Source organism: Kluyvera sp. 1366 (genome assembly GCF_054823405.1).
Genome location: NZ_JBTRDW010000012.1, coordinates 56674 through 113338 on the forward strand (window position 1 = coordinate 56674; position 56665 = coordinate 113338).

At 55.5% G+C, this 56665-nt stretch carries 56 protein-coding genes (2 of these 56 running past the window's edge); 25 read left to right on the forward strand and 31 right to left on the reverse strand.

Annotated features, from left to right (window positions below; all coding sequences use genetic code 11):
- A protein-coding gene (locus ACVLVH_RS21925) for a glycosyltransferase (protein WP_192415302.1) crosses the window boundary here: on the reverse strand, positions 1–114 show its 5' end (the start). 876 nt of this gene lie to the left of the window's left edge; only the first 114 of its 990 coding nucleotides appear in the window; the start codon lies at positions 112–114; the stop codon falls past the left edge of the window.
- 165 nt (positions 115–279) lie between these two features.
- Here ACVLVH_RS21925 and ACVLVH_RS21930 point away from each other — a divergent pair, with 165 nt between their 5' ends.
- Entirely contained in the window at positions 280–1311 is a 1032-nt protein-coding gene (locus ACVLVH_RS21930; protein ID WP_192415304.1) for a glycosyltransferase family 9 protein, read from the forward strand.
- Here ACVLVH_RS21930 and ACVLVH_RS21935 read toward each other — a convergent pair.
- Entirely contained in the window at positions 1292–2257 is a 966-nt protein-coding gene (locus ACVLVH_RS21935) for a polysaccharide deacetylase family protein (RefSeq protein WP_192415306.1), read from the reverse strand. The two genes, ACVLVH_RS21930 and ACVLVH_RS21935, sit on opposite strands and share 20 nt — an antisense overlap.
- 205 nt (positions 2258–2462) lie before the next feature.
- Here ACVLVH_RS21935 and ACVLVH_RS21940 point away from each other — a divergent pair, with 205 nt between their 5' ends.
- Complete coding sequence (locus tag ACVLVH_RS21940; protein WP_498950036.1) at positions 2463–3545, forward strand: glycosyltransferase; 1083 nt, start codon at positions 2463–2465, stop codon at positions 3543–3545.
- Between the two features lie 35 nt (positions 3546–3580).
- On the opposite strand, the gene tdh is transcribed toward ACVLVH_RS21940, so the two are convergent.
- Together tdh and ACVLVH_RS21950 are read right to left on the reverse strand one after the other, a co-directional pair.
- On the reverse strand, positions 3581–4609 hold the full coding sequence (tdh, locus tag ACVLVH_RS21945; RefSeq protein ID WP_101760674.1) for an L-threonine 3-dehydrogenase: 1029 nt from the start codon (positions 4607–4609) through the stop codon (positions 3581–3583).
- A complete protein-coding gene (locus tag ACVLVH_RS21950) occupies positions 4606–5814 on the reverse strand; it encodes a glycine C-acetyltransferase (protein WP_110868205.1) in 1209 nt (402 codons plus the stop codon). The genes tdh and ACVLVH_RS21950 overlap by 4 nt, the downstream gene beginning before the upstream one ends.
- Before the next feature lie 231 nt (positions 5815–6045).
- On the opposite strand from ACVLVH_RS21950, the gene rfaD reads away from it, so the two are divergent.
- Genes rfaD through ACVLVH_RS21970 form a run of 4 tightly spaced genes read left to right on the forward strand, consistent with a single transcriptional unit; the run spans position 6046 to position 9904 of the window.
- Positions 6046–6978 (forward strand): ADP-glyceromanno-heptose 6-epimerase, encoded by a 933-nt coding sequence (rfaD, locus tag ACVLVH_RS21955; protein WP_192415308.1) that lies wholly within the window; start codon positions 6046–6048, stop codon positions 6976–6978.
- A 17-nt stretch (positions 6979–6995) separates the two neighbouring features.
- The gene (gene rfaF / locus ACVLVH_RS21960; protein WP_192415310.1) at positions 6996–8039 is read left to right on the forward strand and encodes an ADP-heptose--LPS heptosyltransferase RfaF; all 1044 of its coding nucleotides are present in this window, start codon (positions 6996–6998) and stop codon (positions 8037–8039) included.
- A gap of 2 nt (positions 8040–8041) precedes the next feature.
- A complete protein-coding gene (gene rfaC / locus ACVLVH_RS21965) occupies positions 8042–9004 on the forward strand; it encodes a lipopolysaccharide heptosyltransferase RfaC (RefSeq protein ID WP_192415312.1) in 963 nt (320 codons plus the stop codon).
- Positions 9005–9904: a WaaZ-like lipopolysaccharide core biosynthesis protein gene (locus tag ACVLVH_RS21970; RefSeq protein WP_192415314.1), complete on the forward strand. Its 900-nt coding sequence runs from the start codon at positions 9005–9007 to the stop codon at positions 9902–9904.
- 94 nt (positions 9905–9998) lie between these two features.
- Here the strand turns inward: ACVLVH_RS21970 and ACVLVH_RS21975 are convergent, their stop codons facing one another.
- The 3 genes from ACVLVH_RS21975 to envC form a co-directional block, all read right to left on the reverse strand.
- Entirely contained in the window at positions 9999–11075 is a 1077-nt protein-coding gene (locus ACVLVH_RS21975) for a glycosyltransferase family 9 protein (RefSeq protein WP_110868201.1), read from the reverse strand.
- Between the two features lie 130 nt (positions 11076–11205).
- Positions 11206–12102, reverse strand: coding sequence for a divergent polysaccharide deacetylase family protein (locus ACVLVH_RS21980; protein WP_192415316.1), 897 nt, complete (start codon positions 12100–12102; stop codon positions 11206–11208).
- Positions 12103–12105: 3 nt separating this feature from the next.
- Positions 12106–13407 carry a murein hydrolase activator EnvC gene (gene envC / locus ACVLVH_RS21985; protein WP_192237029.1) on the reverse strand — a complete coding sequence of 434 codons (1302 nt, stop codon included), beginning with the start codon at positions 13405–13407 and terminating at the stop codon, positions 12106–12108.
- A gap of 249 nt (positions 13408–13656) precedes the next feature.
- On the opposite strand from envC, the gene ACVLVH_RS21990 reads away from it, so the two are divergent.
- The 5 genes from ACVLVH_RS21990 to cysE all read left to right on the forward strand — a co-directional run bounded on the left by ACVLVH_RS21990 (position 13657) and on the right by cysE (position 16770).
- Entirely contained in the window at positions 13657–14088 is a 432-nt protein-coding gene (locus ACVLVH_RS21990; RefSeq protein ID WP_008109709.1) for a rhodanese-like domain-containing protein, read from the forward strand.
- An 18-nt stretch (positions 14089–14106) separates the two neighbouring features.
- Positions 14107–14361, forward strand: a complete 255-nt coding sequence (gene grxC / locus ACVLVH_RS21995) for a glutaredoxin 3 (protein ID WP_007885328.1) — start codon at positions 14107–14109, stop codon at positions 14359–14361.
- A 40-nt stretch (positions 14362–14401) separates the two neighbouring features.
- Positions 14402–14866, forward strand: a complete 465-nt coding sequence (gene secB, locus ACVLVH_RS22000) for a protein-export chaperone SecB (protein WP_101760668.1) — start codon at positions 14402–14404, stop codon at positions 14864–14866.
- Positions 14866–15885, forward strand: a complete 1020-nt coding sequence (gene gpsA, locus ACVLVH_RS22005) for an NAD(P)H-dependent glycerol-3-phosphate dehydrogenase (protein ID WP_101760667.1) — start codon at positions 14866–14868, stop codon at positions 15883–15885. The genes secB and gpsA overlap by 1 nt, the downstream gene beginning before the upstream one ends.
- Positions 15886–15954: 69 nt before the next feature.
- A complete protein-coding gene (cysE, locus tag ACVLVH_RS22010; RefSeq protein ID WP_007885334.1) occupies positions 15955–16770 on the forward strand; it encodes a serine O-acetyltransferase in 816 nt (271 codons plus the stop codon).
- On the opposite strand, the gene trmL is transcribed toward cysE, so the two are convergent.
- From trmL to cpxR, 3 genes are read right to left on the reverse strand one after another with little or no spacing between them, the layout of a single operon-like run.
- Positions 16767–17240, reverse strand: coding sequence for a tRNA (uridine(34)/cytosine(34)/5-carboxymethylaminomethyluridine(34)-2'-O)-methyltransferase TrmL (gene trmL / locus ACVLVH_RS22015; protein WP_101760666.1), 474 nt, complete (start codon positions 17238–17240; stop codon positions 16767–16769). The two genes, cysE and trmL, sit on opposite strands and share 4 nt — an antisense overlap.
- 35 nt (positions 17241–17275) lie before the next feature.
- Positions 17276–18652, reverse strand: a complete 1377-nt coding sequence (gene cpxA, locus ACVLVH_RS22020) for an envelope stress sensor histidine kinase CpxA (RefSeq protein WP_101760665.1) — start codon at positions 18650–18652, stop codon at positions 17276–17278.
- The gene (cpxR, locus tag ACVLVH_RS22025) at positions 18649–19347 is read right to left on the reverse strand and encodes an envelope stress response regulator transcription factor CpxR (protein WP_007885339.1); all 699 of its coding nucleotides are present in this window, start codon (positions 19345–19347) and stop codon (positions 18649–18651) included. Before cpxR ends, cpxA begins: the two co-directional genes overlap by 4 nt.
- A 150-nt stretch (positions 19348–19497) precedes the next feature.
- On the opposite strand from cpxR, the gene cpxP reads away from it, so the two are divergent.
- The 4 genes from cpxP (at position 19498) to ACVLVH_RS22045 (ending at position 23423) form a co-directional block, all read left to right on the forward strand.
- On the forward strand, positions 19498–20010 hold the full coding sequence (gene cpxP / locus ACVLVH_RS22030) for a cell-envelope stress modulator CpxP (RefSeq protein ID WP_101760664.1): 513 nt from the start codon (positions 19498–19500) through the stop codon (positions 20008–20010).
- Positions 20011–20212: 202 nt separating this feature from the next.
- Positions 20213–21115, forward strand: coding sequence for a CDF family cation-efflux transporter FieF (fieF, locus tag ACVLVH_RS22035; RefSeq protein WP_110868197.1), 903 nt, complete (start codon positions 20213–20215; stop codon positions 21113–21115).
- Between the two features lie 209 nt (positions 21116–21324).
- Positions 21325–22287, forward strand: coding sequence for a 6-phosphofructokinase (gene pfkA / locus ACVLVH_RS22040; RefSeq protein ID WP_101760662.1), 963 nt, complete (start codon positions 21325–21327; stop codon positions 22285–22287).
- Positions 22288–22433: 146 nt separating this feature from the next.
- A complete protein-coding gene (locus ACVLVH_RS22045; protein ID WP_192415318.1) occupies positions 22434–23423 on the forward strand; it encodes a sulfate ABC transporter substrate-binding protein in 990 nt (329 codons plus the stop codon).
- A gap of 45 nt (positions 23424–23468) precedes the next feature.
- On the opposite strand, the gene ACVLVH_RS22050 is transcribed toward ACVLVH_RS22045, so the two are convergent.
- The 8 genes from ACVLVH_RS22050 to ACVLVH_RS22085 form a co-directional block, all read right to left on the reverse strand.
- Positions 23469–24638, reverse strand: coding sequence for a cupin domain-containing protein (locus ACVLVH_RS22050; RefSeq protein ID WP_192415320.1), 1170 nt, complete (start codon positions 24636–24638; stop codon positions 23469–23471).
- Between the two features lie 10 nt (positions 24639–24648).
- Entirely contained in the window at positions 24649–25431 is a 783-nt protein-coding gene (locus ACVLVH_RS22055; protein WP_192415322.1) for an HpcH/HpaI aldolase family protein, read from the reverse strand.
- Positions 25413–26129: an alpha/beta fold hydrolase gene (locus tag ACVLVH_RS22060; protein ID WP_192415324.1), complete on the reverse strand. Its 717-nt coding sequence runs from the start codon at positions 26127–26129 to the stop codon at positions 25413–25415. Before ACVLVH_RS22060 ends, ACVLVH_RS22055 begins: the two co-directional genes overlap by 19 nt.
- A 2-nt stretch (positions 26130–26131) precedes the next feature.
- Positions 26132–27313, reverse strand: a complete 1182-nt coding sequence (locus ACVLVH_RS22065) for an MFS transporter (RefSeq protein ID WP_158238591.1) — start codon at positions 27311–27313, stop codon at positions 26132–26134.
- Between the two features lie 10 nt (positions 27314–27323).
- Positions 27324–28085: an SDR family NAD(P)-dependent oxidoreductase gene (locus ACVLVH_RS22070; RefSeq protein WP_280172213.1), complete on the reverse strand. Its 762-nt coding sequence runs from the start codon at positions 28083–28085 to the stop codon at positions 27324–27326.
- A gap of 10 nt (positions 28086–28095) precedes the next feature.
- Complete coding sequence (gene hisD / locus ACVLVH_RS22075; RefSeq protein WP_101760655.1) at positions 28096–29415, reverse strand: histidinol dehydrogenase; 1320 nt, start codon at positions 29413–29415, stop codon at positions 28096–28098.
- A gap of 170 nt (positions 29416–29585) precedes the next feature.
- Complete coding sequence (locus tag ACVLVH_RS22080) at positions 29586–30887, reverse strand: amidase (protein WP_312462286.1); 1302 nt, start codon at positions 30885–30887, stop codon at positions 29586–29588.
- Positions 30884–32119 (reverse strand): MFS transporter, encoded by a 1236-nt coding sequence (locus ACVLVH_RS22085; RefSeq protein WP_312462285.1) that lies wholly within the window; start codon positions 32117–32119, stop codon positions 30884–30886. The genes ACVLVH_RS22080 and ACVLVH_RS22085 overlap by 4 nt, the downstream gene beginning before the upstream one ends.
- 298 nt (positions 32120–32417) lie before the next feature.
- On the opposite strand from ACVLVH_RS22085, the gene ACVLVH_RS22090 reads away from it, so the two are divergent.
- The 5 genes from ACVLVH_RS22090 to ACVLVH_RS22110 all read left to right on the forward strand — a co-directional run bounded on the left by ACVLVH_RS22090 (position 32418) and on the right by ACVLVH_RS22110 (position 37877).
- Positions 32418–33485 carry a LacI family DNA-binding transcriptional regulator gene (locus ACVLVH_RS22090; RefSeq protein ID WP_101760652.1) on the forward strand — a complete coding sequence of 356 codons (1068 nt, stop codon included), beginning with the start codon at positions 32418–32420 and terminating at the stop codon, positions 33483–33485.
- On the forward strand, positions 33485–34453 hold the full coding sequence (locus ACVLVH_RS22095; RefSeq protein ID WP_110868187.1) for a nuclear transport factor 2 family protein: 969 nt from the start codon (positions 33485–33487) through the stop codon (positions 34451–34453). The genes ACVLVH_RS22090 and ACVLVH_RS22095 overlap by 1 nt, the downstream gene beginning before the upstream one ends.
- Before the next feature lie 152 nt (positions 34454–34605).
- Complete coding sequence (locus tag ACVLVH_RS22100) at positions 34606–35760, forward strand: nuclear transport factor 2 family protein (RefSeq protein ID WP_309832628.1); 1155 nt, start codon at positions 34606–34608, stop codon at positions 35758–35760.
- Entirely contained in the window at positions 35757–37055 is a 1299-nt protein-coding gene (gene hisD, locus ACVLVH_RS22105; RefSeq protein ID WP_498950034.1) for a histidinol dehydrogenase, read from the forward strand. The genes ACVLVH_RS22100 and hisD (ACVLVH_RS22105) overlap by 4 nt, the downstream gene beginning before the upstream one ends.
- Positions 37056–37118: 63 nt before the next feature.
- Positions 37119–37877 carry a CDP-diacylglycerol diphosphatase gene (locus ACVLVH_RS22110; RefSeq protein ID WP_101760648.1) on the forward strand — a complete coding sequence of 253 codons (759 nt, stop codon included), beginning with the start codon at positions 37119–37121 and terminating at the stop codon, positions 37875–37877.
- Positions 37878–37960: 83 nt separating this feature from the next.
- Here ACVLVH_RS22110 and tpiA read toward each other — a convergent pair whose 3' ends face one another.
- From tpiA to fpr, 3 genes are all read right to left on the reverse strand, one after another.
- Positions 37961–38728: a triose-phosphate isomerase gene (gene tpiA / locus ACVLVH_RS22115; RefSeq protein ID WP_008109693.1), complete on the reverse strand. Its 768-nt coding sequence runs from the start codon at positions 38726–38728 to the stop codon at positions 37961–37963.
- Between the two features lie 120 nt (positions 38729–38848).
- Entirely contained in the window at positions 38849–39439 is a 591-nt protein-coding gene (locus ACVLVH_RS22120) for a YiiQ family protein (RefSeq protein ID WP_192237041.1), read from the reverse strand.
- A 106-nt stretch (positions 39440–39545) separates the two neighbouring features.
- On the reverse strand, positions 39546–40292 hold the full coding sequence (gene fpr / locus ACVLVH_RS22125) for a ferredoxin--NADP(+) reductase (RefSeq protein ID WP_110868182.1): 747 nt from the start codon (positions 40290–40292) through the stop codon (positions 39546–39548).
- Positions 40293–40581: 289 nt separating this feature from the next.
- On the opposite strand from fpr, the gene emrD reads away from it, so the two are divergent.
- The gene (emrD, locus tag ACVLVH_RS22130; protein WP_225614599.1) at positions 40582–41778 is read left to right on the forward strand and encodes a multidrug efflux MFS transporter EmrD; all 1197 of its coding nucleotides are present in this window, start codon (positions 40582–40584) and stop codon (positions 41776–41778) included.
- Here the strand turns inward: emrD and glpX are convergent.
- The 3 genes from glpX to ACVLVH_RS22145 all read right to left on the reverse strand — a co-directional run bounded on the left by glpX (position 41768) and on the right by ACVLVH_RS22145 (position 45262).
- Positions 41768–42778, reverse strand: a complete 1011-nt coding sequence (glpX, locus tag ACVLVH_RS22135; RefSeq protein ID WP_008109685.1) for a class II fructose-bisphosphatase — start codon at positions 42776–42778, stop codon at positions 41768–41770. The genes emrD and glpX overlap by 11 nt on opposite strands.
- 96 nt (positions 42779–42874) lie before the next feature.
- Positions 42875–44383 carry a glycerol kinase GlpK gene (gene glpK, locus ACVLVH_RS22140; RefSeq protein WP_110868179.1) on the reverse strand — a complete coding sequence of 503 codons (1509 nt, stop codon included), beginning with the start codon at positions 44381–44383 and terminating at the stop codon, positions 42875–42877.
- 30 nt (positions 44384–44413) lie between these two features.
- Positions 44414–45262 (reverse strand): MIP/aquaporin family protein, encoded by an 849-nt coding sequence (locus ACVLVH_RS22145; RefSeq protein ID WP_061720295.1) that lies wholly within the window; start codon positions 45260–45262, stop codon positions 44414–44416.
- Between the two features lie 420 nt (positions 45263–45682).
- On the opposite strand from ACVLVH_RS22145, the gene zapB reads away from it, so the two are divergent.
- Positions 45683–45922 (forward strand): cell division protein ZapB, encoded by a 240-nt coding sequence (zapB, locus tag ACVLVH_RS22150; protein ID WP_007885384.1) that lies wholly within the window; start codon positions 45683–45685, stop codon positions 45920–45922.
- A gap of 50 nt (positions 45923–45972) precedes the next feature.
- Here zapB and rraA read toward each other — a convergent pair whose 3' ends face one another.
- From rraA to priA, 6 genes are all read right to left on the reverse strand, one after another.
- On the reverse strand, positions 45973–46458 hold the full coding sequence (rraA, locus tag ACVLVH_RS22155; RefSeq protein WP_061720294.1) for a ribonuclease E activity regulator RraA: 486 nt from the start codon (positions 46456–46458) through the stop codon (positions 45973–45975).
- A gap of 154 nt (positions 46459–46612) precedes the next feature.
- Entirely contained in the window at positions 46613–47950 is a 1338-nt protein-coding gene (hslU, locus tag ACVLVH_RS22160; protein ID WP_007885388.1) for an ATP-dependent protease ATPase subunit HslU, read from the reverse strand.
- A gap of 5 nt (positions 47951–47955) precedes the next feature.
- A complete protein-coding gene (hslV, locus tag ACVLVH_RS22165; RefSeq protein WP_101760642.1) occupies positions 47956–48492 on the reverse strand; it encodes an ATP-dependent protease subunit HslV in 537 nt (178 codons plus the stop codon).
- 89 nt (positions 48493–48581) lie between these two features.
- Positions 48582–49487: a cell division protein FtsN gene (ftsN, locus tag ACVLVH_RS22170; protein ID WP_192415333.1), complete on the reverse strand. Its 906-nt coding sequence runs from the start codon at positions 49485–49487 to the stop codon at positions 48582–48584.
- A gap of 151 nt (positions 49488–49638) precedes the next feature.
- On the reverse strand, positions 49639–50676 hold the full coding sequence (cytR, locus tag ACVLVH_RS22175; RefSeq protein WP_061720292.1) for a DNA-binding transcriptional regulator CytR: 1038 nt from the start codon (positions 50674–50676) through the stop codon (positions 49639–49641).
- A 166-nt stretch (positions 50677–50842) separates the two neighbouring features.
- Positions 50843–53041, reverse strand: coding sequence for a primosomal protein N' (gene priA, locus ACVLVH_RS22180; protein WP_192415334.1), 2199 nt, complete (start codon positions 53039–53041; stop codon positions 50843–50845).
- 210 nt (positions 53042–53251) lie between these two features.
- On the opposite strand from priA, the gene rpmE reads away from it, so the two are divergent.
- Positions 53252–53467, forward strand: a complete 216-nt coding sequence (gene rpmE / locus ACVLVH_RS22185) for a 50S ribosomal protein L31 (RefSeq protein WP_007885402.1) — start codon at positions 53252–53254, stop codon at positions 53465–53467.
- A 77-nt stretch (positions 53468–53544) separates the two neighbouring features.
- Here the strand turns inward: rpmE and metJ are convergent, their stop codons facing one another.
- On the reverse strand, positions 53545–53862 hold the full coding sequence (metJ, locus tag ACVLVH_RS22190) for a met regulon transcriptional regulator MetJ (protein ID WP_007885403.1): 318 nt from the start codon (positions 53860–53862) through the stop codon (positions 53545–53547).
- Positions 53863–54136: 274 nt separating this feature from the next.
- Here metJ and metB point away from each other — a divergent pair, with 274 nt between their 5' ends.
- Both metB and ACVLVH_RS22200 read left to right on the forward strand, forming a co-directional pair.
- Positions 54137–55297, forward strand: coding sequence for a cystathionine gamma-synthase (metB, locus tag ACVLVH_RS22195; RefSeq protein WP_101760640.1), 1161 nt, complete (start codon positions 54137–54139; stop codon positions 55295–55297).
- Between the two features lie 2 nt (positions 55298–55299).
- Positions 55300–56665 carry the 5' portion of a bifunctional aspartate kinase/homoserine dehydrogenase II gene (locus tag ACVLVH_RS22200; RefSeq protein WP_176972238.1) on the forward strand. It continues 1067 nt past the right edge of the window, so only the first 1366 of its 2433 coding nucleotides appear in the window; the start codon lies at positions 55300–55302; the stop codon falls past the right edge of the window.

Consider the following 56665-nt stretch of genomic DNA (forward strand, 5'->3'; position numbering starts at 1 on the left):
AATTTCCAGTGAGGTGAGAGTTTGAGCCAGTAGCGAATTCATAAACGTCTCAAACATCACACCAGCGTTGAACAGGGGCGTGATGACCGAGAGCAAAGGGATAGTTTGCGACATTGTTCATCTAATAATTTACAAATTTATTACATCAATTATTAGTAGGGAATTCAGAACTTTTTGCACATTAATGGTCAAAAGCCTTTTGTTCCCTGGTTTTCCGCATTTTTTTTGAGTTTGTCTTAGTGGATAAGCGAGACAACGCTCCTCAATCTGGGCATCAGCATGAAAAATATTCTCGTGATTAGGCGCGATAACATTGGCGACATGGTGTGTACCACCCCGCTACTGGAAGGGTTAAAACGGGCCTTTCCCGAGGCAAAACTGACCTTGTTGGTAAACAAAGTTGCTGAGGATGTGGTGAGCCATAATCCGCATGTTGATCGCCTGTATGTTTACAAGAAAGCCAAGCACCGCGCTAAAAACGAAACCACGCTAGGTGTCTATTGGCAGCGAATAAAGGTCATGCTGGCGCTGCGTAAAACGCGCTTTGATGCGACCATTCTGGCGAATCCTGTGCCGTGTAAATACAGTCTGCGATTGGCGAAAATGGCCGGTGCAGGGAATGTGATTGGCGCGGCTCAGAATGACGCACAGCTTGATCATCCGTTCCAGAAAAGTGATTTCCACGGCGAGCATCAGGTTGAACACACTTACTCTTATCTCTCTGCGCTAACCAGCACGCCGCCTGCTATACCCGCTGTGAATCTCTATCTCTCCACCAGCGAACGTGAAGCAGCTGGCAAACGCATCAGCGCTCTGTTCCCCTCATTGGGCAAGGTTTACGGCGTGCACATCAGTAGCCGCAGCCCAAAGCGCCGCTGGCCGGTTGAATCCTATGCGGCCTTTATCAATAAGCTGCTGGAAGATGAGCAGGCGCGCGTGCTGGTATTCTGGTCGCCGCAGGGAACGCTTGATTTCAATGATAAAGGCGATGCAGTACGCACCGATGAGCTGATGCAGTTGGTCAATTCGCCGCGTGTGGCGCGCTATCCCACCGCATCTGTGCGCGAACTGGTGGCGGGTTTTGATCGCTGTGAGCAGATTCTGTGTAGCGATGGCGGGCAGATGCATCTTGCCGCCGGGCTGCACAAAAAGCAGGTGGTGTTTTTTGGTGATACCAATGCCAGCCGGTGGCATCCGTGGTCAGGGGAATACCGGATCATGCAGACCGCTTCGGGCGAATGTCAGGATGTCTCGCCAGAAGCAGTATGGGAAGCATGGCAGCAACTCAGCGTTAAGCCTGTTGCAATTTGAAGTTGTCGTGATACTCCGACAGTGTTTGTCCGACGAAGCGGGGGGCTAACCAGCTAAACAACGCTTCTAAATCTTCGTACAGTCGCTCGATATCCTGTTGGTTTTTGAACGTTGGACTGCCGTCAGGCATAAATTCTGAGCTGTGCAGCATAAACTCGGCGTAATCCTGGCCTTCGGCCAGCGACATTTCAACCACGCGTTTCATGTCAGCCAGATTCCCGCCTGATGGACGTAACCAATAAACGGCAGGACTCTTTTGTTTGCCGCGTAAGCGGTACAGACCCTGTTTGACCGTATTCATCAGCGGTGAATACTTGTATTGAATACTCATGGGGATTTCGAGCAGCGAGGAGTGACCGCTGCGTGAGATGTCGTCAGGATCGATAAAATAAGGTTTATGCGGGAAGTGAGTGTAGTTCGTGCCGCCTTTCCCCTGCGGCGCACCACGGGTGTAGGCCCAGTTAACGCGCGGTGTGACGGAGCAGTCAACCTTATAGCCCAGTTCAGTTAAGATCGCCGCATAGCGCTCATCAAAAGCCCAGCGTCCGGCACGATGGCTGAGCATTTTTGTCTGGAACTTCTCCTCCAGCAGATCAGTCATATAGGCAACTTTATCCCGCAGTACTGCATCGGGATATTCAATCAGAAAAGGTTGCCAGCGCCAGTCATCATCGGTGAGTGGCGCTTCCGGTGGGCTGTTCCAGGCGTGAAGATGCATGCCAATTTCGCCCTGCTTGCGTGCAATCACATCTTTGCCGAATTCGACAAAAGCAGGATCCGTTGCCATTTCATAGTTGGTTAGCCAGGTAGGTTTAAAACCATAGCGCTCACATAAAGCCTGAAAGCGTGGCAAATAGCCGGTATTTTCAGTGGTGATGGAGCGATGATTGCGCCAAAGGTTGTCGCCTTCGGTGTCTATGGTAATAAGGAAAGCATGCCGGGTCATGTTTGCCGCCTGAGGCCAATAAAATCGCAATGTTACGCTGTGCTTTTCAGTGACGCAAAACTAATTGCTGCAGATGCTTAGAGCGAAAATAGCGCCGTGAAAAATCGGATTTGCTAGCAGACTGCGTTAAGATTCACGCGGCAATATTTAGTCAAACAGAGTTTTAAAATCAGACAGGTGGAGCATTTTGTCAAAGCGCATACTGATGGTGATTGATGGTTTACCGGGCGGTGGAGCCGAAAAAGTCGTGCTGACGTTGGTGACCGGTATGCTTGAGTTGGGACATCGGGTGTCGCTGTTTTCGCTGCGCAAAGTATGCGATTACCCTTTGCCTGACGGCGTTGATTATCAGGTCATCCAGGATACGAATCGTCAGCCCTGGCGCAAGCTGACCGAATTAACGCGTCGCGCCAGATTGCTGAATGATGCTGTTCTGCGGGCAGAACAGCGCGCCGGTAAGTTCGATTTAGTGGTATCTCATTTACACAAAACCGATCGTATTGTGCGCCGTTGTCGGACGCTCTTGCCTCGTAAAACCTGGTTTTGTCTACACGGTGTATTCTCCGCCTCCTATCTGGGCCATCGTGCGGGACTATCGCGCTGGTTAAAAGCACGCAAAATTCACCGTGTTTATCAGGCACGCAACGTGATTGGCGTCTCTGCTGCTGTGGTGGAAGACCTAAAGACTGCTTTTGCGGTTACGCCGGCGCGCGAGGCCGTGATTGGTAATCCGTTCGATATCGAAGATATTATGCAACGTGCAGCCGAGCCGGCTGATGTGCCGCCGCAAGGATTTCTGGTCCATGTGGGGCGATTTCACGAAACCAAACGTCATGATCGCTTGTTGCAAGCCTATGCACTGAGCAACATACCGCTGCCGCTGGTGTTATTAGGCCAGGGATCACCGCAGCGTACAGCTGCGCTGCAGACGCTGGCCCAGCAGTTGGGTATTGCGGATCGCGTCATCTTTCAGGGATTTACGCTCAATCCTTATGCGTGGATTAGCCGGGCAACAATGCTGATAGTCAGCTCGGACAGCGAAGGTTTTGGTAATGTCCTGATTGAAGCGATGCTGTGCGGCACGCCGGTGGTGAGTACGCGCTGTCCGGGTGGGCCAGCTTCGTTACTACAAGGCGATTTGGCGCGCGGACTGGCGGATTTAACACCTGAATCTGTGGCAGAAAAGATGCTGGAGATTTATCAGTCCCCACCTCAGCTCCATGCTGGTGAGTTCGCTGCTTTTGATACCAAGGTCATTTGCCAGCGCTATCTGGCGCTGGCCGAATAATCATAAATGGGAGCATTGCTCCCTTTTATGAGTGTTTAATCCCAGCTCAACACCACTTTGCCGGATCTTCCCGAGCGCATCTCATCAAAGCCCTGCTGGAACTCATCGATGTGATAGCGATGGGTGATGATAGGCGTGAGATCGAGGCCGGACTGAATCAGCGCGGCCATCTTGTACCAGGTTTCGAACATCTCGCGGCCGTAGATGCCTTTGATGAACAAGCCTTTAAAGATCACCTGATTCCAGTCGATGGACATCTCGCCCGGCGGAATGCCCAGCAGCGCGATGCGGCCGCCGTGGTTCATTACCTCCAGCAAGGTGCGGAACGCCGGTGGCGCACCAGACATCTCCAGACCGACATCAAAACCCTCGGTCATGCCGAGTTCGGCCATCACATCACGCAGATTTTCCTGCGCCACGTTGACAGCGCGCGTTACGCCCATTTTGCGCGCCAGATCGAGGCGATAGTCGTTGATGTCGGTGATCACCACATGGCGCGCGCCGACGTGCTTGCACACCGCCGCCGCCATGATGCCAATTGGCCCGGCACCGGAGATCAGCACATCTTCGCCCACCAGATCGAACGACAGCGCAGTGTGCACCGCATTGCCAAAGGGATCGAAAATCGCCGCCAGTTCATCAGAAATGTTGTCGGGAATTTTGAAGGCATTAAACGCCGGAATCACCAGATATTCGGCAAAGCAGCCCTGACGATTGACGCCAACGCCTACCGTATTGCGGCACAGATGTGTGCGTCCAGCGCGGCAGTTGCGGCAATGGCCGCAGGTGATGTGGCCTTCACCGGAAACACGATCGCCAACGGCAAAGCCCTTAACTTCCTGGCCCATTCCCACCACTTCACCCACATATTCGTGGCCGGTGATCATCGGCACCGGAATGGTTTTGCGCGACCAGTCATCCCAGTTGTAGATGTGCACGTCGGTACCGCAGATAGCGGTTTTACGAATCTTAATCAGTAGGTCGTTATGGCCGGGTTCAGGTATTGGCGCGTCCTTGACCATCCAAATGCCTTCTTCGGCTTTTAATTTGGCGAGTGCTTTCATTTCCCTGCTCCTGAAATAACGCCCAGCTGTTGACCAATACGGGTGAAGGCCGCCACGGCGTGTTCCAGCTGCGCCTGCGTATGTCCGGCAGAGATCTGCGTGCGGATACGTGCCTGACCTTGCGGTACCACCGGATAGAAGAAGCCTGTGACGTAGATTCCTTCCTGCTGCAACAGGCTGGCAAATTGCTGCGCCACTTTGGCATCGCCCAGCATTACGGGGATGATGGCGTGATCGGCGCCAGCCAGCGTGAAGCCTGCGGCAGTCATCTTCTCGCGGAAGAAGCGGGCATTTTCCCACAGACGCTGGCGCAAACCGTCACCTTCACTCAGCAGCTCCAGCACGCGCAGCGAGGCAGCCACAATCGCAGGCGCCAGCGAGTTGGAGAACAGATACGGACGCGAGCGCTGACGCAGCCACTCAACCACTTCTCTTTTCGCCGCCACGTAGCCGCCCGATGCGCCACCCAGCGCTTTACCCAGCGTGCCGGTCAGAATGTCGACGCGATCCATCACGCCGCAATATTCGTGCGTGCCGCGTCCGGCAGAACCCACAAAGCCCACCGCATGGGAATCATCGACCATCACCAGCGCATCGAACTCATCGGCCAGATCGCAAATACCCTGCAGATTGGCAATCACGCCATCCATCGAGAACACGCCATCGGTGGCAATCAGGATGTGGCGCGCGCCTTTGTCGCGTGCTTCCTGTAAACGCGCACGCAGCTCACTCATGTCATTATTGGCGTAACGATAGCGCTGCGCTTTACACAAACGCACGCCATCAATGATCGATGCGTGATTAAGGGCATCTGAAATAATCGCGTCTTCGGCGCTGAGCAGTGTTTCAAACAGGCCGCCGTTGGCATCAAAGCAGGACGAGAACAGAATCGCGTCTTCCATGCCGAGGAACGCGGCCAGCTTGTGTTCCAGCTGCTGGTGGATGTCCTGCGTGCCGCAGATAAAGCGCACCGAGGCCATACCAAAACCGTGCGTATCCATGCCGTCTTTCGCCGCCTGGATCAATGCCGGATGATTAGCTAAACCCAAATAGTTATTGGCGCAGAAGTTGATGACGGGCGGGCTGTTAGCTACGTTGATTTCTGCCTGCTGCGCCGACGTGATGGTGCGTTCTTGTTTGAACAATCCGTCCTGACGTGTTGTCTCAAGTTGTTGACGAATTTGCGAATAAAACTGACTGGACATGATTATGCTCCTCAGATAGCAAATATTTGGCACATATTACTGATCGAAAAGCGAATCAACGACATTTCAGCCATCAATATCTCGGTTTTGCAGCATAGTTCACGCTGCGAACAGGATTTGTGCAGCGCATACGGCGTCATCTGGCTGCCTGCGTCTGGCTGAAATGTTATGATGATAGGCATTCGTGGGTGAAACCTCCTGTTTCCCCCCAACTCTTTAAAGGCAAAGCATATGATTATCGTAACCGGTGGCGCTGGCATGATTGGCAGCAACATTGTTAAAGCGCTGAACAACCGCGGTCTGACCGACATTTTGGTGGTGGATAATCTGAAGGATGGCACCAAGTTCGTGAATCTGGCGGATCTCGACATCGCCGATTACATGGATAAAGAGGAATTCCTCAGCTACATCATTTCTGGCGAAGATCTCGGCCCCATCGAAGCCGTGTTCCATGAAGGTGCGTGTTCCGCAACCACCGAGTGGGATGGCAAGTACATGATGGATAACAACTATCAGTACTCGAAAGATCTGCTGCACTTCTGCCTCGAGCGCGAAATCCCGTTCCTCTACGCCTCATCTGCTGCCACTTACGGCGGCCGCAATGAGAACTTCATCGAAGAGCGTCAGTACGAGCAGCCGCTGAATGTGTACGGCTACTCAAAAATGCTGTTCGATCACTACGTGCGCCAGATTCTGCCTGAAGCAGACTCACCGGTGTGCGGCTTCCGTTACTTCAACGTGTACGGTCCGCGTGAAGGCCACAAAGGCGGCATGGCGAGCGTCGCGTTCCACCTCAATACGCAAATTAGCAACGGTGAAAATCCAAAACTGTTCGAAGGCAGCGACGATTTCCGCCGCGACTTCATCCATGTTGATGACGTGGTTGCGGTAAATCTGTGGTGCTGGGAAAACGGCGTTTCCGGTATCTACAACTGCGGAACTGGCCGTGCTGAATCTTTCCAGGAAGTGGCGGATGCGGTGCTGAACTTCCATCAGAAAGGCCAGATTGAATACATTCCGTTCCCGGACAAGCTGAAAGGCCGTTATCAGGCGTTTACCCAAGCCGATCTCACTAATTTGCGTGCAGCCGGTTATGACAAGCCGTTCAAAACCGTTGCGCAAGGCGTGGGCGAATATATGGCCTGGCTGAACCGTAACGTATAAGGAAACCGGCAGCAGCGATGAAAATTCTGGTTATTGGCCCATCATGGGTCGGCGATATGATGATGTCGCAAAGTCTCTATCGCACGCTCAAGGCTGAGCATCCTGAAGCGGTGATCGACGTGATGGCGCCGGCCTGGTGCCGCCCATTGCTGTCGCGTATGCCGGAAGTGAATCAGGCGCTGGCGATGCCGCTCGGCCACGGCGCATTGGCGCTGGGCGAGCGTCGTCGTTTGGGGAAAACCCTGCAGGCCAGCGGCTATGACCGCGCCTATGTGCTGCCGAACTCCTTCAAATCTGCGCTGGTGCCGTTTTTCGCCGGGATCAAACGTCGCACCGGCTGGCGCGGCGAGATGCGCTATGGCGTGTTGAATGATGTCCGCGTGCTGGACAAAGCGGCCTTTCCGTTGATGGTTGAGCGCTATGTGGCGCTCGGCTATGACAAACCGGTTGCTTCCGCGCAGCAGCTGCCGCAGCCGTTGCTGTGGCCGCAATTACGTGTCGATGACGATGAAAAGCGGATGACGGCGGCGCAGTTTGCGCTGTCAGCCGATCGTCCAGTGATTGGATTTTGTCCGGGCGCAGAGTTTGGCCCGGCGAAGCGCTGGCCGCATTATCATTATGCCGCGCTGGCAGAGCAGCTGATTGGCGAAGGTTATCAGGTGGTGCTGTTCGGTTCGGCGAAAGATCGTGAAACCGGTGACACCATTGTGCAGACGCTGTCAGAAGCGGCGCGTGCGCACTGTAAAAATCTGGCGGGTGAAACGCAACTTGAGCAAGCCGTGATTCTGCTGGCGAACTGTGCGGCGGTGGTCAGTAACGATTCCGGCCTGATGCATATCGCTGCGGCGCTTAATCGTCCGCTGGTGGCGCTGTATGGCCCAAGCAGCCCGGACTTCACTCCGCCGTTGTCTCAGCAGGCGCGCATTATTCGTTTGATCACCGGCTATCACAAAGTCCGCAAAGGTGATGCCGAACAAGGTTATCACCAGAGCCTGATTGATATTCAGCCAGCGCGCGTCCATCAGGAACTGAGCGCGCTGTTGCATCCGGTGCAGGAGTAAAGATGCACGTTTTGATTGTTAAAACCTCCTCGATGGGAGACGTGCTGCATACCTTGCCCGCGCTCACGGATGCGATGCAGGCGATTCCTGGCATCAAGTTTGATTGGGTGGTTGAAGAAAACTTCGCTCAAATCCCCGCCTGGCATCCGGCGGTGGATAAAGTAATGCCGGTGGCGATTCGCCGCTGGCGCAAGCACTGGTTCGGTAGTCAGCAGCGTGAAGAGCGTGTGCAATTTAAGCGTGAGCTGCAATCGCGTCAGTATGATGTAGTGCTGGATGCACAAGGTTTGATCAAAAGCGCCGCGCTGGTAACGCGCCTGGCAAAAGGCGAGAAGCACGGGCAGGACAGCCGCAGCGCACGCGAACCTTTCGCCAGCTGGTGGTATGACAAACGCCATGAAATCAACAAGCAACAGCATGCCGTCGAACGTACGCGCGAGCTGTTTGCCAAAAGCCTCGGCTATGGAAAGCCTGCAACGCAGGGCGACTACGCGATTGCCGGCCATTTCCGCTCTACGCTGCCCAATGACACGCAGCCTTATCTGGTGTTTCTGCATGCTACCACGCGTGATAACAAACACTGGCCGGAGTCACACTGGCGTGCGCTGATTGAGTTAGTTCAGCCAACAGGATTGCGCGTGAAATTGCCGTGGGGCGCAGAGCATGAACATCAACGCGCACAGCGTCTGGCCGAAGGCTTCGACCATGTTGAGGTATTGCCTAAGTTAACGCTGGAGCAGGTAGCGCAAGAATTAGCTGGCGCGCGCGCGGTGGTGTCGGTAGATACCGGTTTAAGTCATCTGACGGCAGCGCTGGATCGTCCGAATATCACGCTATTTGGTCCCACCGATCCGGGACTGATTGGCGGGTATGGCAAGAATCAGCATGAATTAAAAGCAAGCGATGGTACCATGCAGGCAATTACGGCCGAGATGGTTATGGAAAAATTGAAGGAACTGCTCTGAATGACCTCAATTTTTAAACAAATCTATCGTTATACTCATGCAAGGGCATTGAGACATAACGAAAACTTGTGGCCCCATATTAAGATTCGCCGAGCCAAAACCGATAATATTCAGCGGCTAAGCTACTGGGGAAAGCAAGTTAAGATTGAGGATCTCATCGCATTGCGTGCCACGATAACGGGAGATGTGACAATCCTGGCTACTGGCCCTTCGGTTAAATCATTAGACATTGAGAAACTTGCCAGCACCACATTCGTGGGCGTTAATGGCGCCTATAATCTGCGCGATAGAATTACCTTTGCATATTATGTCATCGTCGATCGGGGATTTATCGATAAAAGATTCGATCTTGTCACAGATATTATTAATGATGAAAAGCTGGTTCTGTTTACAACCGTGCACTGCTTCAATGATATCTTGCAGCGCGCTGATTTACGGGACGTTAAGTGCCGCCTGGCAATTATTGAAGATCTCAGCTTTAAAGTATTCAGAGGTATCGTTCGCCCTGAAGAGTATGCCCTCAATTATCAGGGGAAAATGGGGATCTCACTCTCTGAAACGCCATTCATCTCTGGTTTTTCCTGGGATATTTGTCAGGGGGTTTTCGATGCCGGCACGGTTGCTTATTGGGCCTTGCAGATATCCGTCTGGCTGGGTGCCAGTCGTATTTTATTAGCTGGCGTTGATATGAATAATTTTTCAGCGCCGCGCTTTTATGAAAGCGACAATGATAAGCTTCCAAGCCTACTTGAATCTAACTTTAGCGCGGTTATTAAACCCGCCTTTATCCATGCAAGCCGGGAATTAGAACGAGCGGGGATTAAAGCGTATAACCTTTCATTAGAAAGTGCTCTTGATGAGAATATTTTTGAGAAGACTACACCAGAAGCTATTTTTTAAAATAGATCACAACCTGAAATCTATTTATTCTTTTTTATTTTTCTAATTTCTAAAAAACTATACCAGGCTTCACATTAAAACCTGGTATATATTATCAATTTAACGTTTTCAACACTGCGTTATAGACCTGTTCCACATTGATTTTCCGCATAGGAAATTGTGGGTCATCATTTTCCTCAGGCTCAATACGGATTATCTGGTGAATATCCAGATCCTGATAAGGTCCAGTATGGCGAGGATTGGCACCCACATACAGACTTACCGTCGGCGTTTGCGCGGTAACAGCAATATGTAATGGTCCCGTATCGCCCGTTATCAATACATCAATTCGCTTAATAAGCTGAAGCAGTTCGGGCAGACGCGTTTTGCCAATATATGAAGTGACCCGATGATGATACTTTTCTGGCAGTAGTGCAAAGAAGGCGCTTTCGATCGGGCGATCCTGGCCGGCTCCAGTCAGAACCAAAGTGGATTCTGGACTGTGGCTAAAAATACGCTCTGCCAATTGTGCAAAGTGTTCCACGGGCCAGCGACGGTTATCACCTGATGCGCCCATTTGGAAACCGACAATGGTTGAGCTTTCCTGCTGGTGACCATCATCAACTTTTATAGGAAATTCCATGCGGATATCAGTGGTGTCACAGCCTAATGAACCAATAAGATTCAGTTTACGTTGAATAATGTGTGATTCTGCTCGCGGTGAGTAGAGATCAAGCCAATGATTAAATACAGGATTATCGCTACCGAAATTATCTCTAACCAGATATTTTGAGCCGCTTAACCGCGCGCAAAGAATATCGTAGCCTAAGCTGGAGTGCAGTAGCAGCGTTAGGTCAGGTTTGAAGCGGCGTAGTTTCCTGATCAGATTAGGCGCGCGGACAATTTTATTGTCCCAAATAGCCACTTGATCAAACCATTCGCTGTCTTCAACCAGATCACGGTTTTTATCGCTGGAAACCAGCATGATTTTGGCGGATGGATAACGGCGCTTAATCGCTTTTATTGCTGGTGTGTTAAACAGCAGGTCACCTAATGCCGTCGTCGAAAAAATAACGATGCGCTCGAACTCATGGGTCGCGCTCAGCGGGGACTTATTTCTGTCGATTTGGCTCAGTTTAGCGTGCAGACTCAGCACGGAGTTAATTAGATTTATTTTCCAACGTTTTTTCATTAATACGGCTTACCCTAGAGAATCTGACTATTCGACAGCCATAGCAAAAAATAATTTCGCCATTATAACGAAAAAAACATCAGCCCCGTATAGAGGCTAACGTTAAGGCCGGTTTGCACTTTGACTTAATTTAGAACAAAGACTCTAAATGCTTGAACAATGGGCTTTGCGCAATGCTTTCACTAATCAACTCAACGGCATAGTGCTGCGGCACGGGCGGCAATGGTTTGCCCGGCTTACACACGCCTGGCGCACGGAAGCGTGGCGGCTGGGTTTTGGATGGCGGCGGAGTCGCACCCTGATGCAGCGGCTCATTCAGCAACTGGCTTGGCCGCACTAGCGTGATATCGGCTGGCAATGTCGGCAGCATCTGCTGCAAGACGCGCACCGTCGTCGGATGCGGATGACCAATCGCAATGGCATAACCATCGCGCTGCGCAAGTTTCACCGCGCGGGTAAACTGCGCGCGGATTGAAGCCTCATCCTGACTATCATCAAGGAACACGCGGCGTTTCAGGACTTTAACGTTGGTACCTTGCGCGGCTGGGATCGACTGACTATTGCCAATCGTCATGCTATCGAGAAAGTAATAGTTGTAGTGATTGAGCACCTGCATCACTTTCTGCATGCCGGGCAGGCTGGAGGTCATTTTGCTGCCCATATGGTTATTCAGGCCAACCGCAAAAGGCACTTTGCCGCTGGCTTCTCGAATAATCCGCTCGATTTCCGTGCTGCTCATCTCGGGCGTCAGCGTGTCTTTCTCCAGCGGCTGTTTGCTAAGCGGTGCCATCGGCAGGTGGATCAGCACTTCGCGACCACCCTGATGCGCTTTGGTGGCCATCTCACGCGCATGGGGCGCATTCGGCAGGACCGCAACGGAAATCGCGGTGGGCATCTGCAGCACTTTATTCTCTTCTTTTGGCCGATAACCAAAGTCATCGATCACGATAGAGAGTTTTCCCGCATGGGCGGAAAGTGACAGAAACAGGCCGCATAGGGCGGCCGAGAGCTTAGAGGGTTGAAACAAAACTTATCTTCCTAACCACGGTAGTGGATTGACGGCCTGTCCCTGGCGTCGGATTTCAAAGTAGAGCGAAGGCGTGCCGCGGCCGCCGCTGGTGCCCACAAGGGCGATAGGCTGTCCTGCCTTCACCTGAGCACCCACGCTCACCAGTGCGCTTTGGTTGTAGCCATAAAGGCTCATATCACCTTTACCGTGTTCCAGAACGACAACCAGACCATAGCCTTGCAGCCAGTCGGCCATCAATACGCGTCCATCAGCGATGGCTTTCACTTCGGTACCTTCTGGCGCATCGACGACCAGACCTTTCCAGCGCAATTCGCCCTGCATCGATTCACCGAAGCGATGTTCAATACGTCCCCGTACCGGCCAAACCGCTTGCCCGCCGGGCTTGCCTAATCCGCCGGTACGCGCCATCAGCTCGCGCTCACTCTGCGTTGGCTGATAACTTGATCCTTTGGCTTTCGCCTGCGCCTGACGCTGACGCACTTTTTCCGCCTCGCGCGCTTCGCGTTCCGCACGTTCGCGTGCTTCACGCTCTGCCTTAGCGATTTTGCTTTGCAGGCGGCTTTCGTTCTCACGCATTTCAACCAGGTCCGCCTGATCTTTCTCCAGCGAGCTTTCCAGTATGGTGAGCGTTTTCTTACGCGCCGCGCTGGCGACTTCCAGCTTGCTTTGCTGCGTCTGCTGCTGGGCCAACAACGATTTTTGCTGCTCCTGTTTGCCCTGCAATGATTGACGCTGTTCCGCTAATTGCTGCTGGGTTTGTTTGAGATCGTCGATGTTTTTCTGGCGTGCGGCGTTGAGATAGCCGAAATAGGCAAGAATGCGCTCACTGCGCTGGGCTTCTTCGCCTCCGAGCAGCAACTGCAGACCATTATGCTGTCCCTGACGGAAGGCGGCATCAAGCTGTTGTGCCAGCAGTTTTTCCTGCTGTGCTTGCTGCTTTTCCAGCCGCGAGATAGAAGAGGTGACCTGCGCGATTTCACCCTCAAGCGTGCTGAGGCTGTTACGCGTTTCGCGCAGCTGACGGCTGGCCTGCGCAATCACTTTTTCCTGGCTTTGCAGCTGATCCAACAACTTACTGCGCTGCACTTTCTGCGCTTTAACGCTCTTTTCTTTCTCGGCAATGTCCTGCTGAATGGACTTCAACTGCGTTTTACTGTCATCCGCACTGCGTGCAGCGGCAGGAAGTAATAATGTGCCCGCCAGAAGCAGACTCAGGGAGATTTCGGACCAGCGAAATGACAACGGAAGCGCAGTGCCGTTGTAACGGGTCCTTGTGTATGTAACGGTCGCTTTTCCCTTCATAGTCGATAATTATTCCACGATGAACAGCCGCTTACCAGTTAGCCCGGCCGGGTTTTACTTTACTAAAAATGTCTGTACCGAGCTTACCGGCATAAACTTTGTCTTAATTTTGGGATTAGAACACTTTTTTTGGAAAATGACGCACAAATCGTAACTCTGTCCCCTTAGCGACTGTACATGCGAAGTGGCGCAGGTATACTCAGAACCCTTGTTTTAGCTTATCAGCCCGGTTTGGAGTCGTTACCCCTCATGCAAGAAATTATGCAGTTTGCAAGCAATCACCCCATCCTCAGTCTGGCATGGGTCGCTTTACTCGTTCTCGTGATTGTGACCACCGTTAAAGGTATGTTCTCTAAAGTAAAAACTATCAGCCGTGGTGAAGCTACCCACCTGATAAACAAAGAGGACGCGGTGGTGGTAGACGTGCGTTCACGTGACGATTACCGCAAAGGACACATTTCTGGGGCTATCAACGTAGCGGCAGCAGACATCAAAAAAGAGAGCTTTGGCGAGCTGGAAAAGCACAAGTCACAGCACATAATTGTAGTTTGCGCGACCGGTCAAAGTGCGGGTGAATCTGCAGCGAAATTGAGCGCAGCGGGTTTTGAAAAAGTCTCCGTTCTGAAAGATGGCGTGAGCGGCTGGAGTGGTGAAAATCTGCCACTGGTGCGCGGTAAATAACTTCTCAGAGGTAACCGTATGGCGAATGTAGAGATCTACACCAAAGTCACTTGTCCTTATTGCCACCGTGCAAAGGCGTTGTTGGATCAGAAAGGCGTGTCGTTCCAGGAGATTCCCATTGACGGGAACGCGGCGAAACGTGAAGAGATGATTCAACGCAGCGGCCGCACTACGGTGCCACAGATTTTTATTGATGCGCAGCACATTGGCGGCTGTGACGATCTTTACGCGCTGGATGGGCGTCAGGGACTTGATCCTTTACTCCAGGCATAACTTTTCGGTCAGACAATTTTAACTCACAGGATTTAGTCACATGTCAGAGCAAAGCAGCAGCGAAATGCAGTTCCAGATTCAACGTGTTTACACCAAAGATGTTTCTTACGAAGCGCCAAACGCACCGCAGGTTTTCCAGAAAGAGTGGGAACCGGAAGTGAAGCTGGATCTGGACACCGCCTCTTCTCAGTTAGCTGATGGCGTTTTTGAAGTCGTTCTGCGCGTTACCGTAACGGCAACCGTTGGCGAAGAAACCGCATTCCTGTGTGAAGTACAGCAAGCGGGCATTTTCACCATTAGCGGTATCGAAGGCACGCAGATGGCGCATTGCCTCGGCGCGTACTGCCCGAACATTCTGTTCCCGTATGCACGCGAATGCGTAACCAGCCTTGTGTCTCGTGGTACTTTCCCGCAGCTCAACCTGGCGCCAGTGAACTTTGATGCGCTGTTCATGAACTATCTGCAGCAGCAAGGTGAAGGCGAAGCGCCACATCAGGATGCCTGATGACTACACTCAACGCTTCAATTAGCGTCATCGGTGCCGGCTCGTACGGCACCGCATTGGCCATCACGCTGGCCCGCAACGGCCATCCGGTTCTGCTCTGGGGCCACAATCCTCAAAGCGTGGCGCAGCTGCAAGCTGACCGCTGCAATGCCGCTTTCCTGCCCGATGTCCCTTTCCCTGATAATCTCGTTCCTGAAGCCGATCTGGCAACCGTGGTTAACGCCAGTCGCGATCTGCTGGTCGTCGTGCCGAGCCATGTATTTGGCGACGTGCTGACGCAGCTTAAGCCGCATTTGCGTGCCGATTCGCGGATTGTCTGGGCGACTAAAGGACTGGAAAAAGAGACTGGCCGGTTGCTGCAGGATGTGGCGCGTGAAATCCTCGGCGATGCGATTCCACTCGCGGTGATTTCCGGACCTACCTTTGCAAAAGAGCTGGCAGCCGGCATGCCAACGGCCATCGCACTGGCATCCACCGATGCGGAGTTCGCTGAAGACCTGCAGCAGAAGCTGCACTGCGGCAAAAGTTTCCGCGTCTACAACAATCAGGATTTCATCGGCGTGCAGTTAGGCGGCGCGGTGAAGAACGTGATTGCGATTGGTGCGGGGATTTCTGACGGCATTGGCTTTGGTGCCAACGCGCGTACCGCCTTGATCACTCGCGGCCTGACGGAAATGAGCCGTCTTGGCGCAGCGCTGGGCGCCGATGCCACCACCTTTATGGGCATGGCCGGTTTAGGCGATCTGGTGCTGACCTGTACCGATAATCAGTCGCGCAACCGTCGTTTCGGCATGATGCTGGGGCAAGGCGAGAGCGTAGACGAGGCGCAACGCATTATCGGACAAGTTGTAGAAGGCTACAGAAACACCAAAGAAGTCAAAGCATTGGCCGCGCGCGTCGGCGTAGAAATGCCGATTACCGAGCAGATTTATCAGGTGCTCTATTGCGGAAAATCAGCGCGAGAGGCAGCATTGACCTTACTTGGCCGTGCAAGGAAGGACGAAAACAGCCAAAGCTAAAGCAGGATGCGCCAGCGTCACCACCTGTAGCGCCCCATCAGGCGCTTTTTTTATCGGGAGCAAACAGCAATGTCGTCTGAAGAGTTAGAACTGGTCTGGAACCATATCAAAGCCGAAGCCAGAGCCCTGGCCGACTGTGAACCGATGCTGGCCAGCTTTTACCATGCGACACTGCTCAAACACGAAAACCTCGGCAGCGCGCTCAGTTACATGCTCGCTAACAAGCTGGCGAACCCGATCATGCCCGCTATCGCTATTCGCGAAATCGTGGAAGAAGCCTATCGTGAAGACCCGGAGATGATTGTCTCTGCGGCCTACGATATTCAGGCTGTACGCCAGCGCGATCCCGCCGTTGATAAATACTCTACGCCGCTGCTTTACCTCAAAGGTTTCCACGCCTTGCAGGCTTATCGCATCGGCCATTGGCTGTGGAAAGAGGGCCGCCGCGCGCTGGCTGTCTATCTGCAGAACGAAATCTCCGTCTCATTTGCCGTGGATATTCACCCGGCGGCACGCATTGGTCGCGGCATCATGCTTGATCATGCTACCGGCATTGTCATCGGCGAAACGGCAATCATTGAAAATGATGTTTCAATTCTGCAATCGGTGACGCTCGGCGGTACTGGTAAAACCAGCGGCGATCGCCATCCGAAGATCCGTGAAGGTGTGATGATTGGCGCCGGCGCCAAGATTCTGGGCAACATTGAAGTGGGGCGCGGCGCAAAAATCGGAGCCGGTTCGGTTGTCCTGCAGCCTGTACCGCCTCATACCACGGCGGCCGGCGTACCAGCGCGCATTGTCGGTAAACCGACCAGCGATAAACCCTCGATGGATATGGATCAGCACTTCAACGGCGCAGGCTTTGAGTACGGCGACGGCATCTAGCCTTTGATCAGTGCGCCAGCATAATCGAGTTGGCGCCACGCTTCATACACCACCACTGATACTGCATTAGACAGGTTCATGCTGCGGCTCTCCGCCATCATCGGAATGCGGATTTTCTGCTCAGCGGGTAGCGCGTTGAGAATTTCTGCGGGTAAACCGCGACTCTCCGGACCAAACACCAAATAATCACCCTTCTGATAGCTCACCGCGCTGTGCGCCGGCGTTCCTTTGGTGGTGAGGGCGAACATGCGCTGTGGCGTTTCTGTTGCCAGAAATTCTGCGTAATTGGCGTGTTTTTTCAAGGCGGTATATTCGTGGTAATCCAGCCCGGCGCGGCGCAGGCGCTTGTCATCCCAGGCAAAGCCCAGCGGTTCAATCAGGTGTAACTGGAAACCGGTATTTGCGCACAAGCGAATGATGTTGCCGGTATTTGGCGGAATTTCAGGTTCGAATAAGACAATGTTTAGCATAAGGCCCCCAGAAACGAGGGCCGAAGCATAACAAATTATTGACGGGCGGAGTACAGCGGCAGCCACAGCGTGAGGCGTAAACCGCCAAGAGGGCTGTCATCCGCTTTAACCCAGCCGCGATGCTGCTGGATGGCGGTTTCGACAATCGCCAGGCCTAATCCGGTGCCGCCTGACTCACGATCGCGCGCCTCATCGGTGCGGTAGAACGGACGGAAAATCTGCTCGCGATCTTCTGGGCTGACTCCTGGACCATCATCATCGACATGAATGGTGATGCCCGCAATATCCACCGAGAAGCTGACGCTGATGTGCGAATTCGAATAGCGCAGCGCATTACGCACGATATTTTCCAGCGCACTCTCCAACGCATGGGGATTACCGTACAGCGGCCACGGGCCAGGCGGATAGGGCACTTCCATCAGTTTGCCCATCTGCTCGGCTTCAAATTTGGCATCTTCCAGCACGCCATTCCAAAGCTGATTGGCCTTCATCGCTTCGCTAACCAGCGCGTTATTGTGCTGCGTTCGCGACAGCACCAGCAGATCGTTAATCATGCCATCCAGACGCTGCGCTTCCGTTTCAATGCGCTGCAGCTCTTTGCCTTCACCGTTACGGCGACGCAGGAGCGCGGTTGCCAGCTGCAAGCGAGTTAACGGCGTACGCAATTCATGGCTGATATCGGATAGCAGACGCTGTTGCGCCGTCATCATGCGTTCGAGCGCGCTCACCATTTGGTTGAAACTGGAACCCGCAGCCAGAAACTCTTGCGGCCCCGATTCCAGTTCCGGATGCTGGCGCAAATTGCCGCTTGCCACTTCATCCGCCGCATATTTAAGTTTGCGCGCGGGGCGCGCCAGGCTCCACGCCAGCCACAGCAGCAGCGGCGAGCTGATCAGCATCGTGACAATCAGCAGCAGTAGCGGGCGGTCAAACAGCAGATTAACGAAATCGAGCTGCGAGCTGGTGGCAGGACGAATCAGGTAGAGCTGATAGTTGTCTTCGCCATCGCGGACCGCGAAAGGTCCAACCATCTCCACGCGGCCATACTTTTTCTTTTGTGGGTGGTCGGCGTTATCCGACTGCCCAATAAAGTTGCGGATGATCTGCATTTCATTGTGCTGCGCGCCAATCACCCGGCCTTCGCTGGTCACCAATAACAAACGCTGACCAGGCGGCGCCCATTTGTCGATGGAGCGGAACAGGCGACGCCACCACATTAAGTCGTTGGGTGGATCCTGAGACAGCTCCGCTTCAACGTGCTGTTCAATCATGGTGCCCTGACGTTGCTCGCTTTCCAGTAACGCGGTCATCTGGCGCGAATCGAGTTTAGGCACCATGAGAACCAGCATCAACACCAACGCTAGCGTGAGCCAGAAGATGGCGAAGATGCGGGTGGTTAAACTTCCAATCATGATGCCGAAACCATCAGATAGCCGCGTCCGCGTAGGGTTTTAAACCACGGATGACCATCACGACGTTCCGGCAATTTACGACGCAGGTTAGAAATGTGCATATCGATAGCGCGGTCAAACGGTGTCAGACGTTTGCCCAACACTTCCTGACTAAGGTGCTCACGCGATACTACCTGACCCAGATGCTGTGCCAGCAAATAGAGCAGGGTGAACTCGGTGCCGGTGAGGTCCAAAGTTTCGCTGTCGAAGCTGGCCTCCTGACGACCCGGATTCAGGCGCAGGCAGTCGACTTCCAGCGTGGGTGAGCTGTTATCGTGCTGCTGTTGCTGCTCGCTCCAGTTTGAACGGCGCAGAATGGCACGAATACGTGCTACCAGTTCACGATCGTTAAACGGTTTAGGCAGATAGTCATCTGCACCCAGTTCAAGGCCCAGAACGCGGTCCAGTTCGCTGCCACGTGCAGTCAGCATAATGACCGGAGTTTGGTGCTGTTGGCGTAGTTCTTTCAAAGTGTCGATACCATTCTTCTTCGGCATCATCACATCAAGCAATAGCAAGTCCACGGTGTTGTCTAGCAGGTTAAGCGCCTGCTCACCATCGCTTGCCACAATGACTTCAAAACCTTCCATCTCAAGCAGTTCTTTAAGCAGCGAAGTTAATTCGCGGTCGTCATCAACCAACAGGATTTTATTCATTTTTTATTGCCCTCCGCAGGCAAAATACCGTGTTCCTTGACTTGCAATCCAACGCTTTACGTACTTTTACACCCCCTGACGGATGTTTGCAGCCACCGCCGTACACTGGCTCTCGTTGAATCGCAAAACGGAACGAACTGGGAGTTAACGATGCGCTACTTAACCGCCGTCGTCATTGCCTCAGCGATGGTTCTCAGTCACGCCAGCGCCGAAGCAGCAGACACGACGACGATTGACGAGATGCATCCGAACAGCGGATTGACGACAGGCAGTATGACGCAAAATCCGCAAAGCTACATGTTCGATGGCATTGAGCTGACTGAACAACAGCGGCAACAGATGCGAGACCTGATGCAGCAAGCGCGACACGAACGCCCAACAATCAGCGTTCAAGATATAGAAACTATGCATGACCTTGTCATTGCAGACAAATTTAACGAATCGGCTATCCGACAGCAGGCAGAGAAACAAGCCCGCGCAGCGGTAGAACAGCAAGTCGAGATGGCTCGGGTTCGTAATCAGATGTATCACCTGCTAACGCCTGCACAGCAAGCGACATTGCAGAAAAATTATGAGCGACGATTAGCTGAAGTTCGTCGGCTCTCAGGATTGCAGCCATCATCACCGCTGCAAGCAGTGAGTAGTACCAGCAGTAACCAGTAACATAGTATCCCTGTTTTCCTTGCCATAGACACCATCCCTGTCTTCCCCCGCATGATGCGGGGGTTTTTTTTGCCTGTCATTTCTCTCTAACATCATTGCCTTAAAATTCAATCACGCAGCACACTTATGCCGATGATAAACTTTAGCCATCTTGAGACCTAAAGGCCGCACCTATGAAGCGTGCGATCCGACGAGGCATAGCATGGATTCTTCCTATGCAAAGTTAGTTAATCGGGCGGCGCTGGCGGCAACTACGCTGGCGACGTTGCTGTTAATCGTGAAAATTTTCGCCTGGTGGCATACCGGTTCAGTCAGTATGTTGGCGGCGTTAGTGGATTCATTGGTGGATATCGCCGCTTCACTAACCAATTTGCTGGTAGTGCGCTATTCACTGCAGCCGGCCGATGACGATCACACCTTCGGCCACGGTAAAGCCGAATCCCTGGCCGCGCTGGCGCAAAGCATGTTTATCTCCGGCTCGGCGCTGTTTCTGTTTCTCACCGGCATTCAGCATCTGGCCTCGCCCGAAACCTTACATGCGCCGCTGGTGGGCATTGTGGTGACGGTGATTGCGCTGTTTTCAACCCTGACGTTGGTTGCCTTCCAGCGCTGGGTGGTGCGACGCACGCGCAGCCAGGCGATTCGCGCAGACATGCTGCACTATCAATCTGACGTGGTGATGAACGGCGCAATATTGGTCGCCCTCGGTTTGAGCAGCTATGGTTTTGTACGGGCGGATGCGTTGTTCGCGCTCGGCATCGGCGTTTACATTCTCTATAACGCGTTGCGGATGGGTTATGACGCGGTACAGGCGCTGTTGGATCGTGTTTTGCCCGAGCATGAAACGCAGGAGATTATCAACGTGGTGACCAACTGGCCGGGCGTACGCGGCGCGCATGCATTACGCACGCGACAATCGGGCCCCACGCGTTTTATCCAGCTGCATCTGGAGATGGAAGATCAGCTGCCGCTGGTGCAGGCCCATCAGGTGGCCGATCAAATTGAGCAGGCGTTACTCAAGAGGTTTCCCGGCTCGGACGTCATCATTCATCAAGATCCCTGTTCTGTTGTGCCGAGCAATCAACACGGATTTTTTCAAGGTTAGCGATTTAAAATCATGCAATTACACAAAAAAAGTGACGTAACGCTAACAACTCTGTAAAAAATTAGCGAAAACTTGTCTGACCTGAATCAATTCAGCATCAAGCGTTTGATATACTATTTTGCAACTATTAAGCCATGCGATCGCGAGCTGGTCCACGCCGGACACATGGCAGGAATAATCCTTAGTTTTTGAACAATCCAGAGGTTGTCATGATCAAAAAAATCGGAGTACTGACCAGCGGCGGCGACGCCCCAGGCATGAACGCAGCCATTCGCGGAGTTGTACGTTCCGCGCTGAGTGAAGGACTGGAAGTTTTTGGTATTTACGACGGCTATCTGGGATTGTACGAAGATCGCATGATCAACCTTGACCGCTACAGCGTGTCAGACATGATCAACCGCGGCGGCACCTTCCTCGGTTCCGCCCGCTTCCCAGAATTCCGCAACGATGAAGTGCGCCAGACCGCGATTGATAACATGAAAAAGCGTGGTATTGATGCGCTGGTGGTTATCGGCGGTGATGGTTCCTACATGGGTGCCAAGCGCCTGACTGAAATGGGCTTCCCGTGCATCGGCCTGCCTGGCACCATTGATAACGACGTAGCAGGTACTGATTACACCATCGGTTATTTCACTGCGCTGGAAACCGTGGTTGAAGCGATTGACCGCCTGCGTGACACCTCATCTTCCCACCAGCGTATCTCCATCGTGGAAGTGATGGGCCGTTACTGCGGCGATTTAACTCTGGCGGCAGCGATTGCCGGTGGTTGCGAGTTCATCGTGCTGCCTGAAATCCCGTATACCCGTGAAGAGCTGGTTGCTGAAATCAAAGCCGGCATTGCCAAAGGTAAAAAGCACGCCATCGTGGCGATCACCGAGCACATCTGCGATATCGACGATCTGGCGCACTTCATCGAAGCTGAAACCAAACGCGAAACCCGCGCTACCGTTCTCGGTCACATTCAGCGTGGCGGCGCACCTTGTGCCTATGACCGCATTCTGGCCTCGCGCATGGGTTCCTACTCCATCGAGCTGCTGCTACAAGGCTACGGCGGCCGCTGCGTCGGTATTCAGAACGAGAAGATGGTGCATCACGACATCATCGATGCGATTGAAAATATGAAGCGTCCATTCAAACGCGACTGGCTGGATACCGCGAAAAAACTCTACTGATTATTCAGCATCAAGGCGCGACGCGATTCGCGCCTTTTTTATGCCTGCTCATATTCCGTGCGGTTATAACAGCTTATTTTTAATTCTTTAATCCGTGGATAAGTTTGTGTCAGTCTTGTTCTATAACGACCTCGGGAGAGCAAGCAATGAATAAGTGGAGTATTGGTGTCACCCTGTTACTGGCTTCAACCAGTGTTCTGGCAAAGGATATTCAGCTGTTAAACGTCTCTTACGATCCAACCCGTGAGCTGTACGAGCAGTACAACAAAGCGTTTAGCGCGCATTACAAGCAGGAAACCGGCGACAACGTGGTGATTCGCCAGTCACACGGCGGTTCAGGTAAACAAGCAACCTCAGTGATCAATGGCATCCGTGCTGATGTGGTTACGCTGGCGCTGCAATCTGATGTCGATGCTATTGCTGACCGTGGTCGTATCAATAAAGACTGGATTAAACGCCTGCCGGACAACTCCGCACCCTACACCTCAACCATCGTGTTCCTGGTGCGCAAAGGCAACCCGAAAGGCATTCATGATTGGCCAGATCTGATCAAACCGGGCGTTTCCGTCATCACGCCAAACCCGAAAACGTCAGGCGGCGCACGCTGGAATTATCTGGCTGCATGGGGCTGGGCGCTGGATCAGAACAACGGCGATCAAGCCAAAGCGCTGGCTTACGTGAGATCGCTGTTTAAGAACGTAGAAGTGCAGGATTCCGGCGCACGTGGTGCCACTAACACCTTCGTGGAACGCGGCATTGGCGATGTGCTGATAGCGTGGGAGAACGAAGCCTATCTGGCGGTAAATAAGCTGGGTAAAGATAAGTTTGAGATCGTCACCCCAAGCGAATCGATTCTGGCGGAGCCAACGGTTTCGGTAGTGGATAAAGTGGTTGACGAGCAGGGCACCCGCAAAGTAGCCGAAGATTACCTCAAGTATCTCTACTCGCCGGAAGGTCAGACTATCGCGGCGGAAAATTTCTATCGTCCACGTGATAAAGCCGTTGCGGAGAAATTTGCCAATAAATTCGCCCCGGTAAAACTGTTCACTATCGACAACAAGTTTGGTGGCTGGACGCAAGCCCAGAAAACCCACTTCGCCGATGGCGGCAGCTACGACCAGGTGATGAAGCCATAACGTACATCGTCAGGTCGCCATTTATGGCGACCTTTTTACATACCATTACGCCTCTTGCGTCGCCAACCGCCGACCGGCACGCTGGGCCACCAGCGGCAACAATGCCTGACGTACCAGATAGCCATCTGGATCCAGCCCCCAACCTAACGCAGCAGCGGCATCGACAATCGCTTTATCCCATTCCAGTTTTTTCCGTCCGTCACCCGCAGTGGTAATCACCACTTCACACGCATGATCGGGTGCCTGATAGCGACGCCAGCTGCCTGCCGGCACGGAAATCACCGAACGCTCCGGCGCTGTCATCGTCACTTCTTCACCATCACGATTGAAGGTCACAGTAAGCGTGCCTTTAAACACCATGAGTACTTGCACCTGTGCGCAGCGATGCGTACCCATTTCGCCCGCTTTTGGCAAAGCCAGCCACTCTACCGAGAAGCCGTGTGGCGTGTTGATGGGCGGAGCGACCTGACGATCCTGATTGATGCCATAGCCGATAACGGGTGCCATACGCGCACCGTGACCCGGCAACATGGCATCCAGTAGCGCGTGTTCGCTCCAGGCGCGCTGCTCACCGGTGACGGCAAACTGCGCCATCTGCTCGGGCGTAAAATGCTGTAAATGCGCCATCTCCGCCTCGGGCAGCGGCGGCATACGCTCTGCAACCGGCGGGATCGCCGCGCCGGTTGAGGTATCGATCAGCATGTTATTGGGGCTGAGATAGAGTCCATACTCCGCCGCCGCCGACATCACATCGGGATGCCAGATAATGCCGCCGGTGTTATCGCCGCCCAGCACGGTAAATACCCAGCCATCGGTATCGGTAGCCGACACATTGGTGAAGCCACGGAAAATCCAGGTGGGCAGGCTGACAATCGCCGGAGCGTCGAGCTCCAGCGACTCTTCGCCTTTATTCCCCCAGCGGAAACGCCAGCGGCCTTCATGGATCAGGAAGACTTCGGCAGTGAAATGCAGATGCAGATTATTGGTCACGCCTTTTGGCATCGCTGCCGCGCCAATGTTAAAACCGTGCGCTTCAGGAATATTGATCACCTGCTCAGACGACTGCGTCACGCCCGGCCCGATAAATGAGTAATTCTGCTTGAGATGCGAACCCGGCAGTTTGCAGTCGATAAACGCCAGATTGCACGACACCATATCTTGCGGCGCGATCAGGCGCGCACGTGCTGCTGTAGCGGACAATGTTTGCTGTTTCATCTTCTTCTCCTCAATAACCCGAACCAGAACGAACAGGCAACGCCTCACCGCGCGCGGTGGCGACAGCGTGGCGTGCGGCATGCGTTAGCTGCATCACATCATTGGCGGGGGTCACCAACTGAAAGCCCTGTGCGATGCGCTGTGCGGCGGCTTCTCCGCTGGTACAAAAAATACCGGCCAGTTTGTGGCCGGCGCGGGTGCGGCTCAGCACCCGTTCAATGGCATTTAACATCTCAGGATGCTGCGATTCGGCGCTGGCCTGGCCGGTGAGCGTAAGGGACAGATCGTTGGGGCCGATAAACACGCCGTCCAATCCCTCGACGTCGAGAATGGCATCAAGATTGGCCAACCCCGCGCGTGTTTCAATCATCGCCAGCGTCAGAATTTGCTGGTTAGCATGCTGCGGATAATCTTTGCCGCCATACAGCAGCGCACGCGCTGGACCAAACGAGCGCGAACCTTGCGGCGCATAGCGGCAGGCATCGACAAACTGCTGCGCTTCGGCGGCATCGTTGATCATCGGGCAGATAATGCCGTAGGCGCCGGCATCCAGCATGCGCATAATCTGCGCCGGCTCGTTGTGCGAGACGCGCACCAGCGGCGTCGCGGGTGTGGAGGATAGCGCCTGCAACATGCTGAGTGCGGCGGCGAAATCGATCAGGCCATGTTGCAGGTCAACGGTGACGGCATCAAAGCCCTGATGTCCGGCAATCTCGGCGCTGTAGCTGCTGGGGATCGCCAGCCAGCCGTTAATAATCGGTCCGCGGCGTTGTTTTAAAGGGTTGATACGCATAATTCACTCCTCTTAATCCAGGTTTGCAGCGCGCGGGCACAGGCTTGCGGCTGCTCCAGCAGCAGAAAGTGTCCGCACTGTTCAAGCGTGATGTGGCGTGCGGCGGGAGCCGCTTTGACAAGCAGGTGATGGTGTTCGGGGGTGCAGATGGCGTCGCTGTCGCCGTTGAGGATCAACAGCGGTGCCTGCAGCGCCGGTAAGGTATGCCGTAAATCGCGACGTTGTATGGCGATGGCGGTCTGTTGACGAAAGCGCTCAACGCTGCTGCGTTCTGCCATCGTCACCAGCGCGCCAAGCAGCTCGCGATCCGCCAGCCGCGATGCATGCACATAGCGCGGCCAGAGTTGCTCAATCACCGATCGCATACCGTTTTTCGCAGCTCGATCAAGCAAGGCAATACGTCCCGCAGCGTTGACCGGCGCATCCGCCAACGGATTCACCGCCAGCAGCGCGAGGCCCGCGATGCGTTGCGCGGCTTGCGCCTGCATCTCCAGTGCCACCAGCGCACCCAGCGAGAATCCCACCAGTAAAAAGCGCGCCGGCAAGTCAGTCAGCAGTTGCGCCGCGAGCTGTTCGGCGCTGTCAGCACCGCTCATCTCGGGAATGATCATCGGCTGCTGCGGTAGATGGCGGCAAAGCGGTTGCCACAACGCGCCGTCGCACAAGGTACCGCCCAGTAACACCAAAGGCAGTGACATGATTAGCCCTCCGCCACAGGACGGGCATTCACCATCCGCATCACATGGCGCACCAGCAGCAGCGACAGCAATGAAATAATGCCAATCACCATAAAGCCCTGCTGCATCGCGAAGTAGTATTTGATGTAGCCGACCAGCACCGGGCCAAAGAAAATCCCAGCGGAGTAGATGCTTTGATATAGCCCAACGCGAGTGGATTGCTGCCAGGCAGGCGTGCGGGTGACGATCAGCGAATTCAGCACGGTGGAGATCATGCCGAAGGCACAGCCCGCCAGCGCCTGCAAGCCATACAGCAGCCAGATATTGGGCGCGTAAGGCATGGCTATCGCTACGGCCCCTTGCAGCACGCCGCCGATAATTGCCGTGTTGCGTAAGCCCAGCAGGCGATAGAAGAAGGGCGCGCACAGCGCGGTGGCCAGCGCATAGAAGAACAGATGGATGCCGCTTAGCGTCGCCAGCGAAGCGGCCGCCATGCCAAAGCCTTCTGCCAGTAGCGGCGTCAGCGTGTCGCGTGTGGCAAATGGCACCATCATCACCAGCGCACAGAGTCCGCCGAGATACCACACCGAAGGATCACGCAGCTGAGTGCGAACCGCAGAGAGACGTTGCGCCGTGGGCATCGCTTCCGGGCGTTTTTCACGGATAAAGAACGTTAGCAAAAAAGCCAGCAGCGCGGCAGCGGACGCCACCAAAAAGCTCGATTCGGCACCGAAATGACGGGCAATAAATCCCGCCACCGAAATCCCGATAAAAGTGCCTACCGGCGAGGTGACGCTCAGCATGGCGATCGCGGCGGCGGCTTCCAGCGGCGGGAAGTAAGCCACGAACATCACGTTATACACCACCCACGTCGCGCTGGTGACGCCATCGGCGAGCTTGGCGATAAACAGTGTTTCCGGTGTCGGCCAAAGGTAAACCACCGGCCAGGCGATAAGCGTAAACAACAAGCCAATCTGGATAATGCGTTTGCGGCGGCGAAAGCGGTCCGACAGAATGCCGGTCGGAAAACGCAACAGCATCGAGGCCAATCCGGTCGCGCCGATGATGATTCCCATCACGCGCGCCTCGACATTCAGCGACATGATGTAGGGGGCGAGAAACGGATCAAAGGCGTGAATGCTGATAAAAAACAGCAAGCTAATAATGAAAAACAGCAGCACATCACGACGCAATAACGCTTTCATAATGAGTTCCTCAATAAGCCGTCCAGCCGCCATCCACCTTCAGCGCGCTGCCGGTGATCAACGCTGCGGCCGGTGATGCCAGAAACACCACCGGCCCCATCACATCTTCCAGCGTGCCAAGACGACCAATCTGAATGCGGCGCAGCGTCTGCTGGCGAAACGCTTCATCCGCCAGCGAGGCCTGCGACAGTTCGGTTTCGATAAAGGTGGGGCACAAGGTGTTGATGCGAATGCCGTCGCGTCCCAGCTCCAGCGCCATGGCACGCGTCAGCCCTTCCAGCGCCGCTTTTGATGCGCAGTAGACGCTGCGCTGCGGGCCGCCGACGTGCGCCATCTGCGAAGAGAGATGGATAATGCTGCCGCCGTGTCTGGCGGCCTGCATACCGGCTGCGACCTGCTGCGACAGGAAAAACGTGGCGCGCAGGTTGACGTCCATCACCGCATCAAAGTTGGCTTCGCTGACCTCGCTAAACGGCTGATGGCGCGCCAGCCCGGCGCTGTTGACCAGCACATGAAAGCTCGGCAAATCGTGCAGTGTCTGGCGCACCGCGTGCGTGTTGCAGACGTCGAGCGGCAGCGGATGCAATGTCAGGCCGGCGCTCGCCGCCTGCTGCAAGGCGTGCGCCAGGCGATCGGCGTCGCGCGCGGCAATCCACACCTGCGCTCCGGCGTCGGCCAGCGCGATAGCGGCGGCAAAACCGATACCGCGCGAGCCGCCGGTCACCAGCGCGCGCTGTCCATCCAGGCGAAATAAAGGGGTAGTCGGAACCATGCGCGCCTCCTTATTTCACCGTAACCGGCGCGGGTGCGGCGTAGGCCACTTCCTGCTGGCCGTAGCGGCGCACGCGGATATTGGCCTGTTCAGCATGACCGGCAAAGCCCTCCAGCAGCGCCAGGCGCGAGCAGTAAGCGCCGATTTCTGCCGAAGCCGCATCGCTGGTGACGCGCTGCCAGGTGCAGGTTTTCATAAATTTGCCCACCCACAAGCCGCCGGTATAACGCGATGCACCCAGCGTGGGCAGCGTATGGTTGGTGCCGATCACCTTGTCGCCATAAGCCACATTGGTACGCGGCCCGAGAAACAGCGCGCCGTAATTGCGCATGTTCTGGTGATACCAGTCATCGCGATCGGTCATCACCTGCACGTGTTCAGAAGCGATGCGGTTGGCTTCTGCCAGCATCTCGTCGTGATCGGCACAGAGAATGATTTCGCCATAATCGTGCCAGGCTTGTTGCGCCACATCGGCGGTAGGCAGTTGCAGCAACAGCTGGTGGATATAGCGCTCGGTCTCCTGCGCCAGCTGGCGCGAGCAGGTCAGCAGAATCGCGGGTGAGGTGGGGCCATGTTCCGCCTGGCCGAGCAGATCGGTCGCGCAGAGTTCGCCGTCAACGCTGTCATCGGCGATCACCAGCGTTTCGGTAGGGCCAGCGAACAGGTCGATGCCAACGCGGCCAAACAGCTGGCGTTTGGCTTCGGCCACCCACGCGTTGCCCGGCCCGACTAACATATCGACCGGCGCAATCCGCTCAGTACCAATCGCCATGGCGCCCACCGCCTGAATGCCGCCGAGCGCATAGATCTCGTCGGCGCCGGCCATCGACTGCGCCGCAACAATGGCTGCAGCCGGTTTACCGTGAAACGGCGGGGCGCAGCTCACGATGCGATCGCAGCCTGCGACTTTGGCGGTAATGATCGACATATGCGCCGAAGCCAGCAGCGGGTATTTGCCGCCCGGCACGTAACAGCCGACATTGCTGATGGGAATGTTGCGATGGCCAAGTATCACGCCCGGACGCGTTTCAATCGCTAAATCGGTCAGGCAATTTTTTTGCGCCTGAGCGAAGTTATGCACCTGCTCCTGAGCGAATTCGATGTCGCGAATATCTTGTTTGGTCAGCTGTTGCAGGCAGGCATTGATCTCCTGCGGCGTTAAGCGGAAATCATCGCGGGCAAAGCCATCGAACTTAATCGAGAGTTCGCGCACCGCGTCATCGCCGCGCGCTTCAATTTGCGCCAGCACTGCTTCCACATCGCTGCGAACGCGCTGTTGCTGCTGTTGGCGTTCTGCTTTCGCTGCCGCCTGTTTTAACCAGATTGCCATGCTCATTTCCTCATCATTGATTGCTGTTAATCAGGTTTGCATACGTATGCAAAGAGCGTAAAGAGGCTGAAAGGGGAAAAGATGAAAAGTGAGAATGTGCGCAGTTTTTTCAAATTGCAGGCAGCAGAAAGCCCCGCAGAACGGGGATTAACATGATGAATTTTCTGGTTTTACAGTCGCTCTATCGCCAAAGCGAGCGCCAGCAATGCTTCTTCATCAGGCGCTGGATAGAGCAGTTCCAGCCCCAGCGGCAAACCGTTAGTCAATTGACCAAACGGCAACGTTACGGCGGGTAAGCCGCTGATGGCCGCCAGCTCCGGCGCCCAGCCCGGCGGCATCTTCTCCAGTGAAATCGGAGTGCGCTGGCTGGTGGGATAAATCAGCGCATCCAGCCGCTGATCCTGCATCTGCTGTTGCAGTTGCTGACGCAAATGGCGTTGAAAACGGCGTTGCTCGCGCCATGCGGCACACACCAGCGCGCTGCGCGTGAGGTGTAATTGCAGCAGTTCATCGAACTCGGCGAGATGTTCGCCTCGTGCCAGCAGATCCGAAAGCGAAGCAGGCGCATGGTCCATTTTGCTTAGCCAGCGGGACATCGCCGGATGGAATTCGCGCAGGCTGAGACAAGGTTCCTGCGCCACGCGCGATGATAGCGGTAACCGCAGCGGAATTAGTGTGGCGCCCGCCCGCCGCAGACGAGAGAAAGCCTGTGCTAATGCCTGACGTTGCGCGTCATCATCGCCTGGCAGATCGCTAACCATGCCCAGCCGCACACCCCGCAAGGTTCGCTGCGCTAGCGGGCGCACCGGCAGCCCATGCGTTACCTGATGCAGCAGCGCCGCATCAGCCACGCACCATGTCATCGGCCCAACGGTGTCTTTGCTGAGCGAAAGCGGCGCGACGCCGCGCAGCTGGCGGCGGCGAAATGCCGGACGCAGTCCCACCAGACCGGTCCATGCCGCGGGAATGCGGATCGATCCGCCAGTATCACTGCCGAGTGCCGCATCCGCCATACCGGCCACCACCGCCGCTGCGCTGCCGCCGCTTGAGCCACCGGCGGTCAGCTGTGGATTCAGGGGATTGCGCACATCGCCGCCGAGCGAACTGCGCGAACGTACGTCAAAGGCGAACTCAGACAGATTCGCTTTGGCGAGAATCAGCGCACCCGCAGTTCTCAGGCGTGCAATTACGCGCGCATCTTCACGTGGCTGTGCTTCGGCCAGCGCCCGGCAGCCGAGCGTGGTAGCCATGCCGACGCAATCAATATTATCTTTTATCACCAGCGGAATGCCGTGCAGCACGCCAACCGGCGCGCCGCTACGCCATAAGCGATCGCAGCGCTGTGCCTCTTTCATCACCTGGGGATTAATACTGATAATCGCGTTGAGCGCGCGACCTGCGTTGATAGCGGCTAAGCGGCGTTCAACCTCTTCCGCACTGTTGCGCTGCGGTTGCAGACGCGCGGCACTCATTTCACCGCATCCTGCGACAGCATGCCGCTCGCTTCACGTGCCGCTGGCGGCAACTGACGCTGCTGCACCCGTTTTGCCGCTAGCGGTGTTAACACGCCAGCGATCAGACACAAGCCACCAATCACCCAATAACCCGCGTAGACATTGACGTGTTGCAACAACACGCCCATCAGCACCGGGCCGAAAAACATGCCGCACGAATAAATGGTTTGAAACAGCCCCATCCGGGTGGTTTGTTCATGTTCCGAAGTGTTAACCACGCTTAAGGACATAAACACGGCAAACGCCATGCCAAAGGAAAAACCGGCCAGAGCTTGCCACAGGTAAATCAGCCACATGTTGCTGGTCAAGGGGACGAAAATTGACGAGATGATTTGTAATCCGATGCCCACCAGCGCGGTGTTAACCAAGCCCAGCCGCTGATAAAACACTGAACTGCACAATGCCACGGCCACACCATAAAACAACAAGTGGATATTACTCAGCACTGCCAGCGTGCCCGCCTTGGCACCTAACTGCTGAGCGTATATGGGCGTGAGCGTGTCGCGAGTGGCAAACGGGACCAAAATCACCACCGTCGCCAGCAGCCCAATAAACCAAATTGAGCGGTCCGCTAGCTGGCGTTTAGCGCTGTCGATACAGGCTTTGAGGTGCGGCGCTTTGTGGCTATCTTCCTCTTCACGAACGCGCAGGCTGAGAAGCAGCGCCAGGCAACCGGCAATCGCTGGCACAAAAAACGCCTGCGTACTGCCCAGCCATAGGGCAACGGCACCGCAAATGGCATTGCTAATAAATACGCCAATCGGCCCGGCCAATGCCAACAGCGCCACTGCAGCCGGCGCGTCGTCACGACGAAAATAGCGGATGAAAATGATGTTGTAGAGCACCCAACTCGCGGCAGCGATGCCGCAGGCCAGCTTGGCCAGCCAGAATGTCAGCGCAGCGGGGAACATCCATGCCAGCGGCCAGGCAATCACCGGCAGCAGCAGGGCGAACTGCATAAACACTTTGCGATTTTTCATCACGTCAGAGATGACGCTGAGCGGAAAACGGATACACAGCGACGCCAAACCAGAGGCGCCCATGATCATGCCGATGGTTTGCGGTTCAATGCCTAATCTCACCATGTAAGGCGCCATGAAGGCATCGAAGCCGTGAATGCAGATAAAAAACAGCACGCTCATGGTGAAAAACGTCAACAGCTCGGGACGGCTAAACAGTGCTCGAAACATGTTAAACCTCTTATCAACACAGATAAGTGACTAAAAACGCGGGTTTCATCCTGAGTCCGGGTCGGTTATGTTGCATGCATTGAATACGTATTCAACGGCCGAAGTTACGAAATGATTTCATGTTTGTAAAGTGCGTGCTTGGCAATGTGAAAAAAAAGTTATTGAGTGTTGCATACGCATGCAAAAAAGGTGTAAGAGTAAAAAACACACACCGAAGCAGGTGAGTCCGGTTGATGAAATTGGCTACAATGCCCGGCAGTCACCCGTGCATCAGTGTGCTAAACAGGAAGATAACGCCATGAAACGTAAGACCTTCGGTCCAGTGACCTCACAACAAGTTGCGCAGCACGCCGGCGTTTCACAGTCTGCGGTATCGCGTACCTTCACGCCGGGCGCCAGTATTTCACCGGCCACGCGTGAAAAGGTGCTGCAGTCTGCCCGTGAGTTGGGTTATCGACCCAACGCGTTGGCGCGATCGCTGAACACCGCACGTTCGCGCATCGTTGGTGTGGTGATCTCCTGTTTCGATAATCCGTTTTATCCCCATGTGCTGGAAGCGCTGGGGCGTGAACTGGATGCGCTTAACTACCATCTGCTGCTGTTCGTCAGCGATCGGGATAGCAATGTTGACCGCATTTTCGATCAGATCATGCAGTACCGCGTGGATGGCATTGTGCTGGCATCCGGCGCGTTATCCGATGCGTTATCCGAAGAGTGCCACGGCGCGGGCATTCCGGTGGTGCTGTTCAACCGCACCGCCGAAAGCGAAATGGCGTCAAGCGTGAATACCGATAACCGTGCCGCCGCACGTCAGATCGCCGAATTTCTGTTGGCAGGCGAACATCAACGCTTTGCCTGCATCACCGGGGCGGACAACGCTTCGGTAAATCAGCTACGGCTGGACGGTTTTCGCGAGGCATTGCGCGCGCGCAACATCGACGTCACGGTATTAGCGGGTCAAAACGACAGCGAGCAAACCGCACAGGCGGCGCGTCAATTGTTCAGCAGCGGCACGCCGCCCGATGCGGTGTTTGCCGTCAACGATCATATGGCGCTGACGGTTATGGATGTGGCGCGTTACGAGTTTGGTCTGCGCATTCCGCAGGATGTGTCGGTGGTGGGTTATGACGATGTTGGTCCAGCGGGCTGGCCTTCGTATGCGCTGACGTCTATCTGTCAGCCGGTTGAAGTGATGGTGCAACGCACCATTGGCCTGCTAATGCAGCAAATCGACAGCGCGGTGATGGCACCCGAGCAAATTGTTATTCCCGGCACGTTGGTAGTACGCCACTCCGCGCGGCGTCCGCGTCACGGCGTGGTAGAAGAGAACGGCCAGCTGCTATTTCGTTCAGAGGAGGTTGAGTAATGCGATTGCCGGGTTTCAGTCCCCAGTTTGATTCTATTCAGCAGTTTATTCTGACGTTAACCCACGTGGTATGGGAGCAGAAGGATATCGGGCAACTGGCTGATTTCTACGCCACGCCGGTGGTATTTCACACGCCGGAAAAGCGCCTGACCGAACTCAGCGATTTCATGCGTTTGACGCTGGAAGCGTTACATTGCTTCCCGCAGCGTCAGGTGCTGACCGAAGATATTCTCACCGCGCGTGAAGGCGATACCTGTTGGTACGCCTCGCAGCGCACGCAGGCACGTATTCAGCATCTGGGCGAAGGCTTCTTTGGCGCGCCGAGTGGCAAAACGGTTTGGGTACGTACTTTCGCCGATCGTATTTGTCGTGATGGGCTGGTGGAGCAAGAGTGGCTGCTGCAGGATCGCGCGGGCATTCTTGCGCAGATTGGTACCAACGTGGCGGAGTTTGCCCAGCATCTAACGCAGATGCGCCAGCAACAAGGGCTGGAGATGCCCGCGCCCGAAGAGCTGGAAGCGCGTTGGGCTGGCGGCCCGGATGGCGATGATGCCGAAGGAACCATCGCGGGTTTGATTGAGCGCTATCTCAGCATGTGGGCCGGCGGCAACAGCGGCGTGGTGCCAGGTGTTTATCATCCTGCCGCCACCTTGCACGGACCGGGCCACAGCAGCTTTACCGGCGAGCAGGAGATTGGCAGCTTCCTTTCCGGCTATCGCGCCTCATTCGCTGACAGCGAAACGCAGCTGCATCATTTGGTGGTGCGCCGCGATGCCAACGAACCGGTGCGCATCAGCCTGCGCTGGTCACTGTTGAGCTGGCATGACGGCTACGGAAAGTTTGGTCCGCCGTCGCGCAAGCCAGTGTGTATTTCCGGTATTTCTCATTTGGAATTACGTGATGGCGTCATCATGCGGGAATATTTAGGTATCGATGAACTCTCAATCTGGTTACAGCTACTCAGCTGATTAATCAGCACTTTTAAATAACGCATCACGTCACGGTAATTAATCCCTTAATTACCGACGGCGTTCTGCACCCTGAATTCAGCCGGGTGAATCGGCAGCGCTTGATTGCGAGGACCGCGCTCACCCTTAATTCGTCAAAAGCAGGAGTGTTTATGTCTACAACGGACACGGCTAATAAAGCCACCGCCAGTGAAAAGAGCGCAGAAAAAACCTCAGCACGCACCCAGGCCGAACCGGTTTTGCAGGTTGAGCGACGGGATTTTGTCGATCTGGTTCCAGAAAACCGTGCGCGGGTGCAGCCAATGCGCGGTTTCGATCCCTGCTATACCGATATCGTTGATTACATTGTGCGTTGTACCCACAAGATCTGGGATGAGCGCGATGTCGGGCTGATCTACAGCCATTACACCCATAACTGCGTGTTATACAACGCATTGGGCACCATTTATACCCGTGAACAAGTGGTGCTCGATACCTTGCAACGTTTGGTCGCCTTCCCGGAACGCCGCGGCATGGCAACGCAGGTGATTTGGAACGGCAACGACGTGGACGGCTTCTACACCTCGCATCTGGTCACCGGTAGCGGCCGCCATACACAATCAAGCCAATACGGTAAACCCACCAACCGCACCTTCACCACGCGCACCGTGGCGGACTGCATGATTCTGGAAAACAAGATTTACCGCGAATGGGTGGTGAGCGACAACATGTCGCTGATGCGTCAATTGGGGCTGGATACCGACCAGATCGCGTACAACATGGCGAAAGAGCAGTTTGATAAGGGTTTCCGACTGACGGAGATTGGCGAAAACCGTCGTCTGCTCGGCCAGTATCCGCCAGAAAGCGATCCGGATTACACGCTGGCGCACAGTGATACCGAGGCGCAGGTGCTGGGCTGGCTGCACGAGATTTACAACAAACGCATGCTGGGCAAAGTGAAAGAGGTTTACGCCAGCAATGTGCAGTGGCACGGCCCTTTGATGAAAGAGCTGTATGGTCAGGCATCGGTGATCCATCAGACGCTGGCGCTGATCGGCATGATCCCGGACGGCGCATGGATGCCGCAGCATATCTGCTCCAATCCATGTGAAGAGGGCGGCACCAAAGTGGCGGTGCGCTGGGTAATGGAAGGGCATCATCTTGGCTACGGCGAGTTGGGTAAACCGACGGGACAGCGTCTGCTGGTGATGGGCATGAGCCATTATCACGTAGTAAACGGCAAAATTGTTGATGAATGGGTGGTTTACGATCACCTGGCGATGCTGGCGCAGATCAAATTGGGACAACTGGCGGAGACGGAAGTATGAGCAAACAACGCGTGCAGTTTATCAAGCAAGCCGCGGGCGAGGATGCGCAGGCGGATGCCAGCCTGATCGCCACCGTGAGCGACATTATTAGCAACGTGCGTCAGCGCGGAGACGCGGCACTGCGTGATTATTCGCAGAAATTTGATGGTGTCGCGCCGGAGCAGCTGGAAGTTTCGGCAGCAGAGATCGAGCAGGCGCTGGCGCAACTCGCCGATCAAACCCGCCAGGACAGTGAGTTTGCCATTACGCAGGTGCGCCGCTTCGCCGAAGCGCAGCGCGCCACCTTGCAGCCGCTGGAGATTGAGACGTTGCCGGGCGTTCATCTGGGGCATCGCATCATCCCGATTGAAACCGTGGGCTGCTATGTGCCGGGCGGACGCTATCCGATCCTCTCCGCGCCGGTGATGTCTATCGTGCCAGCGGTGGTGGCGGGCTGCGATAACATCATCGCCTGTCTGCCGCCGGGCGCTCATCCGGCAATGATTGCAATTTGCCACTTGGCCGGAGCGCACCGCATTTTCAAAGTTGGTGGTGCGCAGGCCATTGCCGCGATGGCATACGGCACCGCATCGCTGCCGGCGGTGGACAAGATCGTCGGGCCGGGCAACGCTTTCGTCAATGAGGCGAAGCGTCAGGTATTTGGCAAAGTGGGTATTGATGCGTTGGCGGGACCGAGCGAAATCTTTATCGTCGCCGATGACAGTGCTGATCCGCGCGTGCTGGCAGCGGATCTGCTGGCGCAGGCGGAGCATGACGTGCGCACGCGTGTTGGGCTGGCGACCACCAGCGAGCGCGTGGCGCATGCAACATTGCGGGAAATTGAGGCGCAGCTGGCATCCTTGCCGACGGCGAAAACGGCTGGTGAGGCGTGGCAGCGTCAGGGCGAAATTGTTCTCTGTGCCGACGAGGATGCGATGGTGGCGTACACCGATGAGATCGCCACTGAGCATCTGCAAATCCATGCGCGCGATCCCCATGCGCTGGCGGCGCGCATCCGCAATTACGGATCGCTGTTTATCGGGCAAAACGCCAGCGTGGTGTTTTCTGATAAATGCTGCGGCACCAACCACACGCTGCCCACCATGGCGGCGGCACGTTACACCGGCGGATTGTGGGTCGGTGCGTATCTGAAAACCTGCACGCATCAATGGATTGACGATCAGGGCATCGCCGCCATCGCTGCTCCTGCGGTGCGCCAGAGCCGTACCGAAGGGATGCAGGCGCATCGTCGTGCAGCGCAGATTCGTTTGCAGCCAGAAAAACTCGACGCCATCCTGCGTGGCGCGGAGGATTAGTCCGTGACTTTCATCACCTGCCAGGCGAGGATGCTGGCAGGTGATGAACAGAGGAATCGGGCTATGCAGGGCAGTCGTCGTACCCTGAAGTTACTTACCGCTTTATTGGTGCTGTTGATTGTCGGACTGATCGCCGGCGCCATCCATTTCCATAAAAACTCTAACGCCTTATGGCAGATCATCAGCGAAAAGTGCGTGCCGAATATGGCGGCGACGGGCAACCCAGCGCCATGCCAGCAGGTGAATAGCGCGCAGGGCTACGTCACGCTGAAAGATCTCAACGGGCCTTTGCAGTATCTGCTGATGCCGATCGAAAAAATCACCGGCATGGAAAGTCCCATCATTCTTGAACCCGCGACGCCAAATCTGTTTGCCGAAGCCTGGCAACAGCGCGCATTACTGGCGCAAAGGCACGGCGCGCCGATCCCCGATAGCGCGCTGTCGCTGGCCATCAATGCGCAATACGGGCGTACGCAGAATCAGTTGCATATTCATATTTCCTGTCTGCGTCCGGATGTGCGCCAGCAGCTGGATGCACTGGCACCGAGACTGAATGCGCAGTGGCAGAGTGAAACGCTGCGCAAGCATGGTTATCTGGTGCGGGCGCTTTCTAAGCAAGAGCTGGCGCAGCAGAGTGCGTTTATCCGTCTGGCGGATGAAGTGCCGCATGCGCGCAGCGAGATGGGGAAATATGGCCTGGCGCTGGCACAGCTGCCGGATGGCCGTTTAGCGCTGCTGGCGCTGGAACGTAACTGGCTGAAACTGAACAGCGGTTCGGCGGAAGAGCTGCAGGATCATAATTGCAGCATATTGCCGCAATAACCCTTTTTCGTAGGGACGCAATTAATAGCGGCCAATAAAAAAGGCGGCTAATCAGCCGCCTTAATCTGCATCTAAACGCTAAGTTACGCGTTTTTCGCTGCTGCTGCCGCTTTCACGATTACCGCAAAAGCATCCGCTTTCAGTGAAGCACCGCCAACCAGCGCGCCATCGATATCTGGCTGGGTGAACAGCTCAGCGGCGTTTTTGTCGTTGACCGAACCACCGTACTGAATGATCACTTGCTGAGCGATAGCCGCATCTTTCTTCGCGATGTGGTCACGAATGAATTTATGCACCGCCTGAGCCTGCGCTGGCGTCGCTGATTTTCCGGTACCGATAGCCCAAACCGGCTCATAAGCGATGACTGCGCCTTCGAACGCCGCGGCGCCCTGCGTTTCCAGCACGGCGTCGATCTGGCGTGCGCACACTTCTTCCGTTTTGCCCGCTTCGTTTTCTGCGTCAGTTTCACCGATGCACAGAACCGGCACCAGACCCGCTTCTTTCACTACGGCAAATTTCTTCGCGATGAATTCGTCGCTCTCTTTGTGGTAGGTGCGGCGCTCAGAGTGGCCGATGATGATGTATTTCGCGCCAACGTCTTTCAACATGTCTGCGGAAGTTTCGCCAGTGAATGCGCCAGACAGATTAACGTCAACGTTCTGAGCACCCAGAGCAATGTGGCTACCGGAAATGGCGTGTTTCGCCAGGTCCAGATAGATGGCTGGCGGTGCAATCGCGACGCCACAACCATCAACACCAGACAGCTCTTTGCGCAGGCCTTCAATCAGCTCTTTGGTGATCTGCTTGCTACCGTTCAGTTTCCAGTTACCCATAACCAGTGGATGTCGCATTCTTTCCTCCGCATAACGCGATTCATGAAATAGCGCTGCCATCGGGCAGCGATGTCTGCGAGACAGTATAGAGATCAAATGTGTTGCTGGCTTTGCTTTTCGTCATTTTTGCCGGTGCGATCAGGGCGTCGCGAGCGCCAGTTTTATCGGCTCAACGGCGAAGGTCAAACCCTTGTCGCCGTTGTCTGCCACCACGAAACGCAATGCACCTTCGGTGCGGGCAAAATAGCGCGCACCTTTACCGGCGCTCAGCAGGGAATCGAGTTTTTTACGCCCCTCTTCGGGCGACAAGCCGGGAATGAAGAAGCGCAGCAGGGCGGTCATGTAATCCATGGCGCGAGCCTGCGCGGCTTTCATATCGGGACCGGGAACCGGCAGCCAGGTGATTTGCAGGGTTTTGATTTTGCCGGTGCCTTGCTCCAGCGCGGTTGAGGCATACAGCGTTTCGCTGATTTTGCTGGCGGCACGCGTCAGATTGCTTTTATCGCCGCGACTATCAATCGCGCGATACTCCTGTAGCAATGCATTGGGATTAGCCGCGTTGTACTTCTCACGGAACTGAGCAACGGTCATATCGAACGTCGGCGCACCCGCGAGCAGATAGGGCGCTGCAGGCAGATGATCGCTACGATCCAACGCGGCTGCATCGTCCGCCCAGGCGGGAAATGTCAGTGCGAGGCCAAGCAGCAGCGCGACTGGCAGGTTGTTCATTGCTTCGGCCCTAAATCATTCACTTAGCCCACGATTAGAACGGTTTTTACCGGGCAAAGTCAAAACCCACACTGGGAAAAATCTCAGATTATTCGCTCCGCGCCGATTACCAGTAATGCTCGCTGGTCATGTGGCCGGGTTTGCGTTTGAAATGTTTGCGCATCTCACGCGTATCTTTCAGCAGCTGCTGGGTATCGCGCACCATCTGTGGATTGCCGCACAGCATCACATGGCTGGTTTCTGCCGTCAGCGGCAAGCCAACCGCACGCTCCAGTTCTCCGCTTTCAATCAACTGCGGTACGCGGCCGTGCAGCGAACCGGCGATCTCTTCGCGGCTCACCACCGTTTGGATGTGTAACTTGCCCTGATAGCGCTGCTGCAACGCCTGCATCAAGGGCAGGAAGCTTAGGTCATCGGCGAAGCGCGCGGCGTGTACCAGCACAATATTGTCGAAACGATCCAGATCCTCGCCCTGTTGCAGGATCGATAAATAGGGGCCGATCGCCGTGCCGGTCGCCAGCATCCACAGCGTTTGGCAATCTGGAATTTCGTCGAGCACAAAGAAACCCGCCGCCTCTTTAGTGATCATCACCTGCTCGCCGGGCTGCAGCGCCTGCAAACGCGGGCTCAGTTTGCCTTCCGGCACCGTGACCAGATAAAACTCCAGCAGCGGATCCTGCGGCGCGTTGACGTACGAATAGGCACGCTGCACGCGCTCACCGTCAATCTCCAGAGCCAGCTTGGCAAATTGTCCCGCGGTAAAGGTATCAATCGGCGCTGCAACGCGCAGGCTGAACAGTGCGTCGGTCCAGTTTTTTACCTCTTTCACTTCAGCATTGATCCACTCAGCCATGCTCACTCCTTAGTGTTGAATATTCAGGCACATGATTATCATCGTTATCCATCCGATAAATTTCCAGCCCGGTACCCTGTAAAGGGCTCTCAGCGACAAACGCAGCGCACAGATCAGCAACTGTAGCGGGCGGTTTACAATCTGGACAAACAGCTTGACGGCTTGAGACATACAGCTTTGCCCGCGCCTCTCGATTTGTCACTGAATCCTGATATTTTTGCCGCCATAAATCCGAGGCGGCCTTTTTTGTGCTGCTTATTCTTTGTTTCTCAGGCAGACATTTTGTTCCATGTTGATAAGTAAAACGCAAAATCGCTTTCTGTTATTCATGCTGATCGTGCTGGTGGCGGTTGGGCAGATGGCGCAAACCATCTATGTGCCAGCCATGGCCAACATGGCCGAAACGCTTAATGTGCGCAGCGGGGCGATCCAGCAGGTGATGGCCGCCTACCTGATGACCTACGGCGGATCGCAGTTGATCTACGGCCCGCTGTCGGACAGTTTTGGCCGACGTCCGGTGATCCTGATTGGCATGACGATCTTTGCTGTCGGCGCGTTGATCGCTATGTTCGCGCCCTCGTTGGATATTTTGGTGCTGGGCAGCGCGGTGCAAGGTTTAGGTACCGGCGTGGCGGGCGTGATGGCGCGCACCATGCCGCGCGATCTCTACTCCGGCATCGCGCTGCGCCAGGCGAACAGCTTGCTTAATATGGGCATTCTGGTCAGCCCGCTGCTGGCGCCGGTGATTGGTGCGCTGCTGACGCATCTGTTTGGCTGGCACGCCTGTTTCGCCTTCCTGCTGCTGCTGTGCGTCGGCGTCACCGCGTCGATGGCACGCTGGCTGCCGGAAACGCGTCCAGCGGATACGCCCGCCACGCCGTTCCTGCGCCGTTATGCCACTTTGCTGAGCGACGGCAACTTTGTGCGGTACCTGCTGCTGCTGATTGGCGCGCTGGCGGGCATCGCGGTGTTTGAAGCCAGCTGTGGCGTGCTGATGGGCGGCGTGTTGGGGCTGGATGGATTGACCGTCAGCATCCTGTTTATCCTGCCGATTCCGGCGGCGTTCTTTGGCGCCTGGTTTGCCGGACGTGAGCAGAAATCCTGGCACACGCTGATGTGGTACGGCGTGAACAGCTGCCTGTTAGCGGGCTTGCTGATGTGGGTTCCGGCCTGGTTTGGCGTGATGAACATCTGGACGTTGCTGGTGCCGGCTGCGCTGTTCTTCTTTGGCGCGGGCATGCTGTTTCCGCTGGCAACCTCGGGCGCGATGGAGCCGTATGCGTGGCTGGCGGGCAGCGCGGGTGCGTTAATCGGAGGCTTGCAGAATCTCGGTTCCGGCGTGGTGGCGTGGCTTTCTGCGCTGTTGCCGCAGCACGATCAATCCAGCCTTGGCATGCTGATGTTCGTGACGTCGCTGGTGATGCTGCTGTGCTGGTGGCCGCTCTCACGTCATCCGGAGAGCGGCAAGCAGGCGATTACAGGATAAATTGATGCAGCGCCGCGTCTTTGCGATCCAGATAGTGGATTGACTGGATGCGGCGAATGGTGCGCGATTTACCGCGCACCAGCAGGGTTTCGCTGGTGGCGATGTTACCGTTACGCGTGATGCCTTTCAGCAAATCGCCGGTGGTGATGCCGGTGGCCGCGAAGATAACGTTATCGTTGCGCGCCATCTGATCCAGCTTCAGTACCTGACCCGCTTCAATGCCCATCTCGGCGCAGCGTTGCAGTTCATTCTCGCCCAGACGACGATTCTCTTCGCTATCGCCTTTCACTTCGTGACGTGCCAATAAACGTGCCTGCATGTCGCCATCCATTGCGCGAATGACTGCCGCCGACACCACACCTTCCGGCGCGCCGCCGATGCCGTACATCACATCCACTTCGCTATCCGGCATACAGGTCAGAATCGAGGCTGCGACATCGCCATCCGGGAAGGAGAACACGCGCACGCCGAGCTGCTGCAGCTGGGCAATCACCGCATCGTGGCGGGGCTTGGCCAGAATCGATACCGTTAACTGGCTGAGCGGTTTGCCCAATGCCAGCGCGATGTTTTTCAGGTTGATATCAAGCGGCAGATTGAGGTCGATGGCGCCACGTGCGCCCGGTCCAACAATCAGCTTTTCCATGTACATATCAGGTGCGTGCAGGAAGCTGCCCTTATCACCAACCGCCAGCACCGCCAGCGCATTGGCCTGGCCCATCGCCGTCATGCGTGTGCCTTCAATCGGATCGACCGCGATATCCACCGCGTCGCCACGGCCGGTACCGACTTTCTCACCGATATACAGCATCGGCGCTTCGTCGATTTCGCCTTCGCCAATCACAATCTGGCCATCGATATCAATAGTGTTGAGCATAATCCGCATGGCGTGAACGGCTGCGCCGTCGGCCGCATTTTTATCGCCGCGTCCTAACCAGTGATAGCCCGCCAGAGCGGCGGCTTCAGTCACGCGGGAAAATTCAATCGCGAGTTCTCGTTTCATGGTGGCACCTGACAAAAAACAGGCAGGCAGTTTAACACAGCGGGGAAGCGGGACGGGGGAAAAACCCGCGGCAGGGCACCGCGGGTCAGCAGGATGTTACTCTTCGTCTTCCCACGCTTTAGCGCGAGCGACGGCTTTCTTCCAGCCGGCGTAACGGACGTTACGTTCGGTGGTTTCGATGCTTGGGCGGAACTCACGCTCAATCACCGCTTTAGCGCGGACTTCTTCCAGGTCGCCCCAGAAACCGACGGCCAGGCCAGCCAGATATGCCGCTCCCAGCGCCGTGACTTCACGCACTTCCGGACGCTCAACGCGCGTGCCGAGAATGTCAGACTGGAACTGCATCAGGAAGTTGTTGGCGACCGCACCACCATCCACGCGCAGTGACTGCAGGCGAGTGCCAGCATCGTTCTGCATCGCTTCCAGTACATCGCGCGTCTGGTACGCAATCGACTCCAGCGTGGCACGGATGATGTGGTTAGCGTTCGCACCACGCGTCAGACCGAAAATCGCGCCGCGTGCATACGGGTCCCAATAAGGCGCGCCCAAACCGGTGAAGGCCGGCACCATATATACGCCGTTAGTGTCTTTCACTTTCAACGCGAAGTATTCAGAGTCGGTTGAATCACTGATCAGCTTCATCTCATCGCGCAGCCACTGAATCGACGCACCACCGATAAACACCGCACCTTCCAGCGCATAGTTGACTTCGCCGCGTGGGCCGCAAGCGATGGTGGTCAGCAGGCCGTGCGTAGACGTCACGGCTTCGGTGCCGGTGTTCATCAACATAAAGCAGCCGGTGCCGTAAGTGTTTTTCGCCATACCCGGTTGTACGCACAGCTGGCCATACAGCGCCGCTTGCTGGTCACCGGCGATTCCGGCGATAGGAATACGCGTACCGCCTTTACCACCAATGTTGGTCTGGCCGTACACTTCGGAAGATCCTTTCACTTCTGGCAGCATTTCACGCGGGATATCGAGGATCTCCAGCATGCGCTCATCCCACTCCAGCTTGTGGATGTTGTACATCATGGTACGTGAGGCGTTGGTGTGATCGGTGACGTGCACACGTCCCTGCGTCATTTTCCAAATCAGCCAGGTATCAACGGTACCGAACAGCAGTTCGCCGCGTTTTGCACGCTCACGTGCGCCTTCAACGTGGTCAAGAATCCACTTCACTTTGGTGCCGGAGAAGTACGGGTTAATCACCAAACCGGTGGTGTGCTGGATGTACTCTTCCAGACCCTCTTTCTTCAGCTTGTTACAGTAATCTGCGGTGCGCGGATCCTGCCAGACGATGGCGTTGTAAACCGGTTTGCCGGTCTCTTTATCCCACACGATGGCGGTTTCACGCTGGTTGGTGATACCAATTGCCGCGATTTGATCGGAGTTAATGTCGGCGTGCGCCAGCACTTCCACCAGCGTGGAGCTTTGTGACGCCCAGATATCCATTGGGTCATGTTCCACCCAACCCGCTTTCGGGTAGATCTGGGTAAATTCGCGCTGAGAAACCGCAACGATGTTGGCATCATGATCAAGCACCACGGCGCGTGAGCTGGTTGTGCCCTGATCGAGTGCAACGATATATTTTTTATCAGTAGTCATTGTGCTGTCCTGATGTGGTATCGATGAAACTTACGCTTTACGCTGCTGAGCGCGCGCAACCGGTTTTTCTGCTGTGCTGGCTTCCGCAACGTTAACTGGCAGATGGCGGCCAATCAGCGAACGGTAACCAAAGGCTCCGAGGCAAGCACCGACCAGCGGGCCAAAAATCGGAACCAGGAAGTAAGGAATATCTTTGCCACCGGTGAAGGCGACGTTGCCCCAACCAGCGAAGAACGCGAACAGTTTTGGACCAAAGTCACGCGCCGGGTTGAGTGCGAAGCCGGTCAGTGGACCCATTGAGCCACCGATGACCGCCACCAGCAGACCAATCAACAGCGGAGCCAGCGGACCACGCGGCACACCGTTGCCGTCATCGGTCAGCGCCATGATCACTGCCATCAACACCGCTGTAATCACCATCTCAACCAGGAACGCCTGAGCTACGCTGATGTGCGGGTTCGGGTAAGTCGAGAAGATACCGGCCAGATCGAGGCTTTCAACACTGCCGCGCACCATTTGATGGCCCGCTTCGTAATCGAAGAACAGATTGTAGTAGAGACCGTAAACCAACGCGGCAGCGCAGAACGCGCCGGCAACCTGCGCCAGAATATAGGGAACAACTTTACGACCTTCAAAATTAGCAAACAGGCACAGCGCGACGGTAACGGCTGGGTTAAGATGCGCGCCGGAAACGCCTGCGCTCAGATAGACTGCCATGGAGACGGCTAAACCCCAGATAATACAAATTTCCCACTGACCGAATGACGCACCGGCCAGTTTCAGTGCAGCAACGCAGCCTGCACCAAAGAAGATAATCAAACCTGTACCGAGAAATTCAGCGATGCACTGACCTTTTAGTGTGTTAGTTGTCTGACTCATAATGGCATTCCTGAAGCGAGGTTAAATTTTATCAGTTTTTGTTCTCATCCATGAGTCGCCCAGCTATCAATGTAGGGTTGATGTGAATTTATCGTTAACGAGCATAAACGAGAAATAGCGAAATTGAAAACTGTGTACTGCGTCATAAAAATGCGCGTTTTCGCGTCTTTTGCGTTTCTTTAAGGCCCATTCACCGCGCTTTACTGGTCGATGCTGACGTGATCGCGCACACAGATGCGCGAAGATGCGCATTTTTTTAGGCATAGACTGAAAAGTGTTACAGACTGCCCTCGCAGGCCTTGTGCCGCTGGACTTGCTGGGTTTGGCTACATACAATCGAGTCATCGTGGCTGAGCGCACTGTAATAAGGCATGCACTAGCCCCATCAACGCCTTGCAAGATTTAGGAGAGGTCAGAAAGATGTCATTTGAAGTGTTCGAGAAACTGGAAGCGAAAGTACAGCAGGCGATTGATACCATCACTCTGCTGCAGATGGAAATTGAAGAGCTGAAAGAGCAAAACAACACGCTGAAAAACGAAGTCAGCCAGGCTTCAGGCAACCAGGATGCACTGGTGCGTGAAAATCAGCATCTGAAAGAAGAGCAGCATGTCTGGCAGGATCGTCTGCGGGCACTGCTGGGAAAAATGGAAGAAGTTTAAGCGTCAATGCTTAAACCAACGGGTGCCGCGGCACCCGTTTTTGTTGCGGCTTACTCGATGTCGAGCGCGTCTTCAGACAGGATGATGCCGGTATTGTCGGCATACAGATGGTCGCCAGAGAAGAAAGTCACGCCGCCGAAGTTAACGCGCACGTCACTTTCGCCAATGCCTTCACCCGCTGCTCCCACCGGAATCGCCGCAATCGCCTGAATGCCGATTTCCAGCTCTTCGAGATCGTCAACCTGACGCACCGAGCCGTACACCACAATGCCTTCCCACTCATTTTGCGCCGCCAGACTCGCCAGCTGAGCATCGACCAGTGCGCGACGGACCGAACCGCCGCCATCCACCAGCAATACGCGACCCCGACCGTTCTCTTCCAGCAAATCGTAGAGTAAGCCGTTATCTTCGAAACATTTCACTGTGGTGATTTGACCACCGAATGAGCTGCGCCCACCAAAGTTCGAAAAAAGCGGTTCAACAACATTCACAGCTTCGTGGTAGATGTCACAGAGTTCAGATGTATCGTATTTCATGAGGGTTTTCGTCTGTTTGCCACAGGAGCGCTAAGTATATCGCTATCTGGCGATTGTTGGCAAAATCATCAACCGCCAAAAAAAGCGTTGCATCAATATCCTGCGTAAAAAAAAGCCCGGCACAGTGGCCGGGCAGAGATTTCGCGGGTGAAGCTTACAGAATGAAGCGGCTGAGATCTTCGTCGGCCACCAGCTCATCCAGATGCTTACCAACGTACTCAGCATCGATAGTGATCGACTCACCGTTACGATCGCTGGCGTCATAGGAGATATCTTCCATCAGACGCTCCAGCACGGTATGCAGACGACGCGCACCGATGTTCTCGGTGGTCTCGTTCACCTGCCATGCGGCTTCGGCGATACGCCGCACTGCGTCATCGGTGAAGTCGATGTTGACCCCTTCGGTGCCCATCAGCGCTTTGTACTGCACGGTAACCGAGGCGTTTGGCTCGGTCAGAATGCGCTCGAAGTCATTGACGGTCAGCGCCTGCAGTTCAACGCGAATCGGCAGACGGCCTTGCAGTTCTGGGATCAGATCTGACGGGCTGGCGACCTGGAACGCGCCGGAAGCGATAAACAGAATGTGGTCGGTTTTCACCATGCCGTGCTTGGTGGAAACGGTGCAACCTTCCACCAGCGGCAGCAGGTCGCGCTGTACGCCTTCGCGTGACACGTCTGGACCGCCCGCATTCTGGCCGCCGCGCTTACAGATTTTGTCGATTTCGTCGATGAACACGATACCGTGCTGCTCAACCGCATCGATGGCATCCTGCTTCAGCTCTTCCGGGTTCACCAGCTTGGCCGCTTCTTCTTCAATCAGCAGCTTCATGGCTTCTTTGATTTTCAGCTTACGCGGTTTCTGCTTCTGCCCACCGAGGTTCTGGAACATCGATTGCAGCTGGCTGGTCATCTCTTCCATGCCCGGAGGCGCCATGATCTCAACGCCAGCCGATGAAGCGGCCAGATCGATCTCAATCTCTTTGTCATCCAGCTGGCCTTCGCGCAGTTTCTTGCGGAAGGATTGACGCGCTGCCGATGGCTCAGCCGCTTGTTCAGCCTGGCCCCAGTTATTTTTCGCGGGTGGGATCAGCACATCCAGGATGCGCTCTTCCGCCATCTCTTCCGCGCGGTACTTGTTCTTCTCGATTGCCTGGCTGCGCACCATCTTGATGGCAGAATCGGTCAGATCGCGAATGATGGAATCAACCTCTTTACCGACGTAACCGACTTCGGTGAATTTGGTGGCTTCCACTTTGATGAACGGTGCGTTCGCCAGTTTGGCTAAGCGACGGGCGATTTCGGTTTTACCGACACCGGTTGGACCAATCATCAGAATGTTTTTTGGCGTCACTTCATGGCGCAGCTCTTCGTCGAGCTGCATGCGGCGCCAGCGATTACGCAGGGCGATCGCGACCGCCTTCTTTGCGCCGTCCTGGCCGATGATAAAGCGATTAAGCTCGCTGACAATCTCGCGTGGAGTCATCTCAGACATGATGTTTAGTCCTTAGCCTTAGACGGTAATGCTTCGAAGTTAATATTGTGGTTGGTGTAGATACAGATATCGCCAGCGATGTTCAGCGCTTTCTCCACGATATCGTGTGCACCAATGTCGGTGTTTTCCAGCAGCGCGCGTGCCGCTGCCTGGGCGTAAGGCCCACCAGAACCAATTGCGATCAGGTCATTTTCCGGCTGGATAACGTCGCCGTTGCCGCTGATGATTAATGAGGCGTTTTCGTCGGCCACCGCCAGCAGCGCTTCAAGGCGGCGCAGCATGCGATCGGTACGCCAATCTTTAGCCAGTTCGACCGCCGCTTTCACCAGATGGCCCTGGTGCATTTCCAGCTTGCGCTCAAACAGTTCAAACAGGGTGAAGGCATCTGCGGTACCGCCAGCAAAGCCGGCGATCACTTTATCGTTGTAAAGACGACGGACTTTTTTAACGTTGCCTTTCATTACGGTATTGCCGAGCGTAGCCTGGCCATCACCGCCAATCACTACCTGGCCGTTGCGTCGTACACTTACTATTGTTGTCACGGGCAGACCCCTTGTTGCAGTAGAAAAGGAACTCCGCGCACTCGGCGCGGAGTATCATGCAACCAGATATGGGGTAGGAAAAAGGGGTTTCAACCCCCGAGAGCGAGGGGAATACAACTTCCGTGGCCGGAACTGTGTAAGCGTTTGACTGTGCTGTCGGCGCTGCTGCGATCTTTGAACGGCCCGATCACCACGCGATTCCAGCCACCGCCGGTGGTAATGCGGCTCTCAAATCCTTCAAATGCCAGACCGGCGCGCACAGATTCCGCCTGATCGGTGCCTTTGAACGAACCACACTGCACCATCCAGCGTTGTGAAGCGGCTTTCTCTTCCGCTTTCGCCTTGGCCGTTTCCTGCGGCTTGGTTTGCTGCGTTGGCTCACGCGTGATCGGCGCAGCTTGTTGTTGCTGCTGACGCGCGGCCTGTTGTTGCTGCAACTGTTGCTGGCGTTGCTGCTGTTGTAACTGTTGCTGCTGACGTTGCAACTGCTGCTGTTGTTGTTGCTGAACCTGCTGTTGCTGCACCTGCTGACGCTGCAGCGTTTGCTGGCGCTGCGCCGGGGTTTGTTCGTTCCACGGCACTTCGTTCAGCTGCGTCGGCTGCTGGCGCATATCGGCCTGCATCTGCTCCAGCAGCTGGCGCTGTTCATCGGTCAGCTGCGTTTGTGATTGCACGCCACCAGCCGAAGGCTCAGTCGGCGACGGAACGGTAATTTGGCGATTTTCCAGCTCTTTGATGTACTTCCAGCGCTCTTCCGGCTTCGGCGGCAGGCCGTTACCGTTGGCTTTGTGGTTTGGAATGACCTCAATCTCTTCTTTCTTATGATGCGAGATAAACCATAAACCACCGGCAAAGGTGACCAGCACGGCCGCGGCCAGTACCATCATGAGCTTTGAAGTGCCTGATCCGCCTTTGCTTTTCTTGCTGCGGCTGGCGGGTTTTTTGCGACGCGTCCCTGTTGAACGCCCGCGGCCTACATAATCTTTCTGTGCCACTTTCGTTCTGCTACCCTTCAAAAAAATGCCAATGGGCATGTAAATGTGCTGTTAATTGCCCGGCAATGAATGCGCCATGTTACGCAAGGGCTGGAACTTTGACCAGCACAGTCTGCCTTCAGAATCCGCTGAAAATGCAGGCGTCTACGCACTATTTTTCCCGTTTTGCCGCCGGTGCCGTACTGCCGCGCACGCGCAGCTCCGCATCCAGCAGGCGCGAACCGTTATTCACGCGTTTACCCTGCAGCTCATCAAGTAACAGCAGCATCGCTTCTCGGCCGATGGCAAAACGCGGCTGGGCCACGGTGGTCAGCGGCGGATCGTAGTATTGCGCCAGTTCGATATCATCAAAGCCCACCACCGACAGATCCTGCGGAATGCGCATGCCAAGTTTACGCGCCTGGTTCATCGCGCCCAGCGCCATCAAATCGCTATGGCAGAAAATCGCTTTCGGCGGCTGCGGCAAACTCATCAACTGCTTAAGCGCATTCGCGCCGGCTTCAAAGGTGAAATCGCCATGCACAATCATCGTTGGGTCGATGGCGATGCTGCTGCGACGCAGCGCCTGAATGTAGCCCTGCAAACGATACTGGCTCAGCGGAATGTGTTCTGGCCCGGTGATACAGGCAATTTGGCGATGACCAAGCTGCAGCAGGTGATTCACCGCTTCAAAGGCGGCGGTGAGGTTATCGATATGGACCGTGGGTAATGCCATCTCCGGCGCAAATTCGTTACCCATCACCATCGGCGGCAGGTTGCGCTGATCTTCAATGCCCGCCTCAAACGGCAGCTGTGAACCCAACAGCACCATGCCGTCGATCTGTCGCGTCAGCATTAAATTCAGAAAGGTTTTTTCCTGTTTATTCTGATGCGCGCAATCGCCAATCAGTACCAGATAACCTTCATGCGCAGCGGTGACTTCCACGCCGCGAATGATCTCACTGAAGAAGGGATCGCAGATGTCCGGCACAATCACCAGAATGGTTTGCGTTTCACCGCGTTTGGCATTGCGCGCCAAACCGTGCGGCGCATAACCCACGGCAATCACCGCTTTTTCGACCTTGAGCCGGGTAGCAGCAGAGACTTTTTCTGGATTCATCAACGCACGTGAAACCGTAGCGGTTGAAACGCCTGCTTTCTCGGCCACATCTTTCATGGTGGCGGCGGTGGAGGGTTGCTTCTGGTCCAACGTATAACTCCTGACGCGGTACAGCGCATTGATTTTCAGACATTACCGGGCTTCAACCGGGTCGGCACTATTGTTAACCCAAGGTCGCGTCGGGTTGTTACTTAATTTGCATAAAAATTGTGACTTGTGCGACTTTTTTCGATCTGGCTCGCAGTTGTGGCGTGGCTTAGCTCTCGGTGGGATCGATATCCAGCGTCCATTTCACTTTGCGTGACGCCGGCAAGGTGGCGATCAGCGGCAGCGATCCGCTCAACAGCTGTTGCAGACGTTTGCGCGACGGATGCTGCAACAGCAGCTGCCAGCGCCAGCGTCCACTGCGCTTCGGTGCCAACGCCGGAACCGGCCCCATCAGCCACATCGCCTCATCTTTAAGCGGGCTGGCTTCCAGCAAATTACGCAGCTGTGTGAGGAATTCCGCCGCCTGCTGGTTATCCATATCCTCAGCGCGGAACAGCGCATGGCTGGTCCACGGCGGCAGCTGAACGGACTGACGCTCCAGCAGCGTTTGATCGGCAAAGGCGAAATAGCCGCGATGCAGTAATGTTTGCAGCAATGGATGTTCCGGATGATGGGTCTGCAGCAACACTTCGCCCTGTTTACCCGCACGACCGGCGCGACCCGCGACCTGCGTGTAGAGCTGAGCGAAACGCTCGGCGGCGCGGAAATCGGCTGAGAACAGCGCGCCATCAACATCCAGCAGCGACACCAGCGTGACATCCGGGAAATGATGGCCTTTCGCCAGCATCTGCGTGCCCACCAGAATGCGCGCGCCGCCGCGATGCACATCGGCCAGATGCTGCTCCAGCGCGCCTTTACGGCTGGTGGTGTCGCGATCAATGCGCGATACCGGCACGTCGGGGAACAGCGTGCCCAGCTGCTGTTCCAGCTGTTCGGTGCCGACGCCGACCGGCATCAAATGCGTTGAACCACAGCTTGGGCACTGATTTGGCAGCGGGCGCTGGCTGTCACAATGGTGGCAGCGCAGCTGGCGATGGTTCTGGTGCAGCGTGTAGTAGCTATCGCAGCGCTGGCACTCGGCCAGCCAGCCGCAATCGTGGCACATCAGCGCCGGAGAGAAGCCACGGCGGTTGAGGAACAGCAGAACCTGATTGTCGGCCTGCAGGTGCTGACGCATTTTGCCGAGCAGTGCTGGCGCCAATCCGCCTTTCAGCTGCTGACCTTTAAGATCGATCAGCTGCTGTAACGCCGGTTTAGCATTGCCCGCGCGTTTGGTGAGATTGAGCTGGCGATATTTGCCGACGCGCACGTTGTGCAAGGTTTCCAGCGCGGGCGTGGCGGAACCCATCACAATCGGAATGTCTTCCTCATGCGCGCGGAACACCGCCAGATCGCGCGCCTGATAGCGCCAGCCTTCCTGCTGTTTGTACGAGCTGTCGTGCTCTTCATCAATGATGATGACGCCGGGGCGCGCCAGCGGCGTGAACAGCGCCGAGCGTGTACCGATAACAATCGCCGTTTCGCCGCTGCGCGCACGCAGCCAGACGGCGAGGCGTTCGCTGTCATTCAGTGCCGAGTGCAGCACATCAATCGGCGCATCAAAGCGCTCACGGAAGCGGGCGATGGTTTGCGGCGTCAGGCCGATTTCCGGCACCAGCACCAAAGCCTGTTTGCCGCGTGCCAGCACGTTCTCCAGCACGCTGAGATACACTTCAGTTTTACCCGAGCCGGTAATGCCAGCCAGCAGCCACGGCGCATAGTGATCGTCTTCACTGCGCATCGCGCCCACCGCCATCGCCTGATCGGTATTCAGGCGCAGGCGATCCCCTTTGACGGCAAAGCTGGTACGCCAGTCGTGCATCTGCGGCGTGTGTTCACGCAGTTCGCACAAGCCTTTTGCGCGCAACGCTTGCAGCGCGGCATCGGTAAAATCGTGTTCGCTGACCTGATGACGATAGAGCGGTCGCTGACGTAGCATCGCCAGCGCTTGCTGCTGTTTCGGCGCGCGCTTCAGGCTCTCCATCGCCACTTCACGGCCAGCATCATTAATCACCCATTGCCACAGCGGCGCTTCCTGCGCGGGTTTGCCCTGACGCAGCAGCACCGGCAGCGCATGGCTCAGCACTTCGCCGAGCGGCGAATGATAATAGTTGGCGGCCCAATGCAAAATGCGCCACAGGGCGGGCGAGAACAGACTTTGATCGTCGAGCACGCTCTCTATCTGCTTGAGCTGCGTCAGCGGCAGATCGCTGGTCTCACACGTGCCGATCACAATGCCGATCATTTTGCGACTGCCGAACGGCACATTCACGCGTGCGCCCGCCACCGGCTGCGGCGCATCGGCAGGCAGCAAGTAATCAAACAGGCGAGGTAGCGGAACGGGCAGGGCAACCTGAACAACGGGCATCTGAATCTCTATCCGGTTCTGAAGTAAGGAGAAGTAGTGTACACGGCTAATTAGGAAGCGGCTATTTGCTAAAACCGGTTAATTTCTGTATACTATGCCGCCTTCGATGAGATCACTTGTCGGAGCATACACTTAATGTTCAACCGCGTGTGGTGCTGTGCAGGCTGAGCCTGGCACGGAGAGCGACACGGCCTTTTATGAGGTTCTCCCATGAAACAAGGTATTCACCCTAAGTACGAAGCAGTAACCATGACTTGCTCTTGCGGTAACGTGATCAACACCCGTTCAACCATGGCTTCTGGTCTGAACCTGGACGTGTGCGGCAAATGCCACCCGTTCTACACTGGTAAGCAGCGTATTGCTGACACCGGTGGCCGTGTAGATCGCTTCAACAAGCGTTTCAGCGTGCCAGCAAGCAAGAAATAAGATTTTTGGCCGTCGAATCTTCGCGATTCGGCAGCAAGAAAAAACCCAGCCTCGGCTGGGTTTTTTTATTTCTGGCTTCAGTATTCCCAACTATCGGGATCGATGCCCATTTCACGCATAATCTGTTTCGCTTCTTCCGGAATCTCATCGCTGCGTTCTTTACGCAAATCGACATCGTTCGGCAGAGGCTGCCCGGTGAAAGCATGCAAAAAGGCTTCACACAGCAGTTCGCTGTTGGTGGCGTGACGCAGGTTGTTCACCTGACGGCGGGTGCGCTCGTCCGTTAAAATCTTCAGCACTTTCAGCGGGATAGAAACTGTGATTTTCTTAACCTGCTCGCTCTTCTTGCCATGTTCAGCGTAAGGGCTGATATATTCGCCGTTCCATTCAGCCATGGGTTACCTTAATCAATAAAAGTTGAATATGGGGAAATCCGTTGATTATGCCCGATTTTTCGATGCCTGACCCCTTAAACCGCAGGTTTTATGCTTGAGCACCGCTTCTGCAAAGGAAAGCGCGCTGAACACCAGGCGATGACGGACAATTTTAGCGGTTATTGATGATTTGCTCAATCTATACGCAAAGACATTTAGATGTCCAGATGTATTGACGTCTATGTGCGGAATGTTATCCTGTTGCTCTTCTTTTTCTTCAGGAACAGTAAGCACCATGACGCGTAAACAGGCAACCATCGCAGTACGTAGCGGTTTGAATGATGACGAGCAATATGGCTGCGTTGTCCCACCGATTCATCTTTCCAGCACCTATAACTTCCTCGACTTCAATGAGCCGCGTGCGCATGACTATTCACGTCGTGGTAACCCAACGCGCGATGTGGTTCAGCGCGCGCTGGCAGAACTGGAAGGTGGCGCAGGCGCGGTATTGACCAATACCGGCATGTCAGCGATTCATCTGGTGACAACCGTGTTCCTGAAGCCGGGCGATCTGCTGGTGGCGCCACACGACTGTTACGGCGGCAGCTATCGCCTGTTCGATAGCCTGAGCAAGCGCGGCGCGTATCGCGTGAAGTTTGTCGATCAGGGCGATAAAGCTGCGCTGGCCGCTGCTCTGGCCGAGAAGCCAAAACTGGTGCTGGTTGAAAGCCCAAGTAATCCACTGCTGCGTGTGGTCGATATCGCCAGCATTTGCGCCGCCGCGCGTGAAGCTGGCGCCATTAGCGTGGTAGACAACACCTTCCTCAGCCCGGCGCTGCAAAACCCGCTGGCGCTGGGTGCCGACTTGGTTGTTCACTCCTGCACCAAATACCTGAATGGTCACTCTGATGTGGTGGCGGGCGCGGTGATTGCGAAAGATCCAGCGATGGCCACCGATCTGGCGTGGTGGGCGAATAATATTGGTGTAACCGGCGCGGCGTTTGATAGCTACCTGCTGCTGCGCGGTTTGCGCACGCTGTCACCGCGCATCGCCGCTGCACAACGCAATGCATTGGCGATAGTTGATTACCTGAAGCAACAACCGCTGGTGAAAAAACTGTATCATCCGTCCCTGCCGGAAAATGCCGGTCATGAGTTTGCGGTACGTCAGCAGCGTGGTTTTGGTGCCATGCTGAGTTTCGAAATCGATGCCGATGAGGCTCGCCTGCGCCGCTTCCTGAAAGCGCTGCAGTTGTTCACGCTGGCCGAATCGCTGGGCGGCGTAGAAAGTTTGATTTCGCATACCGCGACCATGACGCATGCTGGCATGTCTGCAGAAGCACGCGCGGCAGCGGGAATTTCGGAAACACTGCTGCGTATTTCTGTTGGGATTGAAGATCACGAAGATTTAATCGCCGATCTGGATAATGCATTCCGGATCGCAGCCGAGGAGTAATCATGACGAGTTCAGTGGGCGCGGGAACGCCGATCAAGCAGTTGCATAAATTTGGTGGCAGTAGCCTGGCCGACGCACGTTGCTATCAGCGCGTGGCCAGCATCATGGCGGATTACAGCCAGCCAGGCGACTTAATGGTGGTCTCTGCCGCAGGCAGCACCACTAACCAGTTGATCAGCTGGCTGAAATTGAGCCAGAGCGATCGCTTATCTGCTCATCAGGTGCAACAGGCTTTACGGCGTTTTCACAGCGAGTTAATTGCTGCGCTGCTGCCTGCTGAATATGCCGAAACCCTGACGTCTTCCTTTATACGCGATCTGGAAAGACTGGCGGCGCTGCTCGATGGCACCATCACCGATGCGGTGTATGCCGAAGTGGTGGGGCATGGCGAAATCTGGTCGGCGCGCTTGATGGCCGCGGTGCTGAGCCAGCGCGAGATCGAAGCCGCCTGGCTGGATGCGCGTGACTTCTTGCGTGCTGAACGTGCCGCGCAGCCGCAGGTTGATGAAGGCAAATCCTGGCCGCTGCTGCAGGAGCTGTTAACACAGCATCCGCATAAGCGTTTGGTGGTGACCGGATTTATCAGCCGCAGCGAAGCGGGTGAAACCGTGCTGCTTGGGCGTAACGGCTCGGACTACTCGGCAACGCAGATTGGTGCGCTGGCGGGCGTGGGGCGCGTGACCATCTGGAGCGATGTGGCGGGCGTTTACAGCGCCGATCCGCGTAAAGTCTCTGATGCGTGCCTGCTGCCGCTGCTGCGTCTTGATGAAGCCAGCGAGCTGGCGCGTCTGGCGGCGCCGGTGCTGCACACCCGCACCTTGCAGCCGGTTTCCAACAGCGACATCGACTTGCAGCTGCGTTGCAGCTATCAACCGGAGCAGGGCTCGACGCGCATTGAGCGCGTGCTGGCCTCCGGCACCGGCGCGCGTATCGTCACCAGCCACGATGATGTGTGTCTGGTGGAGATTCAAATTCCCGACAATCACGATTTCAAAACCCAGCAGAAAGAGATCGATCTGCTGCTGAAGCGCGCGCAGCTGCGTCCGCTGGCGATCGGCGTGCATCCCGATCGCCGCCTGCTGCAGCTGTGTTACACCTCGGAAGTGGTGAATAGCGCCTTCAACCTGTTGCAGGACGCCGCACTGCCGGGCCATCTGCAGCTGCGCGACGGCTTGGCGCTGGTGGCGCTGGTGGGCGCGGGCGTGACGCGTAATCCGCTGCACAGCCACCGCTTCTGGCAGCAGATCAAAGATCAGCCGGTGGAGTTTGTCTGGCAATCGGAAGATCACATCAGCATCGTGGCGGTACTGCGCGTCGGCCCGACGCAGCACCTGATTCAGGGACTGCATCAGTCGCTGTTCCGCGCAG

Bases quoted from the DNA above. Each gene is read 5' to 3' on its own strand.
- ACVLVH_RS21930 (WP_192415304.1), top strand. From the start codon at position 280: ATGAAAAATATTCTCGTGATTAGGCGCGATAACATTGGCGACATGGTG.
- ACVLVH_RS21935 (WP_192415306.1), bottom strand. From the start codon at position 2,257: ATGACCCGGCATGCTTTCCTTATTACCATAGACACCGAAGGCGACAAC.
- ACVLVH_RS21940 (WP_498950036.1), top strand. From the start codon at position 2,463: ATGGTGATTGATGGTTTACCGGGCGGTGGAGCCGAAAAAGTCGTGCTG.
- tdh (WP_101760674.1), bottom strand. From the start codon at position 4,609: ATGAAAGCACTCGCCAAATTAAAAGCCGAAGAAGGCATTTGGATGGTC.
- ACVLVH_RS21950 (WP_110868205.1), bottom strand. From the start codon at position 5,814: ATGTCCAGTCAGTTTTATTCGCAAATTCGTCAACAACTTGAGACAACA.
- rfaD (WP_192415308.1), top strand. From the start codon at position 6,046: ATGATTATCGTAACCGGTGGCGCTGGCATGATTGGCAGCAACATTGTT.
- rfaF (WP_192415310.1), top strand. From the start codon at position 6,996: ATGAAAATTCTGGTTATTGGCCCATCATGGGTCGGCGATATGATGATG.
- rfaC (WP_192415312.1), top strand. From the start codon at position 8,042: ATGCACGTTTTGATTGTTAAAACCTCCTCGATGGGAGACGTGCTGCAT.
- ACVLVH_RS21970 (WP_192415314.1), top strand. From the start codon at position 9,005: ATGACCTCAATTTTTAAACAAATCTATCGTTATACTCATGCAAGGGCA.
- ACVLVH_RS21975 (WP_110868201.1), bottom strand. From the start codon at position 11,075: ATGAAAAAACGTTGGAAAATAAATCTAATTAACTCCGTGCTGAGTCTG.
- envC (WP_192237029.1), bottom strand. From the start codon at position 13,407: ATGAAGGGAAAAGCGACCGTTACATACACAAGGACCCGTTACAACGGC.
- ACVLVH_RS21990 (WP_008109709.1), top strand. From the start codon at position 13,657: ATGCAAGAAATTATGCAGTTTGCAAGCAATCACCCCATCCTCAGTCTG.
- grxC (WP_007885328.1), top strand. From the start codon at position 14,107: ATGGCGAATGTAGAGATCTACACCAAAGTCACTTGTCCTTATTGCCAC.
- secB (WP_101760668.1), top strand. From the start codon at position 14,402: ATGTCAGAGCAAAGCAGCAGCGAAATGCAGTTCCAGATTCAACGTGTT.
- gpsA (WP_101760667.1), top strand. From the start codon at position 14,866: ATGACTACACTCAACGCTTCAATTAGCGTCATCGGTGCCGGCTCGTAC.
- cysE (WP_007885334.1), top strand. From the start codon at position 15,955: ATGTCGTCTGAAGAGTTAGAACTGGTCTGGAACCATATCAAAGCCGAA.
- trmL (WP_101760666.1), bottom strand. From the start codon at position 17,240: ATGCTAAACATTGTCTTATTCGAACCTGAAATTCCGCCAAATACCGGC.
- cpxA (WP_101760665.1), bottom strand. From the start codon at position 18,652: ATGATTGGAAGTTTAACCACCCGCATCTTCGCCATCTTCTGGCTCACG.
- cpxR (WP_007885339.1), bottom strand. From the start codon at position 19,347: ATGAATAAAATCCTGTTGGTTGATGACGACCGCGAATTAACTTCGCTG.
- cpxP (WP_101760664.1), top strand. From the start codon at position 19,498: ATGCGCTACTTAACCGCCGTCGTCATTGCCTCAGCGATGGTTCTCAGT.
- fieF (WP_110868197.1), top strand. From the start codon at position 20,213: ATGGATTCTTCCTATGCAAAGTTAGTTAATCGGGCGGCGCTGGCGGCA.
- pfkA (WP_101760662.1), top strand. From the start codon at position 21,325: ATGATCAAAAAAATCGGAGTACTGACCAGCGGCGGCGACGCCCCAGGC.
- ACVLVH_RS22045 (WP_192415318.1), top strand. From the start codon at position 22,434: ATGAATAAGTGGAGTATTGGTGTCACCCTGTTACTGGCTTCAACCAGT.
- ACVLVH_RS22050 (WP_192415320.1), bottom strand. From the start codon at position 24,638: ATGAAACAGCAAACATTGTCCGCTACAGCAGCACGTGCGCGCCTGATC.
- ACVLVH_RS22055 (WP_192415322.1), bottom strand. From the start codon at position 25,431: ATGCGTATCAACCCTTTAAAACAACGCCGCGGACCGATTATTAACGGC.
- ACVLVH_RS22060 (WP_192415324.1), bottom strand. From the start codon at position 26,129: ATGTCACTGCCTTTGGTGTTACTGGGCGGTACCTTGTGCGACGGCGCG.
- ACVLVH_RS22065 (WP_158238591.1), bottom strand. From the start codon at position 27,313: ATGAAAGCGTTATTGCGTCGTGATGTGCTGCTGTTTTTCATTATTAGC.
- ACVLVH_RS22070 (WP_280172213.1), bottom strand. From the start codon at position 28,085: ATGGTTCCGACTACCCCTTTATTTCGCCTGGATGGACAGCGCGCGCTG.
- hisD (WP_101760655.1), bottom strand. From the start codon at position 29,415: ATGGCAATCTGGTTAAAACAGGCGGCAGCGAAAGCAGAACGCCAACAG.
- ACVLVH_RS22080 (WP_312462286.1), bottom strand. From the start codon at position 30,887: ATGAGTGCCGCGCGTCTGCAACCGCAGCGCAACAGTGCGGAAGAGGTT.
- ACVLVH_RS22085 (WP_312462285.1), bottom strand. From the start codon at position 32,119: ATGTTTCGAGCACTGTTTAGCCGTCCCGAGCTGTTGACGTTTTTCACC.
- ACVLVH_RS22090 (WP_101760652.1), top strand. From the start codon at position 32,418: ATGAAACGTAAGACCTTCGGTCCAGTGACCTCACAACAAGTTGCGCAG.
- ACVLVH_RS22095 (WP_110868187.1), top strand. From the start codon at position 33,485: ATGCGATTGCCGGGTTTCAGTCCCCAGTTTGATTCTATTCAGCAGTTT.
- ACVLVH_RS22100 (WP_309832628.1), top strand. From the start codon at position 34,606: ATGTCTACAACGGACACGGCTAATAAAGCCACCGCCAGTGAAAAGAGC.
- hisD (WP_498950034.1), top strand. From the start codon at position 35,757: ATGAGCAAACAACGCGTGCAGTTTATCAAGCAAGCCGCGGGCGAGGAT.
- ACVLVH_RS22110 (WP_101760648.1), top strand. From the start codon at position 37,119: ATGCAGGGCAGTCGTCGTACCCTGAAGTTACTTACCGCTTTATTGGTG.
- tpiA (WP_008109693.1), bottom strand. From the start codon at position 38,728: ATGCGACATCCACTGGTTATGGGTAACTGGAAACTGAACGGTAGCAAG.
- ACVLVH_RS22120 (WP_192237041.1), bottom strand. From the start codon at position 39,439: ATGAACAACCTGCCAGTCGCGCTGCTGCTTGGCCTCGCACTGACATTT.
- fpr (WP_110868182.1), bottom strand. From the start codon at position 40,292: ATGGCTGAGTGGATCAATGCTGAAGTGAAAGAGGTAAAAAACTGGACC.
- emrD (WP_225614599.1), top strand. From the start codon at position 40,582: ATGTTGATAAGTAAAACGCAAAATCGCTTTCTGTTATTCATGCTGATC.
- glpX (WP_008109685.1), bottom strand. From the start codon at position 42,778: ATGAAACGAGAACTCGCGATTGAATTTTCCCGCGTGACTGAAGCCGCC.
- glpK (WP_110868179.1), bottom strand. From the start codon at position 44,383: ATGACTACTGATAAAAAATATATCGTTGCACTCGATCAGGGCACAACC.
- ACVLVH_RS22145 (WP_061720295.1), bottom strand. From the start codon at position 45,262: ATGAGTCAGACAACTAACACACTAAAAGGTCAGTGCATCGCTGAATTT.
- zapB (WP_007885384.1), top strand. From the start codon at position 45,683: ATGTCATTTGAAGTGTTCGAGAAACTGGAAGCGAAAGTACAGCAGGCG.
- rraA (WP_061720294.1), bottom strand. From the start codon at position 46,458: ATGAAATACGATACATCTGAACTCTGTGACATCTACCACGAAGCTGTG.
- hslU (WP_007885388.1), bottom strand. From the start codon at position 47,950: ATGTCTGAGATGACTCCACGCGAGATTGTCAGCGAGCTTAATCGCTTT.
- priA (WP_192415334.1), bottom strand. From the start codon at position 53,041: ATGCCCGTTGTTCAGGTTGCCCTGCCCGTTCCGCTACCTCGCCTGTTT.
- rpmE (WP_007885402.1), top strand. From the start codon at position 53,252: ATGAAACAAGGTATTCACCCTAAGTACGAAGCAGTAACCATGACTTGC.
- metJ (WP_007885403.1), bottom strand. From the start codon at position 53,862: ATGGCTGAATGGAACGGCGAATATATCAGCCCTTACGCTGAACATGGC.
- metB (WP_101760640.1), top strand. From the start codon at position 54,137: ATGACGCGTAAACAGGCAACCATCGCAGTACGTAGCGGTTTGAATGAT.